A 55,987-nucleotide genomic window follows, 5' to 3' on the forward strand; every position below is an offset into this window, starting at 1 on the left:
CCTCCGCCCCCAGGGCCTGCTCGGCGAACGCGTCGCGGATCGGGCGTGATACGGATGACCACCAACCACACCACCGCACCCGCCGTCCTGCCGATACCCGCCCCCGCGGCCCGCATCGGCACCACCGCAGGCGCCGCCATCGCCCTCGCCGGCACCTTCCTCGCCTGGACCTGGACCGACCAATTCCCCGGCGACCTCACCGTCACCGGCTACCCCGGCGGCCTCCAGGTCCTCACCCTCATCAGCGCCGCACTCACCCTGCTCCTCACCCTCTCCGGATACGGCATCCGAGGCCTGCGCTGGCTCACCCCCGGCGGCACCAACAGCCCCGTCCGCCTCCTCGCCCTCGGCACCCTCGGCACCACCGGCTACACCCTCGGCGCCATCGCCTACGACCTCGGCGGCATCGTCAACCTCGAACCCGGCGCCTGGGTCAGCGGCATCGGCGCACTCATCGCCACCATCGCCGCCCTCGGCCTCCCCACCGACCAACCCCCCACCACAACCCCCGGAACCACCACCAACAGCGCCTGGCAACGCTTCCGCAACAGCCTCGCCGCCCCCCAACCCACCAGGACCGAAGCCCTCCCCTCCTGGGCCGAAATCCTCATCATCGTCGCCGCGTTCGGCATCGGCCTCTACGTCTTCGCCTACGGCATCGACACCGACTACACCGAACTCTTCATCGGCTTCCTCATCACCATCGGCTTCGCCTTCACCGCACTCCACCGAGCCGGACTCATCTCCCGCCTCACCGCGCTGACCACGAAGCACCGCAACATCACCCTCGCCGCAGCCCTCGTCGCCGCCGTCTGCTTCCCCTTCACCCAGCAGAAAGAGGAATACGCCCTCATCGGCGCCAACATCCTCATCTTCGGCACCGTCGCACTCGGCCTCAACGTCGTCGTAGGCCTCGCCGGCCTCCTCGACCTCGGATACGTCGCCTTCCTCGGCGTCGGCGCCTACGCCGCCGCCCTGGTCTCCGGCTCCACCATGTCCGCCATCGGCGTCGAATTCCCCTTCTGGGCCGCCGTCCTCACCGGCGCCGGAGCCTCACTCGTCTTCGGCGTACTCATCGGCGCACCCACACTCCGACTCCGCGGCGACTACCTCGCCATCGTCACCCTCGGCTTCGGTGAAATCTTCCGCCTCACCGTCAACAACCTCAACGGCAACAGCGGACCCGACCTCACCAACGGCTCCCAAGGCATCCCCAGCATCCCCGACCTCAACTTCTTCGGATTCGACTTCGGCCTCAAGCACGACATCCTCGGCTTCGACCTCGGCAGGTCCGCCAACTACTACCTGCTGATGCTCGTCTTCACCGCCGTCGTCGTCCTCGTCTTCCGCCGCTCCGGAGAATCCCGCATCGGCCGCGCCTGGGTCGCCATCCGCGAAGACGAAACCGCAGCCACCGCCATGGGCATCAACGCCTTCCGGCTCAAACTGCTCGCCTTCGCCCTCGGCGCCACCCTCGCCGGACTCGCCGGAACCGTCCAAGCACACGTCAACTACACCGTCACACCCGAGCAGTACCAGTTCGCCGGCTCCGTACCCCCCAACTCCGCCTTCCTCCTCGCCGCCGTCATCCTCGGCGGCATGGGAACCCTCAGCGGACCCCTCGTCGGCGCCGCACTGCTCTACCTCATCCCGGCCAAACTCCAGTTCATGCAGGACTACCAACTCTTCCTCTTCGGCATCGCACTCATCCTCCTGATGCGCGTACGCCCCGAAGGACTGGTCGCCGACCGCCGGAAACAACTCGAATTCCACGAAAACGACCAGCCCGACGAACCAGAACCACGGCAGCCCGAAGAAACCGGCGCCGGCATCACCAAGGCGGGGGCGTGAACACCATGACCACCACCACAACCCCCACCACCGTCCTCGACGCCAACGGCGTCACCATGCGCTTCGGCGGCCTCACCGCCGTACGAAACGTCGACCTCACCGTCAACACCGGCGAAATCGTCGGCCTCATCGGCCCCAACGGAGCCGGCAAGACCACCTTCTTCAACTGCCTCACCGGCCTCTACGTCCCCACCGAAGGCAAGGTCAGCTACAAAGGCACCGTCCTGCCCCCCAAGCCCCACCTCGTCACCCAGGCAGGCATCGCCCGCACCTTCCAGAACATCCGGCTCTTCGCCAACATGTCCGTCCTGGAAAACGTCCTCGTCGGACGCCACACCAGGACCAAGGAAGGCCTCTGGTCCGCCCTGCTGCGCCTCCCCGGCTTCACCAAGGCCGAGAACGCCAGCCGCGAACGCGCCATGGAACTCCTGGAGTTCATCGGCCTGGCCGACAAGGCCGACCACCTCGCGCGCAACCTCCCCTACGGAGACCAGCGCAAGCTGGAAATCGCCCGCGCACTCGCCAGCGACCCCGGACTCCTCCTCCTCGACGAGCCCACCGCCGGCATGAACCCGCAGGAAACCCGCGTCACCGAAGAACTCATCTTCGCCATCCGCGACCAGGGCATCGCCGTCCTCGTCATCGAGCACGACATGAGGTTCATCTTCAACCTCTGCGACCGCGTCGCCGTCCTCGTCCAGGGCGAAAAACTCGTCGAAGGCACCCCCGACATCGTCCAGAGCGACGAACGCGTCGTCGCCGCCTACCTCGGCACCCCCTTCGAAGGCGCCCCCGGCGCCGAAGAAGCCGCCGAAGTCGAAGCCGCCGAAGCCGGCACCGCCAAGACCACGGCCACCACGGCCCCCGACAGCAACACCGACACCAGCACCGAGGAGGAGGACACCCGATGACCGCACTGCTAGAGGTCGAGGACCTCCGCGTCGCCTACGGCAAGATCGAAGCCGTCAAGGGCATCTCCTTCACCGTCGAGGCCGGCCAGGTCGTCACCCTCATCGGCACCAACGGCGCCGGCAAGACCACCACCCTGCGCACCCTCTCCGGCCTGCTCAAACCGGTCGGCGGCCGCATCGTCTTCGACGGCAAACCCCTCAACGACGTCCCCGCGCACAAGGTCGTCTCCCTGGGCCTCGCCCACTCCCCCGAGGGCCGCCACATCTTCCCCCGGCTCACCATCACCGAGAACCTCCAGCTCGGCGCCTACCTCCGCAACGACAAGGCAGGCATCGAAAAGGACATCCAGCGCGCCTACGACCTCTTCCCCATCCTCGGGGAACGCCGCAAGCAGGCCGCCGGAACCCTCTCGGGCGGCGAACAGCAGATGCTCGCCATGGGCAGGGCCCTCATGTGCCAGCCCAAACTCCTGATGCTCGACGAACCCTCCATGGGCCTCTCCCCGATCATGATGCAGAAGATCATGGAGACCATCGTCGAACTCAAGGCCCAGGGCACCACCATCCTGCTCGTCGAGCAGAACGCCCAGGCCGCACTCTCCCTCGCGGACCACGGCCACGTCATGGAGGTCGGCAAGATCGTCCTCTCCGGCACCGGCGCGGACCTCCTCCACGACGAGTCCGTCCGCAAGGCCTACCTCGGCGAGGACTGACCCGTACGCGAAAGGCCCGCGCCCCGGACCGACCGGGACGCGGGCCTTCTCCATGCCCAGGAACGGACTACTGCTCCGCCGCCTTCTTCTCCTCGGCATCCTCGATCAACGCCTCCGCCAGCTGCTGCATCGACAGCCGACGATCCATCGACGTCTTCTGGATCCACCGGAATGCGGCAGGCTCGGACAGCCCGTAATCCGTCTGCAGAATGCTCTTCGCCCGGTCCACCAGCTTCCGCGTCTCCAGCCGCTGCGCGAGATCCGCGACCTCCGACTCCAGCGCCTTCAGCTCCGCGAACCGCGACACCGCCATCTCGATGGCCGGCACCACATCGCTCTTGCTGAACGGCTTCACCAGATACGCCATCGCCCCGGCGTCCCTGGCCCGCTCGACGAGATCACGCTGCGAGAACGCGGTCAGCATCAGGACCGGCGCGATGGACTCCTCGGCGATCTTCTCGGCGGCGGAGATCCCGTCCAGCACCGGCATCTTCACATCGAGGATGACCAGATCCGGCCGGTGCTCCCGCGCCAACTCCACGGCCCGCTGCCCGTCCCCGGCCTCGCCGACGACCGCGTAGCCCTCTTCCTCCAGCATCTCTTTGAGATCGAGACGGATGAGCGCCTCGTCCTCGGCGATGACGACGCGGGTCGTCAGCGGCGGAACGTGCGACTTGTCGTCGTCGGCGGGCTGGGGCGACTCGGGGGTGGTCACGGGGCTCCTCGTTTCAAGGGCAGGCATAGCTTCTATGAGCCTACCTAGCAGCGGAGCGGACATGTCACCCGGTACACTTTCCGGCAGCAGCCTCGCCGGGTTGGTGGAATGGCATACACGGATGTCTCAAACACATCTGCCCGAAAGGGCTTGCGGGTTCGAATCCCGCACTCGGCACACAAGATAAAGCGGATGTTCACGTTCTCGTGAACATCCGCTTTCTGCTGCATGCAGTAGCACATGGTCACTCATAGTGTTCACATGAACTTTCACGGCCCCGAGTTACGGCAGAGGGCACTCACGCTGCTTCGTGGCGGCGCAAGGAACGCAGACGTGGCACGGAGGCTCAATGTCCCCGCAGGCACGATCAGCTACTGGAAACACATGGACCGTGCCAAGCGTGGCGAGTGTCCGGGAGCCCATCGTTCGTACTGCCCCCGGTGCGAAGGGGAGCTGGACCGGTCGGCGTACGCCTACCTCCTGGGCCTCTACCTCGGCGACGGACACATAGTCCAGAACCAAGCGATGCACACGCCCAGCCTGTCGATCGCCTGCGCAGATTCCTGGCCTGGGCTGATGGAACTCTGCGAGGACGCTATGCGCGCCGTCTTCCCTGAGAACTCCGTATGCAGAGTCCGCAGGAAAGGGTGCCATCAAGTGAAGATGTACTCGAAGCACCTCTGGTGCCTCTTCCCCCAGCACGGACCAGGCAAGAAGCACCAGCGCCGGATCATCCTCGAAGCCTGGCAGTGGGAGATCGTGGACGCACACCCCTGGATGTTCATCCGTGGCCTGATCCACTCCGACGGATGTCGCATCACCAACTGGACCACGCGCCTCGTCGGCGGGGAGCGGAAGCGCTACGAGTACCCACGCTATTTCTTCGCCAACAGGTCCGACGACATCCGCAAGCTCCTCTCCGACACTCTCGACAAGGTCGGAGTCGAGTGGACGGTCCTCGCGCGCGGCAGCGACCCGTTCAACATCTCCGTCGCCCGACGGGCGTCCGTCGCGCTGATGGACGCCCACGTCGGGCCGAAGTACTGACGACCGGCCTACTTCGGGCTGTCGTCCTCGCCGATGTGGTGCACCCGCACCAGGTTCGTCGAGCCCGGGACGCCCGGCGGGGAGCCGGCCGTGATGACCACGATGTCGCCCTTCCGGCAGCGGCCGATCTTCAGCAGCTCCTCGTCGACCTGGGCGACCATCGCGTCCGTCGAGTCCACCTGTGGGCCGAGGAAGGTCTCGACGCCCCAGGTCAGGCTCAGCTGGGAACGGGTGGCCGGGTCCGGAGTAAAGGCCAGGAGCGGGATGGGTGACCGGTAGCGGGAGAGGCGCCGGACGGTGTCACCGCTCTGGGTGAAGGCCACCAGGAACTTCGCGCCGAGGAAGTCGCCCATCTCGGCCGCCGCGCGGGCCACCGCGCCGCCCTGGGTGCGGGGCTTGTTGCGGTCGGTCAGGGGCGGGAGGCCCTTGGCGAGGATGTCCTCCTCGGCCGCCTCGACGATGCGGGACATCGTGCGGACCGTCTCGATCGGGTACTTGCCCACGCTGGTCTCGCCGGAGAGCATCACCGCGTCCGTGCCGTCGATGACGGCGTTGGCGACGTCGGAGGCCTCGGCGCGGGTGGGGCGGGAGTTGTCGATCATCGAGTCGAGCATCTGGGTGGCGACGATGACCGGCTTGGCGTTGCGCCTGGCGAGTTTGATGGCGCGCTTCTGGACGATCGGTACCTGTTCCAGTGGCATTTCGACGCCGAGGTCGCCCCGGGCGACCATGATGCCGTCGAAGGCGGCGACGATGCTGTCGATGTTCTCGACGGCCTGGGGTTTCTCCACCTTGGCGATGACGGGGAGGCGGCGGCCTTCCTCGTCCATGATGCGGTGGACGTCCTCGATGTCGCGTCCGCTGCGTACGAAGGAGAGGGCGATGATGTCGGCGCCGGTGCGCAGGGCCCAGCGGAGGTCTTCGATGTCCTTCTCGGAGAGTGCGGGGACGGAGACGGCGACGCCGGGGAGGTTGAGGCCCTTGTGGTCGGAGACCATGCCGCCTTCGATGACGGTGGTGTGGACGCGGGGGCCGTCGACTTCGGTGACTTCGAGGGTGACGCGGCCGTCGTCGACGAGGATGCGTTCGCCGGGGGTGACGTCGGCGGCGAGGCCGTCGTAGGTGGTGCCGCAGGTGTGGCGGTCGCCTTCGACGGGTTCGACGGTGATGGTGAAGGTGTCGCCGCGTTCAAGGAGTACGGGGCCTTCGCGGAAGCGTCCGAGGCGGATCTTCGGGCCTTGGAGGTCGGCGAGGATGCCGACGCTGTGTCCGTTCTCGTCGGATGCTTTGCGTACGTGGTGGTATCGCTCTTCGTGTTCGGCGTAGGTGCCGTGGCTGAGGTTGAGGCGGGCGACGTCCATTCCGGCTTCGACCAGTGCCTTGATCTGGTCATATGTGTCGACGGCGGGGCCCAGGGTGCAGACGATTTTTGCTCGGCGCATGGTTCGACCCTAGACCTTACCTACGGGTAGTTGATTGGTGTGCCGTGACTGCTCAACGACCTTTGGATGAAGGGTTGTTGACAAGTGTTGAATGTGTGCGGCGGGGTGCTCGGATGAGCGTTGTCGTCCGGGTGGGACAGCGGGTGGTCATCAGATCGAAACCCGCGGGGGGTGTTGCGGGGTGTGGCTCCTGGGTCATTATCTACGCGCGTTGTGTGCGGTGGTCCTTGCTGTCGGGGTGCCGTGCCGTGCGAGAACCGAGTCGTGTGAGAACTGAGATGTGGGAGACGAAATGCCGCTGAACCGTAGGACGTTCCTGGGCACATCGGCGGCCGCCGGTGCGGGTGTGGCGATCGCGGGCGGTTCCGCGGTGCCGGCTGCGGCTCATGGGCACGGGCATGGGCATGGGCATGGCCATGGGCGTCCGCCGAAGCGGTACTCGTTCACGGTGATGGGGACGACGGATCTGCATGGGAATGTCTTCAACTGGGACTATTTCACCGACAAGGAGTTCGACGACAAGGATCACAATGATGTCGGTCTGGCGAAGATCTCGACTCTGGTGAACCAGGTGCGCCGGGAGAAGGGCCGCGCCAACACGCTGATGATCGATGCGGGTGACACGATCCAGGGCACGCAGTTGTCGTACTACTACGCGAAGATCGATCCGATCACGGCGAAGCGTGGTCCGGTGCATCCGATGGCGCAGGCGATGAATGCGATCGGTTATGACGCGGCGGCGCTGGGTAACCATGAGTTCAATTACGGTATTCCGGTGCTGCGGAAGTTCGAGGAGCAGTGTGATTTCCCGCTGCTGGGTGCGAATGCGCTGGATGCGAAGACGTTGCGGCCGGCGTTCGCTCCGTATGTGATCAAGAAGATGCGTACTCCGCATGGTCCGGATGTGAAGGTGGCGATCCTGGGGCTGACGAATCCGGGTATCGCGATCTGGGACAAGGCGAATGTGAGCGGGAAGATGGTGTTCCCGGGTCTGGAGGAGCAGGCGGCGAAGTTTGTGCCGCGGCTTCGTTCGATGGGTGCGGATGTGGTGATTGTTTCGGCGCATTCGGGGAACAGCGGGACGTCGTCGTACGGTGATCAGATTCCGTATGTGGAGAATGCGGCGGGTCTGGTGGCGGAGCAGGTGCCGGGTATTGATGCGATTCTGGTGGGTCATGCGCATCTGGAGATCCCCGAGTATTTCGTGGAGAACAAGCAGACGGGCAAGAAGGTGGTGCTCTCCGAGCCGTTGAAGTGGGGGCAGCGGCTGACGCTGTTCGACTTCGATCTGGTGTGGGAGAAGGGCCGCTGGGTGGTGGAGCGGGCGGGTTCGCAGGTGTTGAACTCCAACACGGTGGCGGAGGATCCGAAGATCACGAGGCTGCTGGCGGACGAGCACAAGAAGGTTGTGGCGTACGTCAATCAGGTGATCGGTACGTCGACGGCGGCGATGACGACGGCGGAGGCGGCCTGGAAGGACGAGCCGATCATCGATCTGATCAATGTCGTCCAGGCGGAGACGGTGAAGGCGGCGTTGGCGGGTGGCGCGTATGCGTCGCTTCCGGTGCTGTCGCAGGCGTCGTGTTTCTCGCGTACGGCGCAGATTCCGGCCGGCGATGTGACGATCAAGGATGCGGCGGGTCTGTATCCGTTCGAGAACACGCTGGAGGCTCGGCTGCTGACGGGTGCGCAGCTGAAGGATTATCTGGAGTTCTCGGCGAGGTATTACGTGCAGACGGCGGCGGGTGTGCCGGTGGACACGGCGAAGTTGACGAATGCGGACAATACTCCGGATTACAACTATGATGCGGTGTCGGGTCTGACGTATGAGATCGATATCGCGAAGCCGAATGGTTCGCGGATCGTGAATCTGGCGTTCGAGGGGAAGCCGATCGATGGGGCGGCGGAGTTTGTGCTGGCGGTGAATAATTATCGGGCCAGTGGTGGTGGGAACTTCCCGCATGTGGCGGGTGCCAAGCAGTTGTGGGCGAATTCGGAGGAGATTCGGAACACGATCATTGCTTGGGTGCAGGCGAAGGGTTCGGTGGATGGTGCGCAGTTCGCTTCGGTGGACTGGCGTCTGACGCGTGAGGGTACGCCGGTGTTCTAGGCGGTGTGGTGGGCGGCCGTTCTCTCTTCTGTGGAGGGGGCGGCCGCCTTTTTGTGTGGTGGGGGTCAGTTGTTCTGGGTGAGGGGGATGAGGTCGGAGTCCTGGGTGGGGAGGTGGGGGGTGTGGGGGGTGAGGCCGAAGGTGGTGAAGGCGGTGCGTTCGGGGAGTGGGTAGGGGTTGGTGCCGGTGAGGTTGTTGAGGATGGTGGCGCTGCGCCAGGCGGCGAGTCCGAGGTCGGGGGCGCCTACGCCGTGGGTGTGGCGTTCGGCGTTCTGTACGTAGATGTTGCCGGTGATGGTGGGGTCGAGGTCGAGGCGGAAGTGTTCGTCGATGCGGGGGCGTTGGGAGTTGTCGCGGCGCATGTGGGGGTGGAGGGCGGTGAGGATGCGGTCGAGGGGGCGTTCGCGGTAGCCGGTGGCGAGGATGACGGCGTCGGTGGTGAGTCGGGTGCGGGTGTTTTGTTGGGTGTGTTCGAGGTGGAGTTCGATGCGGTTGTTGGTGAGGCGTCCTGCGGTGCGTACGTGGACGCCGGGGGTGAGGGTGGTGTCGGGCCAGCCGCCGTGGAGGGTGCGGCGGTAGAGCTCGTCGTGGATGGCGGCGATGGTGTCGGCGTCGATGCCTTTGTGGAGTTGCCATTGGTGGGGGACGAGTTCGTCGCGTACGGATTCGGGGAGGGCGTGGAAGTAGCGGCTGTAGTCGGGGGTGAAGTGTTCGAGGCCGAGTTTGGAGTACTCCATGGGCGCGAAGGCTTGGGTGCGGGCGAGCCAGTGGAGGTTTTCGTGTCCGGTGGGGCGGGCGCGGAGGAGGTCGAGGAAGATTTCGGCGCCGGATTGTCCTGAGCCGATGACGGTGATGTGGTCGGCTTGGAGGAGTCGTTGGCGGTGGTGGAGGTAGTCGGCGGAGTGGATGACGGGGGTGTTGTCGGCTTCGGTGAGTGGTTTGAGGGGTTCGGGGATGTGGGGTTCGGTGCCGATGCCGAGGGCGATGTGGCGGGCGTGGGCGCGGCCGAGTGCTTCGGCTTCGCCGTCGTTGTCGAGTTGGGTGAAGTCGATTTCGAAGAGGTGGCGTTGGTTGTTCCAGCGGATGGCGTCGACTTGGTGGCTGAAGTGGAGGTTGGGGAGTTGGGTGGTGACCCAGCGGCAGTAGGCGTCGTATTCGGCGCGTTGGATGTGGAAGCGTTCGGCGAAGTAGAAGGGGAAGAGCCGGTTGCGGCTGCGTAGGTAGTTGAGGAAGGTCCAGGGGTTGGTGGGGTCGGCGAGGGTGACGAGGTCGGCGAGGAAGGGGACTTGGAGGCTGGCTCCGTCGATGAGGAGGCCGGGGTGCCAGTGGAAGGCGGGGCGTTGTTCGTAGAAGGTGGTGGTGAGGGGGCGGGTGGTGGGGGTGGCGTGGGCGAGGGCGGCGAGGGAGAGGTTGAAGGGGCCGATGCCGATGCCGATGAGGTCGTGTGGCTGGTCGGTGTCGGGGGTGGGCAGGTCGGTCATCGGGGGGTGTTGCCTTTCGCGAGGTCGTGGGTGAGTTGGTTGACGAGGTCGAGGAGTGTGTGGAGGTGGTGGGGGGTGGTGTGGGGGTTGAGGAGGGTGGCTTTGAGCCAGAGGCGGTTGTCGGCGTGGGCGCGGCCGAGGACGGCTTGGCCTCGGGTGAGGAGGGTGCGGCGGATGGTGGCGACGGTGGTGTCGGTGGCGTGGGTGGGGCGGAAGAGGACGGTGCTGATGGTGGGGTGGTCGTAGAGGTCGAGGGTGGGGGTTTTGTGGATGAGGTCGGCGAGGTGGTGGGCGGTGGTGAGGGTGCGGTCGATGAGGTCGGCGAGTCCGGTGCGGCCGAGTGCTTGGAGGGTGACGGCGATTTTGAGGGCGTCGGGGCGGCGGGTGGTGCGTAGGGAGCGGCCGAGGAGGTCGGGGAGGCCGGCTTCGGTGTCGTCGTGGGCGTTGAGGTAGGGGGCTTGGTGGTGGAGTGGGGTGAGGTGGTTGTGGTGGGGGACGGCGAGGATGCCTGCGGGGGCGGGTTGCCAGCCGAGTTTGTGGAGGTCGAGGGTGACGCTGTGGGCGCGGTCGAGTCCGTGGATCTTGTTGCGGTGGGTGGGGCTGAAGAGGAGGGGTCCGCCGTAGGCGGCGTCGATGTGGAGTTCGGCGCCGTGGGTGGTGCAGAGGTCGGCGATGGCGGTGAGTGGGTCGATCTGGCCGGTGTCGGTGGTGCCTGCGGTGGCGGTGACGAGGAGGGGTTGGTGGCGGTGGTGGGTGAGGGCTTGGTGGAGTGCGGTGAGGTCCATGACGCCGGTGGGGGCGGGGATGGTGAGGGGGGTGGGGAGGCCGAGGAGCCAGGCGGCGCGGGTGATGCTGTGGTGGGCGTTGGTGGCGCAGATGGTTTGTACGGGGCCGTGGCGTTCGCGGGCGAGGAGGAGGGCGAGTTGGTTGGCTTCGGTGCCGCCGGTGGTGATGAGGGCGTCGGGGGTGGGTTGGTGGGGGTAGATCTCGGCGGCGAGGGCGGCGGTGGTGTCGGCTTCGAGGGCGGAGGCGGCGGGGGCTTGGTCCCAGGAGTCCATGGAGGGGTTGAGGGCGGAGGCGGCGAGGTCGGCTGCGGTGGCGAGGGCGAGGGGTGGGGTGTGGAGGTGGGCGGTGCAGAGGGGGTCTGCGGGGTCGGCGGCGCCTTCGGTGAGGGCGGTGACGAGGGTGCGCAGGGCGTGGTGGGGGCCGGTGCCGTGGTCGGGGATGAGGGGGTGGGTGGCGGTGCGGGTGCGTGGGGTGATGGCGTCGGGGCCGCCTGCGGGGAGGGGGCCGTCGCGTCGGTGGGCTCCGTCGTGGAGTGCGGTGAGGACGGTGTCGATGAGGGGGCGTAGGGCGGTGGGGCCGGTGGTGGTTCCGGCGAGGGGCGGGGGTGGGGTGGGCATGGTGGTGGGGGTCCTTCGGGTGTGTGGGGCGGGGCATGGGTCGACGTGTCAGCTTGTCCGGGTTTTCGTGGGTGGGGTCGTGGAGTGGGGTGAGGTGAACTCGAAAGGGGGATGTGTGGTGGTGTGGGGGTGAGTTCGGGTGGTATGGGGGTTCGGGGGTGGTGCGGGGGCGGACATGGGTGTGCCCGGCGTCTCCCCTGGGTCGGGGTGGCGCCGGGCACGGGTGGTGCGGGGGCGGGGTGGTGGGTCAGTGAGCGTTGCGTACGACGAGGGCGCGGCGGAGGTCGTCGATCTGGTCGGCGAGCCTGCGGTGGAGGGTGGGGGTGAGGGTCTTGTCGTTCAGGGCTTGTTCGCCGAGGTGGAGGCTGTCGTGGTCGACGGCGTACGCGGGGAAGGCGTAGTGTCCGGCGGCGTCGGCGATGGCGGGGCCGCGGCGGGTGGCGAGTGTGGTGGCTTCGGGGTAGTAGCGGGGTACGTACTGGTGTACGAGGTCGGCCTGTTCGGGTTGCCAGAAGCCCTGGGCGGTGGCGATGAAGAGGTAGTTGGAGACGGTGTCGTCGTTGAACAGGGTGTTCCAGGCGGTGGCTTTGGCTTCGGGGGTGGGGAGGGCGGCACGGCAGCGGGCGGCGCCTTCCTGTCCGGTGGCGCTGGGGTCCTGTTCGAGTGCGGTGGCGATGGTGGTTTCGTCGATGGCGCCGAGGACGGCGAGGCGGGTGAGGATGCGCCAGTTGAGTTCGGGGTCGAGTTCGGGTCCGCCGGGGACGGTGCCGTTGGTGAGCCAGTCCTGGATGGTGTCGGGCTGGGTGGCGGCGTCGATGAGGTGGCGTACGGCGGTGAGGCGGAGGCCGGGGTTGTGGCCGTCCTCGGTGCGGCGGATGAGGTCGCGGCAGAGTGCGGTGAGGGTGGTGAGGGCTGCGGGGCGGTGTTCGGGGGCGAGGTAGCGGCGGGCGATGTGGGTGGCGGCGAAGGTGAGTACGCCTTGGGTGAGGGCGAGGTCGGTTTCGTGGGGGAGGTGGGTGCGGGCCGCTTCGAGGTAGGTGGTGGGGTCGAGTTGGCCGTCGCGGACCATGTCGCGGGCGGCGTTCCAGATGACGGCGCGGGTGAGGGCGTCGGGGATGCCGGAGAGGCTGGTGACGGCGGTGTTCCAGGAGTGGGCGTCGAGGCGGATCTTGGCGTAGCTGAGGTCGTTGTCGTTGAGGACGAGGAGGGCGGGGCGTCGGCCGGGGTTGGGGGTGGGGGTGGTGGTCGGGGGGATGTCGATTTCGTAGCGGTCGCGCAGGACGAGGCGTTCGGTGTCGGGGGCGTGGTCGTAGGCGCCGACGGCGATGCGGTGGGGGCGGTTGCCGTGGTGGTCGACGGTGAGGGTCCAGGTGTGGTCGGTTTCTTCGACGTGGGAGGTGAGGGTGTCGACTCCGGTGGTGCGGAGCCAGGCGTCGGCCCAGGCGTGGACGTCGCGGTCGGTGGCGGAGGCGAGGTTGTCGATGAAGTCGGCGAGGGTGGCGTTGGCGAATTTGTGGCGGGCGAAGTGGGTGTTGATTCCGGCGAGGAAGTCCTTCTCGCCGAGCCAGGCGACGAGTTGGCGGATTACGGATGCGCCCTTGGCGTAGGAGATGCCGTCGAAGTTGAGCATCGCGGAGGCGGTGTCGGGGACGGCGTCGGGGGCGGGGGCGACGGGGTGGGTGGAGGGGCGCAGGTCGGCGTCGTAGCCCCAGCCCTTGCGGGCGACGCCGAAGTCGACCCAGGTGTCGGTGAAGCGGGTGGCTTCGGCGAGGGTCTGGTAGCCCATGTATTCGGCGAAGGACTCGTTGAGCCAGATGTCGTCCCACCAGGCGAGGGTGACGAGGTCGCCGAACCACATGTGGGCCATTTCGTGGGCGATGACCATGCCGCGGGTCTGGCGTTCGGTGTCGGTGACGGCGGAGCGGTAGACGAATTCGTCGCGGAAGGTGACGAGTCCGGGGTTCTCCATGGCGCCGGCGTTGAATTCGGGGACGAAGGCCTGGTCGTAGGAGTCGAAGGGGTAGGGCTCGTCGAATTTCTCGTGGAAGCGGTCGAAGCAGGCGCGGGTGATGTCGAGGATCTCGTCGGCGTCGGTGTCGAGGTGGGGGGCGAGTGAGCGGCGGCAGTGGATGCCGAAGGGCAGTCCGGCGTGTTCGGTGGTCACGGAGTGCCAGGGGCCTGCGGCGACGGCGACGAGGTAGGTGGAGATGACGGGGGTGGTGGCGAGGGTCCAGTGGCCGGTGCCGTGGTGGTCGGCGATGCCGTTGCCGAGGACGGTCCAGCCTTCGGGGGCGGTGACGGTGAGGGCGAAGACGGATTTGAGGTCGGGCTGGTCGAATGCGGCGAAGACGCGTTGGGCGTCGTCGAGGCAGAGCTGGGTGTAGAGGTAGGTCTCGCCGTCGGTGGGGTCGGTGAAGCGGTGCATGCCTTCGCCGGTGCGGGAGTAGTTCATGGCGGCGTCGACGCGCAGTTCGTGGGTGCCGGGGGTGAGTGCGGTGAGGGGGTAGCGGTTGTCGGTGAGGCCGGCGGGGTCGAGGGGGTGTCCGTCGAGGCTGATGGAGCGCAGGGTGGCCGGCTTGAGTTCGACGAAGGTGTCTCCGGCCGCGGTTGCGGTGAACTGGATGACGGTGCGGGAGTCGAAGGTCTCCTCCCCCGTGGTCAGATCGAGGTCGATCGTGTACCGGTGTACGTCGAGGAACTGGGCTCGGGTCTGCGCTTCGTCGCGCGTCAGTACGGACATGCGTCCATGCTGCCGCATGGGGTGGGCGGGCCGCAGGCGGGTTCTGCGACGGTCCGGGGGCGGGTGGGGGTGTTCAGTCCTGGTCGCCGCGGAAGGTGCGGTACTCGTCGTTCATGAGGTCCCAGAAGGAGCGGTACCGGACGGCTCCGGGCAGCCAGTGGGCGAGGTACCAGGCTTCCCATTCGCCGTCGGGTGTGCGGATGTGGGGGTTGAGGAGGTAGACGTCGCCGCTGTCCGGGGTGTGGCTGATCTTGAGCATGTCGTTCAGGTACGCGGTGCGGATGGCCCAGGGCTGTTGCTGGTCGCCGTAGACGTCGTACTGCTCGTCGGGGATGTCGTCGGGCTCGTCGTCGCCGATGAGCTCCGGGGCGAGGTCTCTGAGCCAGCCGATTTCCCGGGTGGGGAGGAGGCGTGCGATGTCGGTGGTGGTGTCGAGCCATCCGTCGGTGGTGCGCAGGAATTCCCGGTAGCTGGGCGGGAGTGCGGTGTGGAGGCGTTGCTCCAGCGCTGTCAGTTCTTCCGGTGTGGCGCCGGGTGCGCCGAGCCATCGGGCGGCGCGTATCGCGGCGGGGAAGGGTTCGTGTCTCTCCTGTTCGTGGCGGATGGGGTCGAGCCATTCGTCGCTCCAGCGTTGGAGCAGCTCGCGCCAGGGGTGGGGGGTGGGGGTGTTCTTCTCGGTGTCCTTCTCGGTGTTCGGCATGGCTGGACCATAGGCGGGGCCTCTGACGGTCCGGGGCCGGCCGGTGGTGTGTCCGTGGGGGCGGGGGGTGTCATGTCCCGGTGTTCGTGGCTGATTCCTCCGCGATCCGTTCGTGGTGCCTGATCACCTCGGCGACGATGAAGTTGAGCAGTTTCTCGGCGAACGCCGGGTCCAGGTGGGCGCTCTCGGCGAGTTGTCGCAGCCGGGTGATCTGCCTGCTCTCGCGGGCGGGGTCGGCCGGGGGGAGGTGGTGGGCGGCCTTGAGGTGGCCGACCTGCTGGGTGCATTTGAAGCGTTCGGCGAGCATGTGGACAACAGCGGCGTCGATGTTGTCGATGCTTTCGCGCAGTCGGTTCAGTTCCGCGTTCACGGACTCGTCGATGTCCCTCGTCGTCATGGTCAGCGAGCTTAGACGGCCGGGCCCGGCGGGGTGATCGTCGGTGGGTTCTCGGGGTCGGGGACCTGGTCGCTCCAGCCGCCGGGGACGTTGCGGCCCTGTTGTTCGCGGAAGCGGACGGGGGCTGTGCCGACGCGGCGGGCGAAGAGGCGGGAGAAGTAGGCCGGGTCGTCGTAGCCGACGCGGCGGGCGACGGCGGCGACCGGCAGGTCCGTGGCGGCGAGGAGTTCCTTGGCGCGGCCGAGCCGGATGGTGAGGAGGTAGTCCTTGGGGCTGCATCCGGCGCCGCGTCGTACGGCGGTGCGGAGTTCGGCGGGTGTCATGCCGTGCCGGGCGGCGTGTTCGGCGACGGACAGGGACTGGAAGGCGTCGCGGGCCAGGGCGTGGAGGACGGGGTCGCCGTCGGGGCTGACGTCGGCGCGGGCGCGGCGCAGGGCGACGAGGAGTTCGTGGACGGCGGCGCCGGTCTCGACTTCCAGCAGCGGGTTGCCGCGTCGGGCGGCGCGTACGATCCGGCCGATCGCGGCGCGTGGGGCGGCGGTGTCGGCGAGGGGGACGAGTGGGCGGTCGGGCTCGATGTAGCCGAGTTCGGTGTAGGTGGTGGTGGCGGGGCCGGTGAAGTCGACGAAGCTCTCGTCCCAGCCGGTGCCGGGGTCGGCTCCGTAGTGGTGCGGGGTGCCGGGGGTGAGCCAGATCAGGCTGGGTGCGGTGACGGGTGTCCGGCGGCCGTCGGGGCCGGTGAACCAGCCGCTGCCGGAGTGGATGACGACGGCCACGTGGTGGTCCAGGGTGCGTGGGCCGACGGTGGGCAGTGCGCCGTGCTGGAGTCCTACGCCCAGGCAGACGAGGCCCAGCCGGTGGTGGAGCGGGCTGGGGGTGAAGAAACGCATCCAGGTGTGGTACATCGGCTTTCCTTCCTCCCCTTCTTCGTGTCGGTCCGGAATTGGTCCGAACAATTGTGTCCAAACAGCAGTGATCTTTGTCCATGGACCGGCCGGGCGCCAGGGGGTGAGGCTGGTGGCAACATTCCTCCCGGGTTCGCCCGCTCCGTGGTGCGTGCCGTCGTACGGTCCCGGGGTCGTGTGGTTCCGGGGGTCCGCGCGCACAGGAGAGTACGAGCACGATGGCTGACTTCACCGTGGGGGACGATCACTTCCGGCTCGACGGGAAGCCCGTACGGCTGCTGTCCGGGGCCCTGCACTATTTCCGGGTGCACGAGGCGCAGTGGGATCACCGGCTGTCGATGCTGCGTGCGATGGGGCTGAACTGTGTCGAGACGTATGTGCCGTGGAATCTGCACGAGCCGCGGCCGGGCCGGTTCCGGGACGTGGCGGCGCTCGGCCGGTTCCTGGACGCGGCGCAGCGGGCCGGGCTGTGGGCGATCGTGCGTCCGGGTCCGTACATCTGTGCGGAGTGGGAGAACGGTGGTCTGCCGGTCTGGGTGACGGGGCGGTTCGGCCGGCGGGTGCGGTCGCGTGACGCGGAGTATCTGGGTGCGGTGGAGCGGTGGTTCTCGGCGTTGCTGCCGCAGGTGGTGCAGCGGCAGATCGGGCGCGGCGGGCCGGTGATCATGGTTCAGGCGGAGAACGAGTACGGGAGTTTCGGTTCCGATCAGGTGTATCTCCGGCGGGTGGCCGGGATGCTGCGTGAGCGGGGGGTGACGGTGCCGTTGTTCACGTCGGACGGGCCGGAGGACCACATGCTCACGGGTGGTTCGGTGCCGGGGTTGCTGGCGACGGCGAACTTCGGGTCGGGTGCACGGGAGGCGTTCGAGGTGTTGCGCCGCCATCAGCCGAAGGGGCCGTTGATGTGCATGGAGTTCTGGTGCGGGTGGTTCGAGCACTGGGGTGCCGAGCCGATCGTACGGAAGCCGGCGCAGGCCACGGAGGCGTTGCGGGAGGTCCTGGAGTGCGGGGCCTCGGTGAACATCTACATGGCGCACGGGGGGACGAATTTCGCCGGGTGGGCGGGGGCGAACCGGTCGGGCCGGATCCAGGACGAGGATTTCCTGCCGACGGTGACGTCGTACGACTACGACGCGCCGGTCGATGAGTACGGCCGGGCCACGGAGAAGTTCTGGTTGTTCCGTGAGGTGCTGGCGGAGTATGCGGACGGGCCGCTTCCGGAGCTCCCGCCGGAGCCGGTGGGGCTTGCGGTTCCCGTGCGGGCGGAGCTGACGGAGTGGGCGTCGCTGGATGCCGTGCTGGAGGTGCTGGGTGATGAGGAGGCGGCGCCGTCGGGTGTTCCGCCGACGTTCGAGGAGCTGGGGGTGGACCGGGGTGTGGTGCGTTACCGGGTGGGTGTGCCCGGTCCGCGCCGGCCGTACGAGCTGACTGTGGCGGGGCTCCGGGACCGGGCGGTGGTGCTGGTGGACGGGGTCCGGGCGGGTGTGCTGACCGAGGAGGACAGCACTCTGGGCGAGCCGGTGGCCGGGCCCGCGGAGGTCGAGCTGTGGGTGGAGTCGCTGGGGCGGGTCAATTACGGGCCGCGGCTGGGTGAGTCCAAGGGGATCACGGGCGGGGTGCGGCACGAGCGCCAGTATCTGCACGGGGTGCGGGCGCGGGCGCTGCGGCTGGACGCGTTCGAGGAGCCGGGCGCGGTGGCGGGGGTGGGGTTCGGCGGGGTCGAGGGTGCCGGGTCCACCGGGCTCTTCCGGGGGACGTTCGAGGTCGCCGGGGTGGACGGCACGGATCACGCGGGGTTGGAACTGCCGGGCTGGACGCGTGGGTTCGTGTGGGTGAACGGGTTCTGTCTGGGGCGCTACTGGTCGGTGGGTGCGCAGCGGACGCTGTACGTGCCGGGTCCGGTGCTGCGGGAGGGGACGAACGAGGTGTGGGTGCTGGAGCTGGAGGGTGCGGGCGCGCCGTGTGTGGAGCTGGGTCCGGGGGTGCCCGTGCGGACGGGCACCCCCGGGGATGTCGGGGTGTGAGGCGGGGTGCCGGCCGGGGCTGGTGCCCCGGCCGGGCCCGGGGTCAGAGCGTGGCCGCGGCGGCCGCGATGTTGGCGGCGAACGTCGAGACCTCGCTGTAGACGCCGGGGTAGCCGGGTTCGGCGCAGCCCTGGCCCCAGCTGACGATGCCGACCTGGATCCAGGCTCCGGCGTTGTCCTTGCGGAACATGGGGCCGCCGGAGTCGCCCTGGCAGGTGTCGACGCCGCCGGTGTCGATCAGTCCGGCGCAGATCTCGTCGCCGGGGACGAGGTCGCTGCCGTAGGCGGCCTGGCAGTCGGCGTCGGAGACGAACGGCACGGTGGCCTTGAGGAGGTAGCGCTGCTGTGCGCCGCCTTCGGTGGCCGCGCCCCAGCCGGCGATGGTGAAGGTGCCGTTGTTGTACGCGGTGTTGGTGGCGATCTTCAGGGTGGGCTGGTCGATGGGCTTGGCGAGCTTGATGAGTGCCCAGTCCTTGCCCGCGCCGGTGTAGCCGGGGGCCTGGAGGACCTTGGTCGACTTGACCTTGACGGCGCTGGAGGACTGCAGGTCGACGACGCCCGCGGTGGCGGTGATGGAGGTGTTGTTGCCCGAGCCGTCCACGCAGTGCGCGGCGGTGAGGACGATGTCCTTGGCGTAGAGGGCGCCGCCGCAGCCCATGGAGAGCCGGACCATGAAGGGGAATTCGCCCTGGGCGGCGCGGGTTCCGCCGACGACCGGCTGGGGGGCCGCGGATGCTCCGGCGGGCTGGAGGCTGACGGCCGCGAGGACGACGGCGGCTATGACGGAACATCTCTTCACTGCGCGCAGAAGCTGCTTCAAGGGACTGCCTTCTTTCGTGGGGGGTGCTTGTGGGGGGTACGTGTGGGGAGTACCTGTGCCCGGGTCGGGTTCTGACCGAGGACGGCACGGCACCGTACGTTGGTCATGCCCCCGACAAAGGCATGGTTGGGATTATCGGGAAATGATCACGCGCCCCACAAGGATCACTTTCCGGCCAAGATCATCCACAGTGCGGCGGCTACAGTGGGATCCGGTCGATCCTCGGGACGGGGAGGGACATGGCGGACGGCGGCCGGAACCGCGCCCGGAGCACCGACAGCCCGGTGGTCCACGGCTTCCCGCACCTCGAAACGGTAAGGTCCGCGATCACGGCGCTGTACCGGCGGCTCTCGTACGACGGTGTCCGCGGCTACGCCACGAGCCTCGCCCCCGTCGACGCGGCCTTCTCCGACCAGGAGGATCTGCATCTCGGCGCCCAGCGGGTGGCCCGGTCGGTGGTCCGGCACCTGCGTCTGCCGGAGGCCCGGATGATCGTCGGCTTCCGGGCGATGGAGCACGCCGCCAGTGTCGAACTGGCCGCGGGGCCGGAGTACTTCGTCGAACTCAACGACCGCTTCCGCACCCACCGCAGGGACATCGGCGCCGCGCTCGCCCACGAGGTCACCCATGTGCTGCTGCACCGCCTCGGCCTGGAGTTCCCCGGAACGCGCGACAACGAGATCCTCACCGACACCGTGACCACGTACCTCGGCGCGGGCTGGCTGCTGCTCGACGCGTTCCGCGAGGACGCGGTCTCCAGCCAGAAGCTCGGCTATCTCACCCCCGAGGAGTTCGGATACGTCCTCGCCAAGCGGGCGTTCGCCTTCGACGAGGACCCCTCGCCGTGGTTCACCAGCCCGCAGGCCTACGAGGCGTTCACGGCGGGGCGGCAACGGGCCCTGCGGGACCTCCGACAGCCACCGCTCGCGGCGGCCGGCCGGGCGGACCGCCGCCGTTACGCGAGGGACCGGCGGCACGCCAGGAACGATCCGGGCGCCCCCGCCTCCCCCGGCGCTCCGTACGCCTTCGGGAGCGGCCCGGCCGGACCGGCGGTCTCCTTCGCGTGTCCCACCTGCCACCAGCGCATCCGTGTCCCGGTACGCGGCCGGGTGCGGGCCCGGTGCGGGCTGTGCCGGACGGTCCTGGACTGCGACACCTGAGCCGCCCGACCGCCCGCCGGGCGACGGAGCCCGCCACGTAGCATTCCGAGCGGCCGGGAGGCCGCACCAACGGATGCGGGGAAGGCGGGATGACCGTGTACGGGGCCGGTCGGCACGAGTGGCTTCTGGACCACATCGCCCGCGTGATCCTCTCCTGGGACGAGGGGCCCGGACCGGCGGGCCACCGGCTCGACAGCGCGCTCCGGACGGTGACTCCGCACGAACTGATCCACCTCGAATCGGCCTACCGGAACCGGCGCTACAGCCTCGGCGCACTCGGCCGCGACGCCCTGGCCGGAGACCGGACGCCGGGCGACGGGCCGCAGACGGACAGGGCCCAGACGGACGGGACTCAGGCCCACGGGACGCAGACGAACAGGGCCCAGATGGGCGGGACTCAGGTTCACGGGACGCAGACGGACAGGACTCAGGCCCACGGGACGCAGACGGACAGGACTCGGGCAGACGGTATTCGGGCCGACGGGACCGACGGCCGGGGCGGCATGGCCCTGGCCGCCCTGATGTCGTTCGACCGCTCGGGCCATCTGCGGGAGGCCGGCGTCGCACGGCTCACCGGCACCGAGGACCCCTTCGCGGTGCCCTTCCTCCTGCTGCGGCTGAACGACCCGGTCGAGCAGGTGCGGCTGCTCTCGCAGGACGCGGTGGCCGCCCGGCTCGGCCCCGACCACGTGGGGCTCCTCGTCCAGCTCCTCCCCCTCATCGACGGGCTCCGCCGCCCGTGAGGGAACGGACACGCGAAGGGGCGCCCGGACCGGATCCGGGCGCCCCTCGTCGTTCGCCGCGTGTCGCGTACGGGCGCTTACGCGGCCCTGCGACCGCGTCCCGCCGCCGCGCCGCCGCGCCCGGCGCCGGAGCGCCCGGTACCCGCGCCGCGCGAGTCGCCGCCCCGGCCGCCGCCCGCGCCGGCACCCGCGGTGCGGGAAGCGCCGCCCGTGCCGCGGCTCTCGCCGCCGCCCTGTCCGGCACCGCCGCGGCGGCCCCGGCCCCGGCTGCCCGAACGGAAGCCGGTGCCGCCCGCCCCGGCACCGCCCGAGCGGGTGCGCTGCTTCGGCGGGGTCGGCTGCGGGACCTCGATGACGATCGCGACACCGGACGGCTCACGGGCCCCGGTGAGCCGGGTGAGCTCCTCGTCGCTGGACTTGATCCGGGTGGTCCGCGGAGCGATGCCCGCGTCGGCCATCAGCCGGGTCATCTCCCGCTTCTCCTCGGGCAGCACCAGGGTGACGACGCTGCCGGACTCACCGGCGCGCGCGGTGCGCCCGCCGCGGTGGAGGTAGTCCTTGTGGTCGGTCGGCGGGTCCACGTTCACGACCAGGTCGAGATCGTCGACATGGATGCCGCGAGCCGCCACGTTCGTCGCCACGAGCGCGGTGACCTGGCCGTTCTTGAACTGTTCCAGGGTCCGGTTGCGCTGCGGCTGGGAACGCCCGCCGTGCAGGGCGGCGGCCCGTACACCGCTGGCGAGCAGCCGCTTGGCGAACCGGTCGGCGGCGCGCTTGGTGTCCACGAACATGATCACCCGGCCGTCGCGGGCGGCGATCCTGGTGGCGACGGCCTTCTTGTCGGTCTCGTCGGCCACGTGCAGGACGTGGTGCTCCATCGTGGTGACCGCGCCCGCGGAGGGGTCGACGGAGTGCACGACGGGGTCGGTCAGGAACATCTTGACCAGCCGGTCGATGTTCTTGTCGAGCGTCGCGGAGAACAGCATCCGCTGTCCGTCCGGCTCGACCTGCTTGAGCAGGGCGACGACCTGCGGCATGAAGCCCATGTCGGCCATCTGGTCGGCCTCGTCGAGGACGGTGATGGCGACCTGGTCGAGACGGCAGTCGCCGCGCTCGATGAGGTCCTTCAGCCGGCCGGGCGTGGCGACGAGCACCTCGGCGCCGCGGCGCAGCGTGCCGGACTGCTTGGTGATCGACATGCCGCCGACGACGGTGGCCAGGCGCAGGTTCACGGATGTCGCGTACGGCGTCAGCGCGTCGGTGACCTGCTGGGCGAGCTCGCGGGTCGGGACGAGGACGAGCGCCAGCGGCGCCTTCGGCTCGGCGCGCCGTCCGGCGGTGCGGGCCAGCAGGGCGAGGCCGAAGGCGAGGGTCTTGCCGGAGCCGGTACGGCCGCGGCCGAGGATGTCCCGGCCTGCGAGCGAGTTCGGCAGGGTGGCGCCCTGGATCGGGAACGGGTCGGTGACGCCCTGCGCGGCAAGGGTTTTCAGCAGGGCTGCGGACATGTCCAGCTCGGCGAACGCCTCTACGGCGGGCAGTGCGGGGGTCATGGTTTCCGGCAGGGCGAATTCGCCCTGCGGCGGCGTGGCCCTGCGACGGGGCGACGCCTTGCCGGATCCCTTGCCGGAACCCTTAGCGGTTGCCTTTGCCGGGGCCGTGCCGCGCCCCCTGGACGGGCGGTTGCGGGCGGGTCGGTCCTGGCGTTCGGAGCGGGTCATACGGAATTGCCCTCCTGGGGGATTCCTGAGGAGTCCTGGGGCCTGTCTTCGAAGTGCCGTCGTCCGGCCGGAGGCCGGGCCGTGCGGTGTCCGGTGCGTGCGGGCGCGAGGCGGAGGACCGTCCCCGTACCGGATGCACGGGAACTCCGACCACGCGTCGAGCGTGCCGGGCAGCGCACGCGGGCGGCACTTCGAAGTCAGGTCCCAGGGGTTCCTGAGAACTGCGTGGGTCTGCTGCGGGGTGCTGCGGCCGGACGGGCTCGTTCGCCATGTCCCGGGGACAGCACAAGCCGGGACCCGCACCTTCACGGTGCGGGCCCCGGCTGCGAGGTACGCGTCCGGCGATCAGGCCGGGACGATGTTCTCCGCCTGCGGGCCCTTCTGGCCCTGCGTGACGTCGAAGGAGACCTTCTGGCCCTCCTGGAGCTCACGGAAGCCCGAGGTGGCGATGTTGGAGTAGTGGGCGAAGACGTCGGCGCCGCCGCCGTCCTGCTCGATGAAGCCGAAGCCCTTTTCCGAGTTGAACCACTTCACGGTTCCAGTAGCCATGTCATTCTCCTAAAAGAGGTGCAGTGCCGGAAATCCGCACTTTACGAATTTCAAGTCGCCGCATTGAGCCCCATCCGGAGAAAGCCGGAAAACAATAATGCGCCTGAGGAAGCATTCCCGTCAGGCGCACATAAAGTTCATGGGTACCAAAACTGCAACTCGGCAACCGTAGCACGTTCCGCCGGTCCGCGGTGGGAACACACCGGGGCGCCGGTCGGCGGATTCCTTCCCGGCCCTTGCGGTAACTGGCCGGGGGCGGCCACGGAACACGGAGAAATCGTTGGCGCGCCCGGTGTCGGGGCGGTTCGCCGGCGGGTCGCGCGGGGTCCGTGGGCGGGTCCGCCCGCGGGCGGCGCGTTCACCCGGCCGCCGGGTCCGGGCAGGGCCACCGCCCCGCCGCGACCGGCGGCCGGCTCCGGCCCGTGCGGGGGCGCGGTCGCCGATTGCCGCTCCGGTTTGCGCCGAGCGGGTGACCGGGGCCCTCCGGGGCGGCGGATCGGGGTGCGCGGGCTCAGTGCGCGGGCTCAGTGCGCGGGCTCAGTGCGCGGGCTCAGTGCGCGGGCTCAGGTGTCGAGGGCGATGCCGTCCAGGACCATCGAGAGGTACTGGCGGGCGATCTCCTCGGGGCTGTGCCGGCCGCCCGGCCGGTACCAGGACGCCGCGACCCAGACGGTGTCGCGCACGAAGCGGTAGGTGAGACGGATGTCGAGGTCGGCGCGGAAGCTGTGGTCGGCGACGCCGCGTTCCAGCGTGCCGAGCCAGGCCGTCTCGAATCTCTGCTGGGAGTCGACGAGGTACTGGAAGCGCGGCTGGGCCGCCAGGTGCCGGGCCTCCTTCTGGTAGATGGCGACCGCGTCGCGGTGCCGGTCGATCTCCCGGAAGGACTCGGTGACGAGCGCCTCGATGGTCTGCCTGGGGGCCAGTCCGGCGGCGAGGACCGCGTCGTACCCCTCCCAGAGTTCGCCGAGGAAGGTCGAGAGGATCTCGTCGATCATCGATTCCTTGGAATCGAAGTGGTAGTAGAGGCTGCCCGCGAGCATCCCGGCCGCGTCCGCGATCTTGCGGACGGTGGTGGCGTTGTATCCCTGGGCGGCGAAGACCTCGGCCGCGGTGGCGAGCAGTTCCCGGCGCCGCTCGGGCGAGGGGGTCGCCTGGGGCTTCTTCTTGGTAGGCACCCGGCCATTCTCCGCCCGGACGCCGGCTCCGCGGCGCCCGTCCCGGGGCGGGACGGCCCGGGACGGGCGGAACGGCGCGCTCAGGACCTGCGGATCGTGCGCACCGGTGCGCCGGGCCGCCACACCTGGATCACGACCGCCCGTTCCCGCGCGTCCACGGATGTGCGGACCACCTCCCGGAGTTGCGTACGGAAGAGGTGGAACGGCTCCGGGGTTCCCGTCTCCCCGCCGTAGCGGGCCAGGACCGCGGGGTCCTTCTCCGGCAGGGCGCGGCCGGAGATCCGTACGTCGCCGTCGGCCATCGCGGCGTCCGGCCCGGGGTTGGCGTGCACCGCGAACCGCGGATCGCGCAGCAGGTCCAGCGCCTTGCGCGAGTCCGGCATCATGCCGAGCCACAGCTCACCGAGGCGGAAGTCCGCCTCCAGTCCGCTCACGCGCGGGGATCCGTCCTCGCGCAGGGTCGCCAGGACGTGGTGCGGGTACTGCTCGAAGCGGGTCCGTACGGTGTCGGCGAAGGCGGGCTCCGCCGACCGGAACCCTTCCCAGGAACTCGGTGTCATGCGCCCATGGAATCGGGGAATCCCGACATCTTCCGTCCGGTATCCCGGCCCGGTTCCCGGACGCGCCCGAGGGAGCGCGCCGGGCGGGCCCGGTCACGGCCGGCGCCCCGCCAGGGTGACCAGCAGGGCCCAGCCGTGGGTCCGGAGCACGCCGGGTGTGCCCTCGCCGGTCAGCAGGGCGTCGTAACGGCCGAGCCGGGTGTCCGTGCCGTCGAGCACCGCGCCGTCCTCCAGTGCGATGGCCAGGACCGCCCCGCCCGGGGGCGCCGCCAGCCGGACGGTGCCGCGCACCACCGCGACCGCCGCGCTCGTCCGCCCCCTGCGGCACATCACGTTGACGTTCACGACCGGGCCGCCGAGCAGCCCGCCCCGGGTCTCCGTGTCACCGGGGAAGTCGTGCGGCCAGTAGGGCTCGTCGAGGATGTGGTGCTCGCCGTCCACCAGGAGGTCCATCCCGGCGCCCTCGACGACGGTCAGGGTGCGGTCGACGCCGGGGAACGGGGAGAAGGGGCCGTCCTCGGTCACCTCGGCGAGGCTGACCCGCCAGTCGAAGTCGTCCAGCGGAGCGCCCTCGGGGTGCGCCGCGATCTCCCGGGTGACTCCCCCGCCGTTCTTCCAGGGCGTGGCCGTGCGGTCGGCCGCCCGCAGCACCCGCGCCGCCGTCACTTGACGATCCCCTGGGCCCTGGCCGCGGCCAGCCAGTGCGGGAATTCGGCGACGAGCCGGTCGTACAGCTCGGCGTCCGGGACCTTCCGGGGGTCGGGTCCGGCGTGGAAGAAACCGGCGTTGTCGACGGCGCGCTTGGCGGGCACGGCCAGGTCGTCGAGTCTGCGCAGGAAGTCGAACTGGTTGCTCCGCTTGTTGCCGAAGCCGATGAACTGCCAGAACAGCGGCAGCTTCGCCGCCTTGCAGAGGTAACGTTCCGCCGCGTGTTTGCTGATCGGTCCGCCGTCCGTCTGGAAGACGACGAGGGCGGGCGCGGTGGAGCCGCTGTCGAGGTAGTGGTCGATGACGGCGTCCATGGCCAGGTGGTAGCTGGTCCTCCCCATGTGTCCGAGGCCCGCCACGACGGCGTCGACCCGGCCGCGGTGGTTGTCCAGCGCGATGTCGGTGACGGCGTCGACGTCCGTGGAGAAGAGGACGAGGGGGACCCTGCCGTCGTCGTCGAGATGGGCGGAGAGTCCCAGTACCCGGTCGGCCAGGGCCTGGACGCTGCCGTCCTGGTAGTACTCCCGCATGGAGCCGGAGTAGTCGAGCACCAGATAGACCGCGGCCCGCTCGCCGCTCAGGCGGTGTTTCGTCAGGGAGACCGAGGCGCTCTTGTAGAGGCTGACCAGCGCCGGCGCGGTCTGCTCGACCGTGTCGAGGCCGATGGCCGGGCCAGGTGCGGCGGTGGGCGGGCCGGCCATGCGATGTCTCCGATCCTCGACGTGTCGGGACCCGAGCGTAAGCCACCCAGATATGCCCCGGCCGGGCGGAGTTCGCTATCTTGTTCTGCCGCCGCCCCACCGGCCGCTCGTGTCCGCCCACCCGTGAAGGAGCCTGCCGTGGACGCCGCGGTCACCACCTGCTACCGCCACCCGTCGTACGAGACGTACGTCAGCTGCACCCGCTGCGAACGCTTCATCTGCCCCGACTGCATGCGGGAGGCCGCCGTGGGCCACCACTGCGTGGAGTGCGTGAAGGAGGGGCAGCGTTCGGTCCGGCGGGCGCGCACGGTGTTCGGCGGCACGGTCCCGAGGTCCGCGGTGCCGCTGGTCACATACGTGCTGATCGGGCTCAACATGGCGGCGTACGTGGGTGAGCTGGTCCGCCCGGGGATCGTCGACCGGTTCGCGATGCTCGGTGCGGGGCTGAACGGCCCGGACGGGAGCGCCTATGTCTACCAGGCCGGTGACTTCCCCGGATTCGACGTGGTCGGTCTGGTGGGCGGCGAGTGGTACCGGCTGCTGACCGGGGCCTTCCTGCATCTCCCGCCGGACGGGTCGTCGCTGGGTTCGGTGCCGTTCGGGTTGCTGCACATCGGCTTCAACATGTACGCGCTGTGGAACCTGGGCCGGGTCGTGGAGGAGCAGCTGGGCCGGGCCCGTTACCTCGCGCTGTATCTGCTGTCCGCGCTGGGCGGTTCGGTGCTGGTCTGTCTGATCGCGCCGTTCGACGCCACGGTGGGCGCCTCGGGTGCGATCTTCGGTCTCGGGGCGGCGTTCTATGTCATCAACCGGCGTCTGGGCCGTGACATGCGGGCGGTGAACCGGTTCATGGCCGGGTTCCTGCTCTGGATGGTGATCTCGGCCGGATTCGCCTCGTGGCAGGGCCACCTGGGCGGGCTGCTGACGGGCGGCCTCGTCACCGTCGCGTACGCCTACGCCCCGGCGAAGCGCCGTACGACGGTCCAGGCCGCCGCCTGTGTGGTGCTGCTGGCGGTGCTGGTGCTCCTGGTGGTGCTCAAGACGTCCGCGCTGACGGGCTGAGCCGGGGGCGGGGCTCCTCGGGCCCCGGACGCGCCACGGCGCCTGCCGAATCGTCCGGTCGGGGACGGGCAGGCGCCGCGTTCAGTTCCGCACGCCGTTGTGCGGGACGTCTCTGTGTGCCGTGATCAGACCATCAGTGCTCGGTCCGTCGGGCGGATCGGGGCCGGCAGGGCGCTGGCTCCGGTCAGGAAGCGGTCCACTCCGCGGGCCGCGGAGCGGCCCTCGGCGATGGCCCACACGATGAGGGACTGGCCGCGGCCGGCGTCACCGGCGACGAAGACTCCGCCGACGTTGGTGGCGTACTCCGCGTCGCGTGCGACGTTGCCGCGTTCGTCGAGCTCCAGGCCGAACTGCTGGACCAGGCCGTTGGCCTGGTCGGTGCCGGTGAAGCCCATGGCGAGGGTGACGAGCTGGGCGGGGATGCTCCGCTCGGTGCCGGGCTTCTGCTCCAGTTTGCCGTCCGTGAACTCCACCTCGACCAGGTGCAGCGCCTGGACGTTGCCGTCCTCGTCGCCCTCGAAGTGGGTGGTGGAGACCGAGTACACCCGCTCGCCGCCCTCCTCGTGCGCGGAGGTGACCTTGTAGAGCATCGGGAAGGTCGGCCAGGGCTGGTTGGCGTTCCGGTCCTCGCCGGGCCTGGGCATGATCTCCAGCTGGGTGACGGAGAGCGCGCCCTGGCGGTGGGCGGTGCCGACGCAGTCGGCGCCGGTGTCGCCGCCGCCGATGACGACGACGTGCTTGCCCTCGGCGGTGATCGGGGAGACCGTCAGGTCGCCCTCCTGCACCTTGTTGGCCAGCGGCAGGTACTCCATCGCGAAGTGCACGCCGTTGAGCTCACGGCCCGGGACGGGCAGGTCGCGCGAGACGGTGGCGCCGGCGGCGATGACGACCGCGTCGTACCGGCGGCGGAGCTTGGCGGCGTCGATGTCGCGGCCGATCTCCGTCTCGGTGCGGAACTTGGTGCCTTCCGCGCGCATCTGCTCGATGCGGCGGTTGATGTGCGACTTCTCCATCTTGAACTCGGGGATGCCGTACCGGAGGAGTCCCCCGATGCGGTCCGCGCGCTCGTAGACGGCGACGGTGTGGCCGGCCCGGGTCAGCTGCTGGGCGGCGGCGAGACCGGCCGGGCCCGAGCCGATCACGGCGACGGTCTTGCCGGAGAGCCGCTCGGGCGGCTGCGGGGTGACGTCGCCGCTGTCCCACGCCTTGTCGATGATGGAGACTTCGACGTTCTTGATGGTGACGGCGGGCTGGTTGATGCCGAGCACGCACGCCGACTCGCACGGGGCCGGGCAGAGCCGCCCGGTGAACTCCGGGAAGTTGTTCGTGGCGTGCAGGCGCTCCGACGCGGCCGACCAGTCCTCGCGGTAGGCGTAGTCGTTCCACTCGGGGATGAGGTTTCCGAGCGGGCAGCCGTTGTGGCAGAACGGGATGCCGCAGTCCATGCAGCGGCCGGCCTGCTTGCTGATGATCGGGAGCAGCGAGCCCGGAACGTAGACCTCGTTCCAGTCCTTGACGCGCTCGCCGACGGGGCGGGTCTGGGCGACCTCGCGCCCGGTGGTCAGGAAGCCCTTGGGGTCAGCCATGGGTCGCCGCCTCCATCATCTTCTCGGTGGTCTCCTGCTCGGAGAGACCGGCGAGCTCAGCGGCGTCCTTGGCGGCGAGCACTGCCTTGTAGGTGGACGGGATGATCTTGCTGAAGCGGGCCACGGCGGTGTCCCACTCGGCGAGGAGCTTCTCGGCGACGGTGGAGCCGGTCTCCTCCTGGTGGCGGCGCACGACGTCGTGCAGCCACCGCTTGTCGGAGTCGGAGAGTTCCTCGACCGCGCCGAGGTTGCCCGCGTTGACGTGGTCGCGGTCGAGGTCGAGGACGTACGCGACGCCGCCGGACATGCCGGCCGCGAAGTTGCGTCCGGTCTCGCCGAGGACCACGGCGTGGCCGCCGGTCATGTACTCGCAGCCGTGGTCGCCCACGCCTTCGGAGACGACGGTGGCGCCGGAGTTGCGGACGCAGAACCGTTCGCCGGTGCGGCCGCGCAGGAAGAGTTCGCCGCCGGTGGCGCCGTAGGCGATGGTGTTGCCCGCGATGGTGGAGTACTCGGCGAGGTGGTCGGCGCCGCGGTCCGGGCGGACGACGATCCGGCCGCCGGAGAGGCCCTTGCCGACGTAGTCGTTGGCGTCGCCCTCCAGGCGCAGCGTCACTCCGCTCGGTACGAAGGCGCCGAAGGACTGGCCCGCGGAGCCGGTGAAGGTGATGTCGATGGTGTCCTGCGGCAGTCCGGCGCCGCCGAACTTCTTCGTCACCTCGTGGCCGAGCATGGTGCCGACGGTGCGGTTGATGTTGCGGATCGCGATCTGGGCCCGGACCGGCTGGGCGGTCTCGGCGCTGTCGGCGCCGAGGGCGTCGGCGGCGAGCCTGATCAGCTCGTTGTCGAGGGCCCGGGACAGGCCGTGGTCCTGTTCGGTCCGCTGGTGGCGGACCGCGCCCTCGGGCAGTTCGGGGACGTGGAACAGCGGCTTGAGGTCGAGGCCCTGTGCCTTCCAGTGCGTGATCGCGCGGTCGGTGTCGAGCAGCTCGGCGTGGCCGACGGCCTCTTCGATCGTACGGAAGCCGAGCTCGGCGAGGAGTTCGCGGACTTCCTGGGCGATGAACTCGAAGAAGTTGACGACGTACTCGGCCTTGCCGGAGAACCGGTCGCGCAGGACCGGGTTCTGGGTGGCGATGCCGACCGGGCAGGTGTCGAGGTGGCAGACGCGCATCATGACGCAGCCGGAGACGACGAGCGGCGCGGTCGCGAAACCGAACTCCTCGGCGCCCAGCAGTGCGGCGATGACGACGTCGCGGCCGGTCTTCAGCTGGCCGTCGGTCTGGACGACGATGCGGTCGCGCAGGCCGTTGAGCAGCAGGGTCTGCTGGGTCTCGGCGAGGCCGAGCTCCCAGGGTCCGCCGGCGTGCTTGAGGGAGGTGAGCGGGGAGGCGCCGGTTCCGCCGTCGTGGCCGGAGATCAGGACGACGTCCGCGTGCGCCTTGGAGACTCCGGCGGCGACCGTGCCGACGCCGACCTCGGAGACCAGCTTCACGTGGATGCGGGCCGCCGGGTTGGCGTTCTTGAGGTCGTGGATCAGCTGGGCCAGGTCCTCGATGGAGTAGATGTCGTGGTGCGGCGGCGGGGAGATCAGGCCGACGCCCGGGGTGGAGTGCCGGGTCCTGGCGACCCACGGGTAGACCTTGTGGCCGGGCAGCTGGCCGCCCTCGCCGGGCTTGGCGCCCTGCGCCATCTTGATCTGGATGTCGTCCGCGTTGACGAGGTACTCGCTGGTCACACCGAAGCGGCCGGAGGCGACCTGCTTGATGGACGAGCGGCGGGCCGGGTCGTAGAGCCGGTCGGCGTCCTCGCCGCCCTCGCCGGTGTTGGACTTGCCGCCCAGCTGGTTCATGGCGATGGCGAGGGTCTCGTGGGCCTCGCGGGAGATGGAGCCGTACGACATGGCGCCGGTGGAGAAGCGCTTGACGATGTCGGAGACGGACTCGACCTCGTCGATGTCGATCGCCTGGCGGTCGCTCCTGAAGCCGAAGAGGCCACGGAGCGTCATCAGCCGCTCGGACTGCTCGTTCACCCGGTCGGTGTACTTCTTGAAGATGTCGTAGCGCTTGTTGCGCGTGGCGTGCTGGAGGCGGAACACGGTCTCCGGGTCGAAGAGGTGCGGTTCGCCCTCGCGGCGCCACTGGTACTCGCCGCCGATCTCCAGCGCGCGGTGCGAGGCGGAGATGCCGGTGGCGGGGTAGCCCTTGGCGTGCCGGGCGGCGACCTCGTCGGCGATGACGCCGAGGCCCGCGCCGCCGATCTTGGTGGCGGTGCCGTTGAAGTACTTCGCGACGAAGGCCTCGTCCAGGCCGACGGCCTCGAAGACCTGGGCGCCCCGGTAGGAGGCGACCGTGGAGATGCCCATCTTGGACATGACCTTCAGGACGCCCTTGCCGAGCGCGTGGATGAGGTTGCGGATGGCCTGCTCGGACTCGATGCCCTCGATGAACGTGCCGGCGCGGACCAGGTCCTCGACGGATTCCATCGCGAGGTACGGGTTGACGGCGGCGGCGCCGTAGCCGATGAGCAGGGCGACGTGGTGGACCTCGCGGACGTCCCCGGCCTCGACCAGCAGCCCCACCTGGGTGCGCTGCTTGGTGCGGATGAGGTGGTGGTGGACGGACGAGGTGAGCAGCAGCGAGGGGATCGGGGCGTGCTCGGCGTCGGAGTGCCGGTCGGAGAGGACGACCAGCCGGGCGCCGTCCTCTATGGCGGCGTCGACCTCGGCGCAGATCTGCTCGATCCGTGCGGCGAGGGCTTCGCCGCCGCCGCCGACCCGGTAGAGGCCGGAGAGCGTGGCGGCCTTCATGCCCGGCATGTCGCCGTCGGCGTTGATGTGTATCAGCTTGGCCAGCTCGTCGTTGTCGATCACCGGGAACGGCAGGGTGACGCTGCGGCACGAGGCAGCGGTCGGCTCCAGCAGGTTGCCGGACGGGCCGAGCGTGGAGCGCAGCGAGGTGACGAGTTCCTCGCGGATGGCGTCCAGCGGCGGGTTGGTGACCTGCGCGAACAGCTGGGTGAAGTAGTCGAAGAGCAGCCGGGGGCGCTCGGAGAGAGCGGCGATCGGCGAGTCCGTGCCCATGGAGCCGAGCGGCTCTCCGGCGGTGCGGGCCATCGGCGCGAGGATGACGCGGAGCTCTTCCTCGGTGTAGCCGAAGGTCTGCTGGCGGCGGGTGACGGAGGCGTGCGTGTGCACGATGTGTTCCCGCTCGGGGAGGTCCTCCAGCTCGATCTCGCCGGTCTCCAGCCAGTCCTCGTACGGCTGCTCGGCGGCGAGGGACGCCTTGATCTCGTCGTCCTCGATGATGCGGCCCTCGGCCGTGTCGACGAGGAACATCTTCCCGGGCTGGAGGCGGCCCTTGCGGACGACCTTGGCGGGGTCGATGTCCAGGACGCCGACCTCGGAGGAGAGCACGACGAGGCCGTCGTCGGTGACCCAGTAACGGCCGGGTCGCAGTCCGTTGCGGTCCAGGACCGCGCCGACCTGGGTGCCGTCGGTGAAGGTGACGCAGGCCGGGCCGTCCCAGGGCTCCATCATCGTGGAGTGGTACTGGTAGAAGGCGCGGCGGGCCGGGTCCATGGACGCGTGGTTCTCCCACGCCTCGGGGACCATCATCAGCACCGAGTGCGGCAGCGAGCGGCCGCCGAGGTGGAGCAGCTCCAGGACCTCGTCGAAGGAGGCGGAGTCGGAGGCGTCGGGGGTGCAGACGGGGAAGATCCGGTCGAGCTGTCCGTCGCCGAAGAGGGTGGACGCGAGCTGGGACTCGCGGGCCTTCATCCAGTTGCGGTTGCCCTTGACCGTGTTGATCTCGCCGTTGTGCGCGACGAAGCGGTACGGGTGGGCGAGCGGCCAGCTCGGGAAGGTGTTGGTGGAGAACCGCGAGTGGACCAGGGCGACCGCGGTGGCGAAGCGGCGGTCGGAGAGGTCGGGGAAGAACGGCTCCAGCTGCCCGGTGGTGAGCATGCCCTTGTAGACGATCGTGCGGGCGGAGAGCGAGGGGAAGTACACCCCGGCCTCCCGCTCGGCGCGCTTGCGCAGGACGAAGGCCTTGCGGTCGAGCGCGATGCCGGTGGATCCGCCGTCCGCGACGAAGAGCTGCCGGAACTCGGGCATGGTGGCGCGGGCGCCCTTGCCGAGGATGTCGGGGGTGACGGGGACCTGGCGCCAGCCGAGGACCTTGAGGCCCTCCTCGGCGGAGATCTTCTCCAGCTTGCGGACGGCCTCGGTGGAGTCGTCGGCGGGCAGGAAGGCGATTCCGACGGCGTAGGCACCGGCTTCGGGGAGGTCGAAGGCGGTCTCGTCCCGCAGGAAGGCGTCCGGCACCTGGAGGAGGATGCCGGCGCCGTCGCCGGAGTCGGGCTCGGATCCGGTGGCACCGCGGTGTTCGAGATTGCGCAGCACGGTCAGCGCCTGCTCGACCAGCTCATGGCTGGCCACACCGGTCAGAGTGGCCACGAACCCGACACCGCAGGCGTCGTGCTCGTTACGGGGGTCGTACATCCCCTGCTGGGCGGGGCGACCGTCCATGGGCGACCAGGCGTCGGAACGCATTGGCTCTCCCGTCGTCGTCGTGGCATATGCAGTGCCGAGGGACGACGTTGGCCCTCTGCGAAATTTGGTGCAGGTTACATGATGGGACGCTTCTCAAAAAGCGGATAGCTCGTTCCAACATACGGACACCGCCCGAGACGGTGGGGGTGGGTCGCAGTCGGAGGATCGGCGCCCGGGGGGCCGCAGAGAGCAGGCGTCGTTGCCCGCGGTGTCTACGGCTCTTGCCCGGTGGCGAAGAAAATGAAACCGCCGGGTAGTGGCTACTTATGTGCAGCCCTGCATAGGGACTCATTTTACGCCCGCGGCGGCCGTTCCGCCCAGGGGCGGTCACCAAGACGTACGTCACACGGGTGGCGGACATGGCTCCGGGCAGGCACACCTCCTCGGTGCGCCTGCCCGGACCTTCGTCGGATCAGCTCCCGACGGCCACGCCGAACAGCGTGCCCAGCCCGTAGGTGATGGCCGCCGCGGCACCGCCCAGCACCAGCTGGCGCAGTCCGCTGTACAGCCAGTTGCGGGCCGTCACCCGGGCGACGACCGCGCCGCAGGCGAACAGTCCGACCAGCGCGAGCAGCACGGCCGGCCACAGCGCGCTCGCGCCGAGCAGATAGGGCAGCACGGGCAGCAGGGCGCCCAGCGCGAACGCGCCGAACGACGACACGGCGGCTACGAGCGGCGAGGGCAGATCGCCCGGGTCGATGCCCAGCTCCTCGCGGGCGTGTATCTCCAGGGCCTGCTCCGGGTCGCGCGACAGCTGCCGGGCGACCTCGCGGGCGAGTGCGGCGTCGACGCCCCGGGATTCGTAGAGCTCGGCGAGCTCCCGCTCCTCGTCCTTGGGGTGCTTGCGCAACTCCCGTCGCTCGACGTCCAGTTCGGCCTCGACCAGCTCGCGCTGCGAGGCCACGGAGGTGTATTCGCCGGCGGCCATGGAGAACGCGCCGGCGGCCAGGCCCGCCAGACCGGTGATCACGATCGTCTGCTGGGAGACCGCGCCACCCGCGACACCGGTCATCAGCGCGAGGTTGGAGACCAGCCCGTCCATGGCGCCGAACACGGCCGGACGCAGCCAGCCGCCGTTCACGTCGCGGTGGGTGTGGTTGTCGCGGTGTGCCTCGTGCAGTACGGCGTCGGTCTCGATGATGGACACGGCTCTCCCCTTCTCCGGCGGCGGAATCCATGCGCCCCGCCCCCGCTCGACACCCTCGAAAGTACGCACGAAAAACGGCTCCCGCCAGCAAGGCAGGCCGTACTTACCACCCTCCTGAGCAGGTAAGTACGGCCTGCCTTCCTGCTTCTGACACGTCATCCGACTGGCCCTTTTGTTGGGGTTGCCGGCCTCTGTCGGGGCTCCGCGTGGCACAGATCCGAGGGAGTACGAGAACTGGCTCGGTGCGAGCGAAGGGTCGACGCCATGGAGTTGATCACCGGAGGTCCGGCGGAGCCCCGGACGGGCGGCGGGGGCCGGGGCGAGGTCCCCCGGACGACCCTGACCGACCGCGCCCGCGGCGCCCTGCTCGGTCTCGCGGTCGGGGACGCGCTGGGCGCTCCGGCGGAGAACATGCGGCCGTCCGAGATCCGGCGCCGCTGGGGCCGGATCGAGGGCTTCGTGAGCGACGACCCCGCGGGCACGGACGACACGGAGTACGCGATCTTCTCCGGGCTGCTGCTCGCCCGGCACGGTTCGGCGCTGACCGTCACGCACGTGGAGCGGGCCTGGCACCTGTGGATCGCCGACCTCGACGAGGGGCAGTTCCGCGGTGCCGGGTTCAGCGAGCGCGGCACGCTGGAGAACCTTCGCCGGGGCCTGGCCGCCCCGATCTCCGCCCAGCACCGGCACGCCTGGAGCGACGGGCTGGCGATGCGGGCGGCGCCGTTCGGGGTCTTCGCGGCGGGCCGGCCGGACGAGGCGGCGCGGCTGGTCGCGGTGGACGGGCGGGTCAGCCATGACGGGGAGGGCATCTACGGCGGCCAGGCGGTCGCGGCCGGAGTGGCCGCCGCGATGGTGGGGGCCGGGGTCACCTCGGTGATCGCCGCCGCGCTGTCGGTCGTGCCGATGGACTCCTGGACGGCGCGTTCGCTGCGGCGCGCGGTGGCGGCCGCGCAGCGCGCCTACCCCGACCGGCTCACCATGGAACGCGCGGTGCGCTCCGCGGTGGTGGTGGGCGGCTATCCGTGGACGGACCTGGCGCCCGAGGCGGTGGGCCTGGCCTTCGGGGCGTTCGCGGCGGTGCGCGGCGACTTCCGGGCGGCGGTGCTGACGGCCGTCAACATGGGCCGCGACGCGGACACCACGGCCGCGCTGGCGGGGGCCCTGGCCGGTGCGCTGCACGGGGCGTCCGCGATTCCGCGGTCCTGGGGCGAGGCGATCGGCCCGGTCCGGGGGAGCTGCCTGCCGACCATGCGGGGCCATCACGTCCTGGACATCGCGGAGTTGCTCACTCCGGACGAGGCCGACGACGCCGACACGACCGGCGGGAGGGGCGGGAGGAGCGGGGCCGACAGAGCCGGCGAGGGCGGTGGAGCTGGTGGACCTGATGAAGCTGGTGAAGCTGGTGGGGACGATCGGGCCGGCGCGGCCGGCCGGGATCGTGCGGCTCGTGGAGGGAGCGGTGCCGACGGGACGGGCGGGGGCGACGGTGCGTACGAGAACGTCACCACGCGCGGCGGCGCCGGCGACGAGGCCCCGGCCCGGCACCGCCCACGCACGGACCCGGTTCCGCGCCGTACGCCATCCGTCGAGACGGGTACGCCCACACCACCCACCGACACCGGTACGCCCCGCACCTCCCACCCAGACACCAGCACGCCACGCACGCCAACCCCGGATACCCGTACGCCGCACACCTCCCGCGCTTCCCTCGCCGACACGGACCGGGCCCGGATCCACCCGTCCACGAGCACCGAAGCCGCCCCCGCCGCCTCCCCCGTTCCCCGCCTCCGCCCCCGTCCCGCCCCCGGGCGTCGGGCGCGGATCGAGGGGCTGTTGCTCGGGCTCGCCTCCGGGGACGCCGCCGGATGGCCCGCCGCACGGCACCGGGCCGCCCGGATGCCCGAGTGGACCCGGCGGCTCACCCGGGAGCTCGACACCTTCGCCGAGCAGAACGCCACCACCACGCTGCCCGTCCCCATCGCGCTCAACCAGCCGCCCGAACCGCTGCGGCTCGGGCCCTCCGACGACGCCGAATGGGCGGCCTTCGCCGCCGGTACCGTGCTCACCTCGGCGGCCGGTCCGCTGCACGGGCTCGCCCCCGGACGCCGGCTGCGGGCCGCCATCGACGTCGCCTGGAACGCCCTGGCCGCCGAGGTCGCCGCGGCCGCCGCCCGCGCCCCCGAGGTGGAGTCCGCGGTGCTCCCCCTGCGCGCCCGGATCTCGGTACGGGCCGGGCTCGGCAATCTCGCCGCCGGACTGCGCCCGCCCGCCACCGGCCACGACAACCCGCACTACTTCGACGACGCGGCCTGCGTACGGGCCGCCGTGCTCGCCGTCGCCCACCCCGGGGACCCCGGCGCCGCCGCCGACCTCGCCGAGTTCGACGCGCGCTACACCCAGGACGGCGACGGGGTGCACGGCGCCCGCGCGATGGCGGCGGCGATCGCCGAGGCGCTCGGCGGCGCGGACGTGGACACCGCGGTGAACGCCGCGCTCGCCCAGCTCCCCGACGGCACCGAGATCGCCCGCAACGCCGCCCACGCCGTAAGAATCGCCCGTGACTTCGTCGGCGAGGCGGCAGGCGCCTTCGCCCTCGTACCGGTGCTGGAGCACCAGATCGTCGACCACGTCTACAGCTACGGGATCGCCGCGGCCGAGACCGTTCCGGTCGCCCTCGCCCTGGCCACCGCCGCCCGCGGTCAGATCGCCCAGGCCGTTCCCGCGGCGGCCTGCCTGTCACGGGTGGCCGACTCCGCGCCCGCCCTGGCCGGTGCGCTGACCGGCGCGCTCGGCGGGGTCGGCGCCGTCCCGGACGGCTGGCGCGAGGCCTGCCGCACCCTCGCGGGCTGTGCGCTGCCCCGGCTCGCGGGCACCGATCTCATCGAACTCGCCGGGCTGCTGGCAGACACGGAACCGAAGCACCCTGGTGGACAATTCGGACATGACATCCACGATGCCCACCCGGTCCGAGGCCGGGCCCACGACACTCGCACTCGATGAACGGATCACGGGCGCACTGGTCGGCGCCGCCGTCGGCGACGCGCTCGGCGGTCCGGTGGAGGGCCGGTCCCCCGAGCAGATCATGGCCCGCCACGGCGGGCGGATCGACGGGATCGTGGGCCCGTGGGACGGCGGGAACTGGCGTACCGCGCGCCCCATCGCCCCGTACCACAAGGGCGACGGGCACGTCACCGACGACACCTTGATGACCCATGCGCTGGTGCGGGTGTACGGCACCGTGCGCGACCACATCGACGCCTACGCGGTCGCCCGGCACCTCGTGCCCGAGCTGATCGCCCGCCCCCGCTGGATCCCCGAGCTGGAGGCCGAGGCGCTGCCGCTCCAGCGGATCTTCCTCGCCGAGAAGTGGATCGTGGCCCGGCTGCACTACGGCCACGTCGATCCGCGCGAGGCGGGCAGCGGGAACATCGTCAACTGCGGTGCCGCGATGTACATGGCCCCGGTCGGCCTGGTGAACGCCGCCCATCCGGAGGCCGCGTACGCCGAGGCGCTGGATGTCGCCGGTGCCCACCAGTCGAGTTACGGGAGGGAGGCGGCCGGGGTCTTCGCGGCGGCCGTCGCCGCCGCCTGCGCCCCGGGCGCGACACCCGCCGACGTCGTCGGGACCTGTCTGTCGCTCGCCAAGGACGGCACCCGCTCGGCGATCGAGGCGGTATGCGAAGTCGCCGTCCGTTACAGCGACTTCGAGTCGGCGCTGGCCCCGCTGCGCGCCGCCGTCGCCCCCTTCGACACGGTCGGCCCCGACTACCGCGCCCCGTCCCTCGGCGCCCGCAGACCGTCCCGGCTGCATGCCGTCGAGGAGCTGCCGATCGCGCTCGGGATGCTGCTCGTCGCGGACGGCGACTACCGGCAGACGGTCCTCGGCTCGGTCAACTACGGCCGGGACTGCGACTCGATCGCCACCATGGGCGGCGCCGTCGCGGGCGCGCTCCACGGGCCCCGGGCGATCCCCGCGACCTGGGCGGATACGGTCGCCGAGGCCAGCCGCCTCGATCTGCACGCACCCGCGCGGACCCTGGCGGACGTCACCCGGGAGGTGTTCGTACGGGACACGGCCCGGCGCCGCGCGCACGAGTCCGCGTTCACCGCGCTGGCGGGTACGCCATGACCGTACGGGTGACATGGGTGCAGCCCGAGGACCTCGTCGGGCACGAACTGCGCCAGGCGGCCGAGGACGGGCGGGACGCGCAGGCCATCGCGCGCCGGTGGTACGAGGCGGGCGGCGCCCCCGCCCCGGAGCGCGCGGGCGCCTCCTCCCCTCCCGCGCCGGAGCTGCGCACCCTCGCGGAGCGGCTGCTCGACGAACTCGCCCTGCTGGAGTCGCCGTCGGAGACCGACGAGCCGACGGATATGGCCGCGATCCGGGCCGTGTGCCCCGACTGGCCGACGCCCCGGCCCGACCCGCCGTCGGTGGACCGGGACCGGCTGCACGCGGCCTGGCTGGGGCGGGCGGCCGGCTGTCTGCTCGGCAAACCCGTCGAGAAGCTGCCGCTGGACGGCATCCGCGCGCTGGCCCGCGCCACCGGCAACTGGCCGCTGACCACCTGGTTCACCGCCAGGGGGCTGCCCGCCCCGCTGGCCGCCACCTACCCCTGGAACCGTCGCTCCGCACCCAACTCGCTGGCCGAGAACATCGACGGCATGCCCGAGGACGACGACCTCAACCACCCCCTGCTCACCCTGCTGCTGCTCCAGCGGCACGGCCCGTCCTTCACCACCGGCGACCTCGCGAGGCTCTGGCTCGACGAGCTCCCGGCGGGCCGGACGTTCACCGCCGAACGGGTCGCGTACCGCAATCTGCTGGACGGCATCGAGCCCCCGCACACCGCCAGGTACCGCAACCCGTTCCGGGAGTGGATCGGTGCGCAGATCCGGGCCGATGTGCACGGCTGGACCCATCCGGGCGACCCCTCGGCCGCGGCGGAGCAGGCGCACCGGGACGCCGTGCTCAGCCACACCGCCAACGGGGTGTACGGGGCGATGTTCACCGCCGCGGCGCTCGCCGAGGCCGCCGGGGGCGAGAGCGACGTGCACGGGTGCCTGGCCACCGGGCTGCGGGTCGTGCCGCCGCGTTCGAGGTTCGCGCGGGCGGTGCGCTTCGGCATCGCGGCGGCCCGCGGCGGCGCCTGCTTCGACACGGTGGCCGACCGGCTGCACGCGGAGTACGGCGGGTACCACTGGGTCCATGTGCTGCCCAACGCCGCGCTGCTCGCCGCCGCGCTGACCCACGCCGACGGCGACTTCTCGCTCTCCGTCTGCCGTGCGGTGTCGGGCGGCTGGGACACCGATTCCAACGGCGCCACCGCGGGCTCGCTCGCCGGGCTGCTGGCCGGGTCCCCCGCACTGCTGCCGGAGCGCTGGACCGCTCCGCTGAAGAACCGCCTCGCCTCGTCCGTCCCCGGTTTCGACTCCGTGGGCTTCGACGAACTCGCCGAACAGACCCACCGGCTCACCCCCAAGGAGGCACTGTGCCCATGACCGGCATCGCGGTGCTCGGCAGCACCAATATGGACCTCGTGGCCTACGTCGAACGGGCTCCGGGGCGCGGAGAGACCGTCACCGGGCGGGAGTTGCGCACCGTCCCGGGCGGCAAGGGCGCCAACCAGGCCGTCGCGGCGGCCCGCGCGGGCGGCGAGGTGATGATGATCGGCGCGGTGGGCGACGACGAGTACGGCACGGTGCTGCGCTCCACCCTGGAGCACGCGGGCGTCGACACCGATCTCCTGCACACCGCCGAGGGCCCCAGCGGCACCGCGCACATCGTCGTCGACGACACGGGGGCCAACTCCATCGTGGTGATCCCCGGCGCCAACGGCACCGTCACCGCCCTCGGCCCCGGCGAGATGGCCGCCATCGCCCACGCCGAACTGCTGCTCCTCCAGCTGGAGCTGCCGATGTCCGCGGTGGTCGAGGGCGCCCGGACGGCCCGTGCCCAGGGGGTGCGGACCCTGCTCACCCCGTCCCCGGTCCAGCCGCTGCCGTCCGAACTCCTCGACTGCGTCGACCTGCTGATCCCCAATGAGCACGAGGCGGCCGCACTCTCCGGCTTCACCGACCCCCACGCGGCGGCCCGGCATCTGCTCGGCCAGGTCCCCGCCGTCGTCATCACCCTCGGCGCCAAGGGCTGCCTGTACGCGGCCCGGGGCGGCGAGCCCGTCCTCTTCCCCGCCCCCGAGGTCACCGCCGTCGACACCACGGGGGCGGGCGACACCTTCGTCGGCACGCTCGCCGTGGCGCTCGGCGAGCGGCGGCCGGTACCGGAATCGCTGGCCTGGGCGTCGGCGGCCGCCGCGCTCTGCGTGCAGCGGCCCGGCGCCTCGACCTCCATGCCGTACCGCACCGAGATCGACGCCGCGTGACCGCGCCCGCGCGGGCCCCGCTGACCGGGCTGCGGGTCGTCGACCTCGCCACGCTCTTCGCCGGTCCCCTCTGCGCCACCATGCTCGGCGACTTCGGCGCCGATGTGATCAAGGTCGAGCATCCGCACAGGCCCGACCCCTCGCGCGGGCACGGCCCCACGAAGGAGGGCATCGGCCTGTGGTGGAAGCTGCTCGGCCGCAACAAGCGCAATCTGACGCTCGACCTGTCCACCCCCGGCGGCCGTGACGTACTGCTCCGGCTGGCCGCGGAGACCGATGTGGTCATCGAGAACTTCCGGCCGGGAACCCTGGAGCGCTGGGGCCTGGGCTGGGCGGAGCTGCACGCGGTCAACCCCCGGCTGGTCCTGGTCAGGGTCACCGGTTTCGGGCAGTTCGGCCCGTACGCGCACCGCCCCGGCTTCGGCACCCTGGCCGAGGCGATGAGCGGGTTCGCCGCGATCACCGGGGAGCCGGACGGGCCGCCCACCCTGCCGCCGTTCGGGCTCGCCGACTCGATCGCGGCGCTGGCCACCTCGTACGCGGTGATGACCGCGCTCGCCGGGCGCGCGCACACCGGTCTGGGGCAGGTCGTCGACATGGCGATCATCGAGCCGATCCTGACCGTGCTCGGGCCGCAGCCCCTCTGGTACGACCAGCTCGGTTACGTGCAGCCGCGCACCGGCAACCGCTCCCGGAACAACGCCCCGCGCAACACGTACCGCACCTCGGACGGGCACTGGGTCGCGGTCTCCACCTCGGCGCAGTCCATCGCCGAGCGGGTGATGTGCCTGGTCGGCCGGGCGGAGCTGATCGAGGAGCCCTGGTTCGCCGCCGGCACCACCCGTGCCGAGCACGCCGACGAGCTCGACGAGGCGGTCGGCGACTGGATCGCCCGGCACACCCGGGAGGAGGCGGTCTCGGCCTTCGAGAAGGCGGAGGCGGCCATCGCGCCGATCCATGACGTCCAGGACGTGATGGAGGACCCGCAGTACCGGGCCCTGGACTCCGTCACCGAGATCGACGACCCGGAGCTGGGTCCGCTGAGGATGCAGAACGTGCTGTTCCGGCTGTCGGCGACACCGGGCTCGATCCGCTGGGCGGGCCGCCCGCACGGCGCGGACACCGAGGAGATCCTCACGGGGCTGGGGCTGTCGGCCCCGGAGATCGCCGCGCTGCGCGCGGAGCGGGTCCTGTGACCGCGTCGGTCCCGCTCACCTGGCTGTACGTCCCCGGGGACCGGCCGGAGGTGGTGCGCAAGGCGCGGGACTCGGGGGCGGACGCGGTGATCGTGGATCTGGAGGACGCGGTGGCGCCGGACCGCAAGGAGTACGCGCGGTCGGCCACCGTCGAGCTGCTGTCCGAGGCGGCCGGGGAGACGGCCGTGCCGCTCCATGTCCGGGTCCACACGGAGGCCGACATCCTCGCCCTGGCCGGGCTGCCGGGGCTCGCCGGGCTCCGGCTGCCCAAGATCACCCACGCGGCGTCCGTCCACCACATCGCGGCCGTGGCGCCCGGGGTGGCGCTCTGCCCGCTGCTGGAGTCGGCGCTCGGCATCGAGCACGCGTACTCGGTCGCCGCCTCCCATCCCCAGGTACGCTCCATCGCCCTGGGCGAGGCGGACCTCCGGGCCGATCTGGGGGTACGGGACGACGCCGGGCTCGACTGGTCGCGCAGCCGGGTGGTGGTCGCCGCCCGCGCGGCCGGGCTCGCCCCGCCCGCCCAGTCGGTGTTCCCGGACGTCCGGGACCTGGACGGCCTGTGGGCGTCCTGCGCGCACGGCCGGGCGCTGGGCTTCCTGGGCCGGGCGGCGATCCATCCCCGCCAGCTCCCGGTCATCGAGCGGGCGTTCCGCCCGACGGCCCGGGAGATCGAGGCGGCGGCGGAGATCGTGGCGGCGGCCGCCTCGGACGAGGGCGCGCTGGCCCTGCCGGACGGCCGGTTCGTCGACGCGGCGGTGGTGGCCTCGGCCCGGCGGACGCTGGCGCTGGCCGGTGGGACCGGCCCGCCCGTCGGCTGAGGACCGGCGGGCGGGAGCGGGCGCCGAGGACATGCGTGGGGCCCCGGACCGGTCGGTCCGGGGCCCCACGTACGGGTTCACACGGTTCAGCCGTTCTTGGCCGCCTCCGCGGCTCCGGTCTTCCCGGGTGCCTTCGCGGCCTTCTCCGGCGTCTTCGCGGTGCGGTCGTCGGCGGAGTCGTCGGCGCGCTCGGCGTCACCGTCGGCCTTCCGGCTCTCGTCCTCGGCGGCCCCGGAGTCCTTCGCGGCCGCGTCGTCCCCGGCGGTCTTCGCCTCCTCGGCCGCCGCCGCTTCCTCGGCGGCCCCCGGCTCGACGATCTCCTCGCGCCCCGGCCTGATCTTCGACGAGACCACCATGTACACGACCGCCAGCACGAACACGAACATCGCGGTCCACACGTTCAGACGCAGGCCCAGGATGAGGTGGGCCTCGTCGACCCGCAGGTACTCGGTCCAGACGCGTCCGGCGCAGTACGCGGCGACGTACAGGGCGAACGCCCGGCCGTGTCCCAGCTTGAAGCGGCGGTCCGCCCAGATCACCAGCAGGGCGACACCGACGCACCACAGCGACTCGTAGAGGAACGTCGGGTGGTAGGTGCCGGCGACCCGGTTCGGTCCCTCGCTGATCTTCAGCGCCCACGGCAGATCGGTCGGCTTGCCGTACAGCTCCTGGTTGAACCAGTTGCCCCAGCGGCCGCACGCCTGGGCCAGGACGATGCCGGGTGCCAGGGCGTCGGCCCAGGCGGGCAGCGGGATGCCGCGACGGCGGCAGCCGATCCAGGCGCCGACGGCACCGAGCGCGATCGCGCCCCAGATGCCGAGGCCGCCCTGCCAGATCTTGAAGGCGTCGACCCAGTCCTTGCCCTCGCTGAAGTACAGCTGGTAATCGGTGATGACGTGGTAGAGCCGACCGCCCACCAGGCCGAAGGGCACGGCCCAGACGGCGATGTCGGCGACGGTGCCCGGTCTGCCACCCCGGGCGACCCAGCGCCTGTTGCCGAGCCAGACGGCGAGGAAGACACCGATGATGATGCAGAACGCGTAGCCGCGGAGCGGGATCGGGCCGAGATTGATCACGCCGGTCGACGGGCTGGGAATGTAGGCAAGGTCCATGGCAAGGTCGACGCTACCTTGCCGGGCGGGGCATACGGCAACCCACCCGGCAACGTCTGGGTAACGGGCAGGTCATCGATTCCCCGCCGGTCCACGCCCCGGAGCGGTCAGGAACCCGAGGGCGCCGGGGTGACCGTGCCCGGCTTCTTGCCCTTGTTGGCCTCGGCCACCCACTTCTTCAGATTCGCCTCGGTGATCGGCTCGTCGCCCTTCTTCGGGAAGATCGATTCCCCGTTGAGCAGCGCGGTCGGCGTGCCCTGGAAGCCGCCCTTCTGGAACGCCGTGTTGGACTTCTTGACCCAGCTGTCGTGCTTGCCGTCCTCCACACAGCTGCGGAAACCGGGGGTGTCGAGCCCGGGGACCTTCGCCGAGAGCTCGATCAGCCTGGCGTTGTCGCCGAAGGCGTCGTCGGTCTCCTGCGGCTGGTTGCGGTAGAGCACGTCGTGGTAGGCGGAGAACTTGCCGGCGTCCTGCGCGCAGGCCGCCGCGTTGGCCGCCCGGAGCGAGCCGCTGCCGCCGAGGTTGCCGTCGATGATCGTGGCGAGGTGGTATTCGACCTTGATCTGTCCGGTGCTCTCCATCCGGTGCACCGTGTCGCGGAAGGCGTTCTCGAACTGGGCGCAGACCGGGCAGCGGAAGTCCTCCCAGATCGTGAGCGTGGACGGGGCGTTGTCCGCGCCGACCCGGATGGCCAGGCTGTCCTTGCCGGTCGCGCCGGAGGGCGCGACCGCGGGGCCCGCCTCGCCGCTCTTGTCCTTGCCGCCCGAATTGGCGGCGATCACGCCCACGACGGCGGCCAGCGCCAGCACGCCCACCACCGCGCCGGCGACGATCAGCGTGCGCCTGCGGCGCTCGCTCGCCCGCTGGCGCTCGCGCTGCTGTACGAGCCGGTCTCGCGCGGCCCTTTTTCCCTGTTCGTTCTTCTCGCTCACACCCGCAGCAACGAACCGGGGAGGCACGCGCGTGCCTCCCCGGTCCAGGTCCACCCGTTCGGGTGACACCCGATTCAGCGCTTTCGAACGCCTTCGGCGAGTTCGCCCGCAAGGAAGCGGACGGCGGCCAGGCCGGCCTGCTCGTCGGGGGCGTCCAGCATCGCCTTGACGAAGGCGGAACCGACGATCACCCCGTCGGCGAAGCCCGCCACCTCGGCGGCCTGCCGGGCGTTGGAGACGCCCAGGCCCACGCAGACCGGGAGGGACGTGGTGGCGCGGGTGCGCGTGACCAGGTCCTGGGCCTGCTCGCCGACCGACTCGCGGGTGCCGGTGACCCCCATCAGCGAGGCCGCGTAGACGAAGCCGGACCCGGCCGCGGTGATGGTGGCGAGGCGCTCGTCCTTGCTGCTCGGCGCGACGACGAAGACGGTCGCGAGACCGTGCTTGCCGGCGTGCTCGCGCCACAGGGCGGACTCCTGGACGGGCAGGTCGGGCAGGATGCACCCGGCGCCGCCCGCCTCGGCGAGCTCGGCGGTGAACCGCTCGACGCCGTAGCGGTCGATGGGGTTCCAGTACGTCATGACGAGGATCGGTACGCCGGTGGCCTCGTGCGCCTCACGGACCGTGCGCAGCACGTCGGCGATCTTCACGCCGCCGCGCAGGGCGATGTCGTCGGCGGTCTGGATGACCGGCCCGTCGAGCACCGGGTCGCTGTGCGGCAGCCCCACCTCGACGATGTCCGCGCCGCCCGCCACGACCGCCTTCACGGCCTCGATCCCGCCGTCGACGGTCGGGAATCCGGCCGGGAGGTACGCGATGAGCGCGGCCCGGTCCTCCGCCTTCGCCCGTGCGAGGGAGGTGTTCAACAGCTCCACGTTGCCGCTCACTTGGTGACCTCCTCTTCGCCGTCGGCCACATCGGCCTCGACGGTGCCGTCGGCCCCGTCGTACAGCCCGAAGTAGCGGGCCGCCGTGTCCATGTCCTTGTCGCCGCGGCCGGACAGGTTGACCACGATCAGCCCGTCCTTGCCGAGCTCCTTGCCGACCTCCAGGGCGCCGGCCAGCGCGTGGGCGCTCTCGATGGCCGGGATGATCCCCTCGGTGCGGGAGAGCAGGCGCAGCGACTGCATGGCCGCGTCGTCGGTGACCGCGCGGTACTCGCCGCGGCCGATGTCCTTGAGGTACGAGTGCTCCGGGCCGATGCCCGGGTAGTCGAGACCGGCCGAGATGGAGTACGGCTCGGTGATCTGGCCCTCGTCGTCCTGGAGGACGTAGCTGCGCGAGCCGTGCAGGATGCCGGGCTCGCCCGCGGTCAGGGTCGCCGCGTGCTCGCCGGTCTCCACGCCGTGTCCGGCGGGCTCGCAGCCGATCAGCCGCACATGGGCGTCCGGGATGAAGGCGTGGAAGAGCCCGATGGCGTTGGAGCCGCCGCCGACGCAGGCGATGGCGGCGTCCGGCAGCCGGCCGGCGCGCTCCAGGATCTGGCGGCGGGCCTCGACGCCGATGACCCGGTGGAAGTCGCGGACCATGGCCGGGAAGGGGTGCGGTCCCGCGACGGTGCCGAAGAGGTAGTGCGTGCGGTCCACGTTGGCGACCCAGTCGCGGAACGCCTCGTTGATGGCGTCCTTCAGGGTCCTGGAGCCGGACTTCACGGCGATGACCTCGGCGCCGAGCATCCGCATCCGCGCCACGTTCAGCGCCTGGCGCTCGGTGTCGATCTCACCCATGTAGATGGTGCATTCGAGGCCGAAGAGCGCGCAGGCGGTCGCGGTGGCGACGCCGTGCTGCCCGGCGCCGGTCTCGGCGATGACCCGGGTCTTGCCCATGCGCTTGGTGAGCAGCGCCTGGCCCAGCACGTTGTTGATCTTGTGCGAGCCGGTGTGGTTGAGGTCCTCGCGCTTGAGGAAGATCCGGGCGCCGCCCGCGTGCTCCGCGAAGCGCGGCACCTCGGTCAGCGCGCTGGGCCTGCCGGTGTAGTTCACCATGAGCTCGTTGAGCTCGGCGGCGAAGGCCGGGTCGGCCTTGGCCTTGTCGTACTCGACGGCGACCTCGTCCACGGCGGCGACGAGCGCCTCCGGGATGAACTTGCCGCCGAACGCGCCGAAATACCCCTCGGCGCTGGGGATCAGACCCTCCGGGTCCGGAATGAAGAAGTCAGATGACATCCGACGTGCTCCTCGACATCGCAATGGGTGGGTTCACCGTATGCGCCGTGGGCGGAGCGCCGCCGCGGCCGGGTTCGGTCGGGCGGGTGCGGGCGTGCGTACGCCGGGAAGGGCGCGGGTACGACGGCCGGGGCTCGCTAGGGCGCGGTCCCCGTGCGCCATCGCATGCCGTTGACCTGGCCGGGCTCGTCGCCGATCACGTACCGCACCCGCCGGCCGTGCACGCGGCGCGCGGGGGCGCGGCAGCCGCGGGGCCGGCAGCCGCGCGCCAGCGGGGCGTGCGGGTCCCGGGCGGCCGTCGTACCGGCGGGGCGCAGGCCCGGCCGGACACGGGACGCGGGACGGTGGGCGGACACGGGCGCGGTCAGCCCCGTCCGTGCCGGAGCGCGGGGTGGGCGCCGGCGGCGACCAGGTCGGCGACGGCGGCCCGGGGGTCGCGGCCGGTGACCAGCGACTCGCCCACGAGCACCGCGTCGGCGCCCGCGTTGGCGTACGCGATCAGGTCGTGCGGACCGCGGACGCCGGACTCGGCGACCTTGACGATGCGGTCGGGGATCTCGGGGGCGACGCGCTCGAAGGTGGAGCGGTCGACCTTGAGGTCCTTGAGGTTGCGCGCGTTGACACCGATGATCTTGGCCCCGGCGTCCACGGCGCGCTCCACCTCCTCCTCGTCGTGCACCTCGACCAGCGGCGTCAGGCCGATGGACTCGGCGCGCTCGATCAGGGAGACGAGGGCCTCCTGGTCGAGGGCGGCGACGATCAGCAGGGCGAGGTCGGCGCCGTAGGCACGGGCCTCCCAGAGCTGGTACGAGGTGACGATGAAGTCCTTGCGCAGGACCGGGATGTCGACCTTGGCGCGGACGGCCTCCAGGTCGGCGAGGGAACCGCCGAAGCGGCGCTCCTCGGTGAGGACCGAGATGACGGACGCGCCGCCCGCCTCGTAGTCCGCGGCGAGCGCGGCCGGGTCGGCGATCGCGGCCAGGGCCCCCTTGGAGGGACTGGAACGCTTGACCTCGCAGATGACGGTCACGCCCTCGCCGCGCAGGGCGGCGACTCCGTCCTTGGCTCCGGGGGCGCGTGCGGCGCGCTCCTTCAGCTCGTCGAGGCTGACACGCGCCTGCCGCTCTGCGAGGTCGGCGCGTACGCCGTCGATGATCTCGTCGAGCACACTCACGCGAGCGGCCCCCTTCCGGGACGGTGATGAGGGAACAGGATCAGCCATGTCAATGCTATCCGCAGGAGGGCGACTGGCTCGAATCCGGCGGGTGAATGTCCCACTACCTGGGCATTCACGGGGCCAGAAATGAACCGAACGGTAGATTCCGGACGACCGAGAAGACCAGCAGCACGGCCCCGATCCCCCACCAGACGACGGGCTTCGCGGCGATGCTCATGGGCCTGCCCCGGGCGGCGCGGACCGTCCAGAGCGTCCAGAGGACGGCGAAGGCCGCGTAGCCGGCGACGGCGAGCGCGTTGGAGCCGAGGGCGGCGGCGATGTCACCGTGCGCGACGGCATGGGCGCTGCGCAGCCCTCCGCAGCCCGGACAGTAGAGACCGGTGAACCGGAGCAGCGGGCAGACCGGGTAGTGGCCGGGCTGGTTGGGGTCCACTGCCCCGACGTAGCCGAACGCGCCGACGACGGCGGCCATGACGCCCACCGGCGTGGCCAGCCGCCGGATGCGCGAGGCGGGCACGGGGGCCGGGGGGAAGACCGGCGGCCGCCCGGGGGGCGGGGCCGGCGCTGCGGCTGCGGGGGTAGGCGAGGCGTCCACCCGGTGATTGTCCCCGCTGACGCGGAAAGGCGCAGCCCGTTCGGGGCTGCGCCTCGCGTGCGAACGGGTGTCGCGCGGCGTCAGGAGACCTGGGCCTGTGCGGCGCGGGCCCGCGCCTGGGCCATCTCCGCCGACTCCTTCGGCATGCCGAGACCCGCGGCCTTCATCGCGAGGCCGACGATCCCGCCGAGGAAGACGACGGCGAGTCCGGCCCAGAAGCCGACGGGGTTGGCCGCGACCATGAAGACGCCTGCGACGCAGAAGCCGATGAAGGAGATGATGACACCGGTCCAGGCGGCCGGGGTGTGTCCGTGGCTGCTGCCCGCCATGAGTTGCTCCTTGTTGGTGTTGCGCTGGTGGTATCGCTGTACGCAAAGCTGGTGCCGCTGTGCTGCGAGCTCGGCTCCATTGTCCCGTACGTACGGGTAGGACGTGAGCTGGGGGTCACACCTGGTGCCGCTCGTTCGGATCATGCCGGGCGCGCGTGCCCGGGTGCCCGATCCGGCCCGGTCCGAACGGGGGAATCCGGGGCGTGTGCCGGAAGTGGCGCCGTCTGCCCGAGGGGCGGGCCCGGCGGTGTCCGGTGCGTGCGACCCGACAGCGCGGCGCGCGTGCGTGCCGGGCGGGGCTTTCGGCGCGGCCCCTAGCGTGTCGGGTCCTCGCCGCGGTCCAGGGCCTTCCAGAGGTCCTCGGGCCGGTCCGGGTCCACGGTGGCGGGGGCGGCCTTGCGGGGGCGGGGCGTGCCGTCCCGCTCGTACCGTCCCGACATGGTGGGCCAGAGCTTCCCGTACCGCAGGGCGAGCAGTCCGGCGAGCAGGATCAGCAGGCCGCCGGCCGCGGTGACGTAGGGCCACGCGGTGTGGGCGAGGGCGCCGATGGTCGCGGAGGCGTCGCCGGTGGACTGCGCGGCCTTCTCGTCCAGGGCCGCGCTGTCGGCGGCGCCGAGGCAGGCGCTCAGCGCGGCGCCGAGGCCGCTGAGGGCGAGGAGCCCGGCGACGAGCAGCCGGGAGGCGCCGCGGACGGCGAAGACGGCGACCAGCGCGGCCAGGCCCACTATGGCGAGGGCCGCCGGGAGGCCGGTGACGTCCTGGCCGTCGGCGGTCAGCGGCAGCGAGCCGCCGCCGACGGACGCCTCGCCCTCGGCCCAGGTCTGGCCGGAGGCGAGCAGGACGACGGTGGCACCGGCCGCCCCGAGGAGCAGACCGGCGGCCAGGCTGCGGCGGCTTCCCGAGGCGTCGGACGCGGTGACGGCTCGGGCACGGGGCTGGGGTACGGGGACAGCACTCACGTACTCCACTATCCCCTACCGCCCCGGACCCGCCGGTGATCGGGGTGCGGCGTCGCGGGGCCGGGGGCGCGGGGCGGCCCCCGGCCGCCGCTCTCACACGCCGCCGAGCCGGTTGGCCGTGTGCACCGCGCGGAGCACCGCCGCGGCCTTGTTGCGGCATTCGGTGTCCTCGGCGACCGGGTCGGAGTCGGCGACGACACCGGCCCCGGCCTGGACGTACGCCGTGCCGTCGCGGAGCAGGGCGGTGCGGATGGCGATGGCGGTGTCGGAGTCCCCCGCGAAGTCGAGATAGCCGACACAGCCGCCGTACAGACCGCGGCGGGTCGGTTCGAGCTCCTCGATGATCTGCATCGCGCGGGGCTTGGGGGCGCCGGAGAGGGTGCCCGCCGGGAAGCACGCGGTGAGGACGTCGAAGGCGGTGCGGCCCTCGGCGACGCGGCCGGTGACGGTGGAGACGATGTGCATCACGTGCGAGTACCGCTCGATCGACATGAAGTCGACGACCTCGACGGAGCCGGGTGCGCAGACCCGCCCCAGGTCGTTGCGGCCGAGGTCGACCAGCATCAGGTGTTCGGCGCGTTCCTTGGGGTCGGCGAGGAGTTCGTCGGCGAGCGCCTGGTCCTCCTGCGGGGTGGCGCCGCGGTGCCTGGTCCCGGCGATCGGGTGGACCATGGCGTGTCCGTCCTCGACCTTGACGAGGGCCTCCGGGCTGGAGCCGGCGACGTCGAAGCCGTCGAACCGGAAGAGGTACATGTACGGCGACGGGTTGGTGGCGCGCAGGACCCGGTAGACGTCCAACGCGCTTGCCGTGCACGGGGTTTCGAAGCGCTGGGAGGGGACGACCTGGAAGGCCTCGCCGGCCCTGACGCGTTCCTTCACGTCCTCGACGGCGTCCTGGTACGCCGCGCCGCCCCACAGCGCGGTGTACGGGGGCAGCTCGGACGGCGGGAGGGCGGCGGGGGCGTTCTCGACGGGGCGGGAGAGGTCCCGTTCCATGGCGTCGAGGCGGGCCACGGCGTCCGCGTACGCCTCGTCGACGCCGGTCGCGAGGTCGTTGTGGTTGATCGCGTTGGCGATCAGCAGGACGCTGCCGTCCCCGTGGTCGAGGACGGCCAGGTCCGAGGTGAGCAGCATGGTCAGTTCGGGTACGCGCAGGTCGTCCTCGCCGCTGTCGCCGATCTTCTCCAGGCGGCGCACCACGTCGTAGCCGAGGTAGCCGACCATGCCGCCGGTGAACGGGGGCAGTCCGTCGTCGGCGACCAGGTCGCGCGGGGTGTGCAGGGTCTCGATGGTGGCGCGCAGGGCCTGGAGCGGGTCCCCGTCCACGGGGACCCCGACGGGCGGGACGCCCAGCCAGTGGGCCTGTCCGTCGCGGACGGTGAGGGTGGCGGCGCTGCGTACCCCGATGAAGGAGTAGCGCGACCAGGTGCGGCCGTTCTCCGCGGACTCCAGGAGGAAGGTGCCGCTGCGCTCGCCCGCGAGTTTGCGGTAGAGCCCGACCGGGGTGTCGCCGTCCGCGAGGAGCCTGCGGCTGACGGGGATGACGCGCCGGTCGACGGCGAGTGCGCGGAAGGTGTCGAGATCCATGGCGGCTGGCCCTTTACTGCGCGAGCGGGAGGACGTCGGCGTCGAAGCAGGTGCGGTCGCCGGTGTGGCAGGCGGCACCCGTCTGGTCGACGCGGACGAGGACGGTGTCGGCGTCACAGTCGAGGGCGACGGACTTGACCTGCTGGATGTGGCCGGAGGTGTCGCCCTTGACCCAGTACTCCTGGCGGCTGCGGGACCAGTAGGTGCAGCGGCCGGTGGTGAGGGTGCGGTGCAGGGCCTCGTCGTCCATCCAGCCGAGCATCAGCACCTCGCCGGTGTCGTACTGCTGGGCGATGGCCGGGACGAGGCCGTCGGCACCGCGCTTGAGGCGGGCCGCGATGGCCGGGTCGAGGTTGCCGGACGGCGGCGGAGTGCTGGGCGTGGGCGCGCTGGTCATGCGCCCATTGTGCCGTGGCCGCGGGGGCCTTCCCGTGCGGCGTCCACTGGGCGGACCGCGGGCGTCGGTCGTACGCTGGCGACCATGTCGACCCATGCGAAGCGCGAACGACTTCTGCTCGCCGATCTGTTGGAGGCGGCGGGACCGGAGGCACCGACCCTGTGCCAAGGCTGGACGGCCCGGGACCTGGCCGCCCATGTGGTGGTCCGGGAGCGGCGGCCGGACGCGGCGGGCGGGGTGGTGCTCGGTGTGCTGAGGAACCGCCTGGACCGGGTGCAGGCGGAGTACGCGGCGAAGCCGTACGAGGAGCTGATCCAGCTGATCCGTACCGGGCCGCCGAGGATGTCCCCGTTCGGTCTGAAGCAGATCGACGAGGCCGCCAACACCGTGGAGTTCTACATCCATACGGAGGACGTCCGCCGGGCCCAGCCGGACTGGTCGCGGCGGGAGCTGGACCCGGTCTTCGCGGATGTGCTGTGGTCGCGGGCCGAGCGGACGGCCCGGCTGCTGGGCCGCAGGTCGCCGGTGGGGCTGGTGCTGCGCCGCCCGGACGGCCAGACGGCGGTGGCGCACAAGGGCACTCCGGTGGTGACGGTCACCGGCGAGCCGGGCGAGCTGCTGCTCTTCGCGTTCGGGCGGCAGGACGCGGCGACGGTCGGCGTGGAGGGCGACACGGAGGCGGTGGACCGGCTGCGTACGGCGGAGCTGGGGATGTAGGCCCGTCCGGGGCGTACGGGGGCGGGCTCAGCCCGGGAGTTCCGCGCGGCGCAGCCGGGTGAAGGCCAGGCCCGTCAGCGCCCCGGCGGCGCACAGCGAGGCGCTGGCGGCGAAGACCGGGCCGGTCCCCCAGGCGGCGACGGCGGCTCCCGTGACCGGGTAGCTGAGCGGGGCGATCGCGTGGGTGAAGAGCGTCGAGACCGAGGTGACCCGGCCGAGGTAGGCGGGTTCGGTGACGGTCTGGATCAGGGCCCCGCACAGGGAGCCGCCGAGGCCGGCGAAGAGTCCGACGCAGACCGCCGCGGTGGCAGCGAGGGCCACCGAGGGCAGTTGGGCCAGGGTGCCGATGGCGGCCGCGCCGACCAGCACGGCCAGGCACATCACCAGTCCGGCACGCGGCACCCGGCCGCGCACGGCGAGCAGCAGGGCCGTGGCTCCGGCGCCGGTCCCGAAGGCGGCGATGATCCAGCCCATGCCGGAGGCGCCCCAGTGGCGTTCCTCGGCGAGCAGGATCAGGCCGAGGTTGAGCGGCCCGACGAAGCCCAGCTCGCTGACGGCGACGACGATCATCAGCGGCCCGAGCAGCGGGTGGCGGCGGATGTGGCGCAGCCCGTCGGCCAGGTCGTGCCAGGCGGTGCCGGACGGTTCGGCGCCGCGGTCGCCGGGCAGCGGGCGGATCCGCAGGGACAGCAGCAGGGGCAGCGACACGGCGAAGAGCACCCCGGCCGCGGCGAACGCGAGCGTCGGTCCGCCGAGGGCCACCGCGACGCCGCCGAGCGGGGCGCCGACGACATTGGCGAGGCGCGTGGCGAGGCCGCGCATGCCCTGGACGCGGGCGAGCTGGCCGGGGGCGGTGACCCGGGGCGGCAGGGCGCCGACAGCGGGCAGGAAGAGGGCGTCGACCACGCCGAAGACGAGCGCGACGGCGATCAGCATCCATAAGGCGGGCGAGGTGAGCAGCAGCGCACCGGCCAGGCCGAGGACGACCAGGCAGCGGACGGCGTCGCTGCCGATGACGACGCGGCGCGGGCCGATCCGGTCGGCGAGCACTCCCCCGCCGAGCATCAGCGCGGCCCGGGGTATGGAGCCGACGGCGAGGACGATCCCGGTCTGGGCGTCGCCGCCGGTGCGGGCGGCGGCCCAGGCGAGCGCCATGTAGTAGACGCTGTCGCCGATCATCGAGGCGGTGTAGGCGCCGAGCCAGCGCAGGACGTCGGGGTCGCGGTGGGCGGGGCGTTCGGCGGCCGGCGCGGGGGCTCCGGCTTCGGTGACGGTCATGGGGTCGGCCTCCCGGGACGGCGGGTCAGGAGCGGAACGGGAAGGTGTACAGGTGCACGGCGACGTTCTCGCGGCCCTCCGTCTCCCCGGCTTCCTCGCGGGCGCGGCCGAGGCTCTCGTACCGGTCGACCACCTCGTGCATCTCGCGGGTGAGCGCGGCGAGTTCCTCGGCGGTGAGCCGGGCCAGGTACTCGGAGCTGGAGGCGGCGCGGCGCCACTGGAGCGGCCAGCTGCGGGCGGAGTCGAGGTAGCGGCGGTACAGCTCGATGTGCTGGTCGAAGGAGAGCCGGCCGACGGCGGCGTGCGTGGCGGCCTTCTCGGGGGCGTCGTCGAAGTCCTCCTCGTGGAAGTTGAGCCCCTTGGACGCGGGCTGCCACCAGCGTTCGCGGCCGTCCGTGCCCTGCTGTTCGGCCTCCTCGATCAGGCCGTGGTCGGCGAGCTTGCGCAGGTGGTAGCTGACCAGTGACACCGCCTCGTCGACCTGGTCGGCCAGTTGGGAGGCGGTGGCCGTGCGGGCGATGTAGAGCGCCCGGTAGAGCCGCATCCGCAGTGGGTGCCCGAACGCCTTCAGGGTCTCCAGGTCCGAGACCCGGCGTGATTCCTTGCTTGCCATGTCCCCGACCGTAGATGGAAAAGGAAACTTGCGCAATGTTTCTTGCGCAATAAAAGCTGCGGAACCCGCGCGGAGGGAGCGGGCCGTGGAAAAGCCCGACGCCGGGCGGGGCCGGTCTCCCGGCTCCGCCCGGCGTCGGGCTGGTACGTGCGGCGGCTCAGCGGACCGGGTGTCCGGCCTCCCTGAGCGCGCCCTTGACCTCGGAGATCCGCAGATCGCCGAAGTGGAAGACGGAGGCGGCGAGCACCGCGTCGGCGCCCGCCTCGACGGCGGGGGCGAAGTGGGCGAGCCGGCCGGCGCCGCCGGAGGCGATGACGGGGACGGTCACGTGCTTCCGTACCGCCGTGATCATCTCGGTGTCGTAGCCGTCCTTGGTGCCGTCCGCGTCCATCGAGTTGAGCAGGATCTCGCCCGCGCCCAGCTCGGCGGCGCGGTGCGCCCATTCGACGGCGTCGATGCCGGTGCCCTGGCGGCCGCCGTGCGTGGTGACCTCGAAGGTGCTGCCCCCGGGGGTGCGCCGGGCGTCCACGGAGAGCACCAGGACCTGGCGGCCGAAGCGCTCGGCGATCTCCCGGATGAGGTCGGGGCGGGCGATGGCGGCGGTGTTGACGCCGACCTTGTCCGCGCCGGCCCGCAGCAGCTTGTCGACGTCGTCCGCGGTGCGGACGCCGCCGCCGACCGTGAGCGGGATGAAGACCTGCTCGGCGGTGCGGCGCACCACGTCGTAGGTGGTCTCCCGGTCGCCGCTGGACGCGGTGATGTCCAGGAAGGTCAGCTCGTCGGCGCCCTCGGCGTCGTACAGCTTCG

The 55,987-nt window shown here is 71.2% G+C and carries 49 protein-coding genes, 1 tRNA gene and 1 pseudogene (2 of these 51 running past the window's edge); 19 read left to right on the forward strand and 32 right to left on the reverse strand.

The window, feature by feature from the left end:
• The 4 genes in view from ACFVFH_RS00970 to ACFVFH_RS00985 are tightly spaced (at most 5 nt apart) and all read left to right on the forward strand, a layout consistent with a single transcriptional unit that may run on beyond the window.
• Nucleotides 1-49: the 3' end of a branched-chain amino acid ABC transporter permease gene (locus tag ACFVFH_RS00970; protein WP_093539618.1), read on the forward strand. The gene continues 881 nt to the left of window position 1, outside the view; only the last 49 of its 930 coding nucleotides appear in the window; the start codon falls outside the window, past its left edge; it ends in the stop codon at nt 47-49.
• 5 nt (nt 50-54) lie between these two features.
• Nucleotides 55-1,851 carry a branched-chain amino acid ABC transporter permease gene (locus tag ACFVFH_RS00975; protein ID WP_383761575.1) on the forward strand — a complete coding sequence of 599 codons (1,797 nt, stop codon included), beginning with the start codon at nt 55-57 and terminating at the stop codon, nt 1,849-1,851.
• Between the two features lie 5 nt (nt 1,852-1,856).
• Complete coding sequence (locus ACFVFH_RS00980) at nt 1,857-2,762, forward strand: ABC transporter ATP-binding protein (RefSeq protein ID WP_383761578.1); 906 nt, start codon at nt 1,857-1,859, stop codon at nt 2,760-2,762.
• Nucleotides 2,759-3,475 carry an ABC transporter ATP-binding protein gene (locus tag ACFVFH_RS00985; protein WP_383761580.1) on the forward strand — a complete coding sequence of 239 codons (717 nt, stop codon included), beginning with the start codon at nt 2,759-2,761 and terminating at the stop codon, nt 3,473-3,475. The genes ACFVFH_RS00980 and ACFVFH_RS00985 overlap by 4 nt, the downstream gene beginning before the upstream one ends.
• A 67-nt stretch (nt 3,476-3,542) precedes the next feature.
• Here the strand turns inward: ACFVFH_RS00985 and ACFVFH_RS00990 are convergent, their stop codons facing one another.
• Entirely contained in the window at nt 3,543-4,190 is a 648-nt protein-coding gene (locus ACFVFH_RS00990) for an ANTAR domain-containing response regulator (RefSeq protein WP_383761582.1), read from the reverse strand.
• Nucleotides 4,191-4,284: 94 nt separating this feature from the next.
• Here ACFVFH_RS00990 and ACFVFH_RS00995 point away from each other — a divergent pair.
• Nucleotides 4,285-4,367, forward strand: a tRNA-Leu gene (locus ACFVFH_RS00995).
• Between the two features lie 84 nt (nt 4,368-4,451).
• Nucleotides 4,452-5,237 carry a helix-turn-helix domain-containing protein gene (locus tag ACFVFH_RS01000; RefSeq protein ID WP_383761585.1) on the forward strand — a complete coding sequence of 262 codons (786 nt, stop codon included), beginning with the start codon at nt 4,452-4,454 and terminating at the stop codon, nt 5,235-5,237.
• 8 nt (nt 5,238-5,245) lie between these two features.
• Here the strand turns inward: ACFVFH_RS01000 and pyk are convergent, their stop codons facing one another.
• Nucleotides 5,246-6,679 (reverse strand): pyruvate kinase, encoded by a 1,434-nt coding sequence (gene pyk / locus ACFVFH_RS01005; protein ID WP_383761587.1) that lies wholly within the window; start codon nt 6,677-6,679, stop codon nt 5,246-5,248.
• A gap of 292 nt (nt 6,680-6,971) precedes the next feature.
• Between pyk and ACFVFH_RS01010 the strand changes: the two genes are divergently transcribed.
• Nucleotides 6,972-8,789, forward strand: coding sequence for a bifunctional metallophosphatase/5'-nucleotidase (locus tag ACFVFH_RS01010; protein WP_383761589.1), 1,818 nt, complete (start codon nt 6,972-6,974; stop codon nt 8,787-8,789).
• Nucleotides 8,790-8,854: 65 nt separating this feature from the next.
• Here the strand turns inward: ACFVFH_RS01010 and ACFVFH_RS01015 are convergent, their stop codons facing one another.
• The 6 genes from ACFVFH_RS01015 to ACFVFH_RS01040 form a co-directional block, all read right to left on the reverse strand.
• Nucleotides 8,855-10,270, reverse strand: coding sequence for a lysine N(6)-hydroxylase/L-ornithine N(5)-oxygenase family protein (locus ACFVFH_RS01015; protein ID WP_383761591.1), 1,416 nt, complete (start codon nt 10,268-10,270; stop codon nt 8,855-8,857).
• Entirely contained in the window at nt 10,267-11,673 is a 1,407-nt protein-coding gene (locus ACFVFH_RS01020) for a pyridoxal phosphate-dependent decarboxylase family protein (RefSeq protein WP_383761593.1), read from the reverse strand. Before ACFVFH_RS01020 ends, ACFVFH_RS01015 begins: the two co-directional genes overlap by 4 nt.
• A 247-nt stretch (nt 11,674-11,920) precedes the next feature.
• Nucleotides 11,921-14,413, reverse strand: a complete 2,493-nt coding sequence (gene pepN, locus ACFVFH_RS01025) for an aminopeptidase N (RefSeq protein WP_383761596.1) — start codon at nt 14,411-14,413, stop codon at nt 11,921-11,923.
• A 73-nt stretch (nt 14,414-14,486) separates the two neighbouring features.
• Complete coding sequence (locus tag ACFVFH_RS01030) at nt 14,487-15,113, reverse strand: SMI1/KNR4 family protein (protein WP_383761598.1); 627 nt, start codon at nt 15,111-15,113, stop codon at nt 14,487-14,489.
• A 70-nt stretch (nt 15,114-15,183) separates the two neighbouring features.
• On the reverse strand, nt 15,184-15,510 hold the full coding sequence (locus ACFVFH_RS01035; protein ID WP_383761601.1) for a chorismate mutase: 327 nt from the start codon (nt 15,508-15,510) through the stop codon (nt 15,184-15,186).
• Nucleotides 15,511-15,521: 11 nt separating this feature from the next.
• Nucleotides 15,522-16,415, reverse strand: coding sequence for a helix-turn-helix domain-containing protein (locus ACFVFH_RS01040; protein ID WP_383761604.1), 894 nt, complete (start codon nt 16,413-16,415; stop codon nt 15,522-15,524).
• Nucleotides 16,416-16,633: 218 nt separating this feature from the next.
• On the opposite strand from ACFVFH_RS01040, the gene ACFVFH_RS01045 reads away from it, so the two are divergent.
• A complete protein-coding gene (locus tag ACFVFH_RS01045) occupies nt 16,634-18,439 on the forward strand; it encodes a beta-galactosidase family protein (protein WP_383761607.1) in 1,806 nt (601 codons plus the stop codon).
• 43 nt (nt 18,440-18,482) lie between these two features.
• On the opposite strand, the gene ACFVFH_RS01050 is transcribed toward ACFVFH_RS01045, so the two are convergent.
• Nucleotides 18,483-19,259, reverse strand: coding sequence for a S1 family peptidase (locus ACFVFH_RS01050; RefSeq protein ID WP_383761610.1), 777 nt, complete (start codon nt 19,257-19,259; stop codon nt 18,483-18,485).
• A 239-nt stretch (nt 19,260-19,498) separates the two neighbouring features.
• On the opposite strand from ACFVFH_RS01050, the gene ACFVFH_RS01055 reads away from it, so the two are divergent.
• On the forward strand, nt 19,499-20,419 hold the full coding sequence (locus ACFVFH_RS01055) for a hypothetical protein (RefSeq protein WP_383761612.1): 921 nt from the start codon (nt 19,499-19,501) through the stop codon (nt 20,417-20,419).
• An 89-nt stretch (nt 20,420-20,508) separates the two neighbouring features.
• The gene (locus ACFVFH_RS01060) at nt 20,509-21,162 is read left to right on the forward strand and encodes a hypothetical protein (protein ID WP_383761615.1); all 654 of its coding nucleotides are present in this window, start codon (nt 20,509-20,511) and stop codon (nt 21,160-21,162) included.
• A 77-nt stretch (nt 21,163-21,239) separates the two neighbouring features.
• On the opposite strand, the gene ACFVFH_RS01065 is transcribed toward ACFVFH_RS01060, so the two are convergent.
• The 6 genes from ACFVFH_RS01065 to ACFVFH_RS01090 form a co-directional block, all read right to left on the reverse strand.
• Nucleotides 21,240-22,880, reverse strand: coding sequence for a DEAD/DEAH box helicase (locus ACFVFH_RS01065; protein ID WP_383761616.1), 1,641 nt, complete (start codon nt 22,878-22,880; stop codon nt 21,240-21,242).
• A gap of 345 nt (nt 22,881-23,225) precedes the next feature.
• Nucleotides 23,226-23,429, reverse strand: a complete 204-nt coding sequence (locus ACFVFH_RS01070; RefSeq protein WP_003969786.1) for a cold-shock protein — start codon at nt 23,427-23,429, stop codon at nt 23,226-23,228.
• 563 nt (nt 23,430-23,992) lie between these two features.
• Nucleotides 23,993-24,604 carry a TetR/AcrR family transcriptional regulator gene (locus tag ACFVFH_RS01075; protein WP_383761619.1) on the reverse strand — a complete coding sequence of 204 codons (612 nt, stop codon included), beginning with the start codon at nt 24,602-24,604 and terminating at the stop codon, nt 23,993-23,995.
• Between the two features lie 80 nt (nt 24,605-24,684).
• A complete protein-coding gene (locus ACFVFH_RS01080) occupies nt 24,685-25,164 on the reverse strand; it encodes a pyridoxamine 5'-phosphate oxidase family protein (RefSeq protein ID WP_383761621.1) in 480 nt (159 codons plus the stop codon).
• A gap of 93 nt (nt 25,165-25,257) precedes the next feature.
• Entirely contained in the window at nt 25,258-25,830 is a 573-nt protein-coding gene (locus ACFVFH_RS01085) for a HutD family protein (protein WP_383761624.1), read from the reverse strand.
• The gene (locus tag ACFVFH_RS01090) at nt 25,827-26,573 is read right to left on the reverse strand and encodes a vWA domain-containing protein (RefSeq protein ID WP_383761627.1); all 747 of its coding nucleotides are present in this window, start codon (nt 26,571-26,573) and stop codon (nt 25,827-25,829) included. The genes ACFVFH_RS01085 and ACFVFH_RS01090 overlap by 4 nt, the downstream gene beginning before the upstream one ends.
• A gap of 138 nt (nt 26,574-26,711) precedes the next feature.
• On the opposite strand from ACFVFH_RS01090, the gene ACFVFH_RS01095 reads away from it, so the two are divergent.
• Nucleotides 26,712-27,635 (forward strand): rhomboid family intramembrane serine protease, encoded by a 924-nt coding sequence (locus tag ACFVFH_RS01095; RefSeq protein ID WP_383761629.1) that lies wholly within the window; start codon nt 26,712-26,714, stop codon nt 27,633-27,635.
• Between the two features lie 125 nt (nt 27,636-27,760).
• On the opposite strand, the gene ACFVFH_RS01100 is transcribed toward ACFVFH_RS01095, so the two are convergent.
• The 3 genes from ACFVFH_RS01100 to ACFVFH_RS01110 form a co-directional block, all read right to left on the reverse strand.
• Entirely contained in the window at nt 27,761-29,221 is a 1,461-nt protein-coding gene (locus tag ACFVFH_RS01100) for a glutamate synthase subunit beta (protein ID WP_383761632.1), read from the reverse strand.
• A complete protein-coding gene (gltB, locus tag ACFVFH_RS01105; protein WP_383761635.1) occupies nt 29,214-33,773 on the reverse strand; it encodes a glutamate synthase large subunit in 4,560 nt (1,519 codons plus the stop codon). Before gltB ends, ACFVFH_RS01100 begins: the two co-directional genes overlap by 8 nt.
• Nucleotides 33,774-34,185: 412 nt before the next feature.
• On the reverse strand, nt 34,186-34,920 hold the full coding sequence (locus ACFVFH_RS01110; protein ID WP_383761637.1) for a VIT1/CCC1 transporter family protein: 735 nt from the start codon (nt 34,918-34,920) through the stop codon (nt 34,186-34,188).
• Nucleotides 34,921-35,184: 264 nt separating this feature from the next.
• Between ACFVFH_RS01110 and ACFVFH_RS01115 the strand changes: the two are divergent.
• The 7 genes and pseudogenes from ACFVFH_RS01115 to ACFVFH_RS01145 all read left to right on the forward strand — a co-directional run.
• Nucleotides 35,185-36,291, forward strand: a pseudogene (locus ACFVFH_RS01115) (ADP-ribosylglycohydrolase family protein); the annotation flags it as partial.
• Nucleotides 36,292-36,744: 453 nt separating this feature from the next.
• Nucleotides 36,745-37,923, forward strand: a complete 1,179-nt coding sequence (locus tag ACFVFH_RS01120) for an ADP-ribosylglycohydrolase family protein (RefSeq protein ID WP_383763473.1) — start codon at nt 36,745-36,747, stop codon at nt 37,921-37,923.
• Entirely contained in the window at nt 37,865-39,052 is a 1,188-nt protein-coding gene (locus tag ACFVFH_RS01125) for an ADP-ribosylglycohydrolase family protein (protein WP_383761640.1), read from the forward strand. The genes ACFVFH_RS01120 and ACFVFH_RS01125 overlap by 59 nt, the downstream gene beginning before the upstream one ends.
• Nucleotides 39,049-40,422: an ADP-ribosylglycohydrolase family protein gene (locus ACFVFH_RS01130; protein ID WP_383761642.1), complete on the forward strand. Its 1,374-nt coding sequence runs from the start codon at nt 39,049-39,051 to the stop codon at nt 40,420-40,422. Before ACFVFH_RS01125 ends, ACFVFH_RS01130 begins: the two co-directional genes overlap by 4 nt.
• Complete coding sequence (rbsK, locus tag ACFVFH_RS01135) at nt 40,419-41,303, forward strand: ribokinase (RefSeq protein WP_383761645.1); 885 nt, start codon at nt 40,419-40,421, stop codon at nt 41,301-41,303. The genes ACFVFH_RS01130 and rbsK overlap by 4 nt, the downstream gene beginning before the upstream one ends.
• Entirely contained in the window at nt 41,300-42,499 is a 1,200-nt protein-coding gene (locus tag ACFVFH_RS01140) for a CaiB/BaiF CoA transferase family protein (RefSeq protein WP_383761647.1), read from the forward strand. Before rbsK ends, ACFVFH_RS01140 begins: the two co-directional genes overlap by 4 nt.
• Nucleotides 42,496-43,320: an HpcH/HpaI aldolase/citrate lyase family protein gene (locus ACFVFH_RS01145; RefSeq protein WP_383761650.1), complete on the forward strand. Its 825-nt coding sequence runs from the start codon at nt 42,496-42,498 to the stop codon at nt 43,318-43,320. The genes ACFVFH_RS01140 and ACFVFH_RS01145 overlap by 4 nt, the downstream gene beginning before the upstream one ends.
• Before the next feature lie 86 nt (nt 43,321-43,406).
• Here ACFVFH_RS01145 and lgt read toward each other — a convergent pair whose 3' ends face one another.
• The 11 genes from lgt to hisI form a co-directional block, all read right to left on the reverse strand.
• Complete coding sequence (gene lgt, locus ACFVFH_RS01150; protein ID WP_383761653.1) at nt 43,407-44,432, reverse strand: prolipoprotein diacylglyceryl transferase; 1,026 nt, start codon at nt 44,430-44,432, stop codon at nt 43,407-43,409.
• A 107-nt stretch (nt 44,433-44,539) separates the two neighbouring features.
• Nucleotides 44,540-45,364 (reverse strand): DsbA family protein, encoded by an 825-nt coding sequence (locus ACFVFH_RS01155; RefSeq protein ID WP_383761656.1) that lies wholly within the window; start codon nt 45,362-45,364, stop codon nt 44,540-44,542.
• A 74-nt stretch (nt 45,365-45,438) separates the two neighbouring features.
• The gene (trpA, locus tag ACFVFH_RS01160; RefSeq protein WP_383761658.1) at nt 45,439-46,251 is read right to left on the reverse strand and encodes a tryptophan synthase subunit alpha; all 813 of its coding nucleotides are present in this window, start codon (nt 46,249-46,251) and stop codon (nt 45,439-45,441) included.
• Nucleotides 46,248-47,528, reverse strand: a complete 1,281-nt coding sequence (trpB, locus tag ACFVFH_RS01165) for a tryptophan synthase subunit beta (protein ID WP_383761662.1) — start codon at nt 47,526-47,528, stop codon at nt 46,248-46,250. Before trpB ends, trpA begins: the two co-directional genes overlap by 4 nt.
• A 137-nt stretch (nt 47,529-47,665) precedes the next feature.
• The gene (gene trpM / locus ACFVFH_RS01170; RefSeq protein WP_344516448.1) at nt 47,666-47,845 is read right to left on the reverse strand and encodes a tryptophan biosynthesis modulator TrpM; all 180 of its coding nucleotides are present in this window, start codon (nt 47,843-47,845) and stop codon (nt 47,666-47,668) included.
• A gap of 47 nt (nt 47,846-47,892) precedes the next feature.
• Entirely contained in the window at nt 47,893-48,702 is an 810-nt protein-coding gene (gene trpC / locus ACFVFH_RS01175; RefSeq protein ID WP_093543506.1) for an indole-3-glycerol phosphate synthase TrpC, read from the reverse strand.
• 115 nt (nt 48,703-48,817) lie between these two features.
• Nucleotides 48,818-49,300 (reverse strand): DUF2752 domain-containing protein, encoded by a 483-nt coding sequence (locus tag ACFVFH_RS01180; protein WP_383761665.1) that lies wholly within the window; start codon nt 49,298-49,300, stop codon nt 48,818-48,820.
• Between the two features lie 80 nt (nt 49,301-49,380).
• A complete protein-coding gene (locus ACFVFH_RS01185) occupies nt 49,381-49,629 on the reverse strand; it encodes an HGxxPAAW family protein (RefSeq protein ID WP_383761667.1) in 249 nt (82 codons plus the stop codon).
• Between the two features lie 314 nt (nt 49,630-49,943).
• On the reverse strand, nt 49,944-50,597 hold the full coding sequence (locus ACFVFH_RS01190; protein ID WP_383761669.1) for a TIGR02234 family membrane protein: 654 nt from the start codon (nt 50,595-50,597) through the stop codon (nt 49,944-49,946).
• An 84-nt stretch (nt 50,598-50,681) separates the two neighbouring features.
• On the reverse strand, nt 50,682-52,292 hold the full coding sequence (locus tag ACFVFH_RS01195) for an anthranilate synthase component I (protein ID WP_383761672.1): 1,611 nt from the start codon (nt 52,290-52,292) through the stop codon (nt 50,682-50,684).
• Nucleotides 52,189-52,572, reverse strand: coding sequence for a phosphoribosyl-AMP cyclohydrolase (gene hisI / locus ACFVFH_RS01200; RefSeq protein WP_093543499.1), 384 nt, complete (start codon nt 52,570-52,572; stop codon nt 52,189-52,191). Before hisI ends, ACFVFH_RS01195 begins: the two co-directional genes overlap by 104 nt.
• An 84-nt stretch (nt 52,573-52,656) precedes the next feature.
• Here hisI and ACFVFH_RS01205 point away from each other — a divergent pair, with 84 nt between their 5' ends.
• Nucleotides 52,657-53,289, forward strand: coding sequence for a TIGR03085 family metal-binding protein (locus tag ACFVFH_RS01205; RefSeq protein WP_383761676.1), 633 nt, complete (start codon nt 52,657-52,659; stop codon nt 53,287-53,289).
• A 27-nt stretch (nt 53,290-53,316) separates the two neighbouring features.
• Here the strand turns inward: ACFVFH_RS01205 and ACFVFH_RS01210 are convergent, their stop codons facing one another.
• The 3 genes from ACFVFH_RS01210 to hisF form a co-directional block, all read right to left on the reverse strand.
• The gene (locus ACFVFH_RS01210; RefSeq protein ID WP_383761679.1) at nt 53,317-54,567 is read right to left on the reverse strand and encodes an MFS transporter; all 1,251 of its coding nucleotides are present in this window, start codon (nt 54,565-54,567) and stop codon (nt 53,317-53,319) included.
• Between the two features lie 25 nt (nt 54,568-54,592).
• Nucleotides 54,593-55,180, reverse strand: a complete 588-nt coding sequence (locus tag ACFVFH_RS01215; RefSeq protein ID WP_383761682.1) for an ArsR/SmtB family transcription factor — start codon at nt 55,178-55,180, stop codon at nt 54,593-54,595.
• 157 nt (nt 55,181-55,337) lie between these two features.
• Nucleotides 55,338-55,987, reverse strand: partial view of an imidazole glycerol phosphate synthase subunit HisF gene (hisF, locus tag ACFVFH_RS01220; RefSeq protein WP_383761685.1) — the 3' portion only. The gene runs 109 nt beyond the window's last position; the window shows 650 of its 759 coding nt (coding positions 110-759); its start codon lies off the right edge, out of view — the gene reads right to left on this strand; it ends in the stop codon at nt 55,338-55,340.

The organism is Streptomyces sp. NPDC057697 (genome assembly GCF_042799335.1).
Taxonomy (GTDB): Bacteria; Actinomycetota; Actinomycetes; order Streptomycetales; family Streptomycetaceae; genus Streptomyces.

What these genes read in the sequence shown, in the direction of transcription:
- ACFVFH_RS00975 (WP_383761575.1), top strand. Translation starts at nt 55, where the DNA reads ATGACCACCAACCACACCACCGCACCCGCCGTCCTGCCGATACCCGCC.
- ACFVFH_RS00980 (WP_383761578.1), top strand. Translation starts at nt 1,857, where the DNA reads ATGACCACCACCACAACCCCCACCACCGTCCTCGACGCCAACGGCGTC.
- ACFVFH_RS00985 (WP_383761580.1), top strand. Translation starts at nt 2,759, where the DNA reads ATGACCGCACTGCTAGAGGTCGAGGACCTCCGCGTCGCCTACGGCAAG.
- ACFVFH_RS01000 (WP_383761585.1), top strand. Translation starts at nt 4,452, where the DNA reads ATGAACTTTCACGGCCCCGAGTTACGGCAGAGGGCACTCACGCTGCTT.
- pyk (WP_383761587.1), bottom strand. Translation starts at nt 6,679, where the DNA reads ATGCGCCGAGCAAAAATCGTCTGCACCCTGGGCCCCGCCGTCGACACA.
- ACFVFH_RS01010 (WP_383761589.1), top strand. Translation starts at nt 6,972, where the DNA reads ATGCCGCTGAACCGTAGGACGTTCCTGGGCACATCGGCGGCCGCCGGT.
- ACFVFH_RS01015 (WP_383761591.1), bottom strand. Translation starts at nt 10,270, where the DNA reads ATGACCGACCTGCCCACCCCCGACACCGACCAGCCACACGACCTCATC.
- ACFVFH_RS01020 (WP_383761593.1), bottom strand. Translation starts at nt 11,673, where the DNA reads ATGCCCACCCCACCCCCGCCCCTCGCCGGAACCACCACCGGCCCCACC.
- pepN (WP_383761596.1), bottom strand. Translation starts at nt 14,413, where the DNA reads ATGTCCGTACTGACGCGCGACGAAGCGCAGACCCGAGCCCAGTTCCTC.
- ACFVFH_RS01030 (WP_383761598.1), bottom strand. Translation starts at nt 15,113, where the DNA reads ATGCCGAACACCGAGAAGGACACCGAGAAGAACACCCCCACCCCCCAC.
- ACFVFH_RS01035 (WP_383761601.1), bottom strand. Translation starts at nt 15,510, where the DNA reads ATGACGACGAGGGACATCGACGAGTCCGTGAACGCGGAACTGAACCGA.
- ACFVFH_RS01040 (WP_383761604.1), bottom strand. Translation starts at nt 16,415, where the DNA reads ATGTACCACACCTGGATGCGTTTCTTCACCCCCAGCCCGCTCCACCAC.
- ACFVFH_RS01045 (WP_383761607.1), top strand. Translation starts at nt 16,634, where the DNA reads ATGGCTGACTTCACCGTGGGGGACGATCACTTCCGGCTCGACGGGAAG.
- ACFVFH_RS01055 (WP_383761612.1), top strand. Translation starts at nt 19,499, where the DNA reads ATGGCGGACGGCGGCCGGAACCGCGCCCGGAGCACCGACAGCCCGGTG.
- ACFVFH_RS01060 (WP_383761615.1), top strand. Translation starts at nt 20,509, where the DNA reads ATGACCGTGTACGGGGCCGGTCGGCACGAGTGGCTTCTGGACCACATC.
- ACFVFH_RS01065 (WP_383761616.1), bottom strand. Translation starts at nt 22,880, where the DNA reads ATGACCCGCTCCGAACGCCAGGACCGACCCGCCCGCAACCGCCCGTCC.
- ACFVFH_RS01070 (WP_003969786.1), bottom strand. Translation starts at nt 23,429, where the DNA reads ATGGCTACTGGAACCGTGAAGTGGTTCAACTCGGAAAAGGGCTTCGGC.
- ACFVFH_RS01080 (WP_383761621.1), bottom strand. Translation starts at nt 25,164, where the DNA reads ATGACACCGAGTTCCTGGGAAGGGTTCCGGTCGGCGGAGCCCGCCTTC.
- ACFVFH_RS01090 (WP_383761627.1), bottom strand. Translation starts at nt 26,573, where the DNA reads ATGGCCGGCCCGCCCACCGCCGCACCTGGCCCGGCCATCGGCCTCGAC.
- ACFVFH_RS01100 (WP_383761632.1), bottom strand. Translation starts at nt 29,221, where the DNA reads ATGGCTGACCCCAAGGGCTTCCTGACCACCGGGCGCGAGGTCGCCCAG.
- gltB (WP_383761635.1), bottom strand. Translation starts at nt 33,773, where the DNA reads ATGCGTTCCGACGCCTGGTCGCCCATGGACGGTCGCCCCGCCCAGCAG.
- ACFVFH_RS01125 (WP_383761640.1), top strand. Translation starts at nt 37,865, where the DNA reads ATGACATCCACGATGCCCACCCGGTCCGAGGCCGGGCCCACGACACTC.
- ACFVFH_RS01130 (WP_383761642.1), top strand. Translation starts at nt 39,049, where the DNA reads ATGACCGTACGGGTGACATGGGTGCAGCCCGAGGACCTCGTCGGGCAC.
- rbsK (WP_383761645.1), top strand. Translation starts at nt 40,419, where the DNA reads ATGACCGGCATCGCGGTGCTCGGCAGCACCAATATGGACCTCGTGGCC.
- lgt (WP_383761653.1), bottom strand. Translation starts at nt 44,432, where the DNA reads ATGGACCTTGCCTACATTCCCAGCCCGTCGACCGGCGTGATCAATCTC.
- trpB (WP_383761662.1), bottom strand. Translation starts at nt 47,528, where the DNA reads ATGTCATCTGACTTCTTCATTCCGGACCCGGAGGGTCTGATCCCCAGC.
- ACFVFH_RS01185 (WP_383761667.1), bottom strand. Translation starts at nt 49,629, where the DNA reads ATGGCGGGCAGCAGCCACGGACACACCCCGGCCGCCTGGACCGGTGTC.
- hisI (WP_093543499.1), bottom strand. Translation starts at nt 52,572, where the DNA reads ATGACCAGCGCGCCCACGCCCAGCACTCCGCCGCCGTCCGGCAACCTC.
- ACFVFH_RS01205 (WP_383761676.1), top strand. Translation starts at nt 52,657, where the DNA reads ATGTCGACCCATGCGAAGCGCGAACGACTTCTGCTCGCCGATCTGTTG.
- ACFVFH_RS01210 (WP_383761679.1), bottom strand. Translation starts at nt 54,567, where the DNA reads ATGACCGTCACCGAAGCCGGAGCCCCCGCGCCGGCCGCCGAACGCCCC.
- ACFVFH_RS01215 (WP_383761682.1), bottom strand. Translation starts at nt 55,180, where the DNA reads ATGGCAAGCAAGGAATCACGCCGGGTCTCGGACCTGGAGACCCTGAAG.